This is a genomic window from Massilia aurea, assembly GCF_024753205.1.
Taxonomy (GTDB): Bacteria; Pseudomonadota; Gammaproteobacteria; order Burkholderiales; family Burkholderiaceae_D; genus Telluria; species Telluria aurea.
The window spans coordinates 978889-1036559 of record NZ_JANUGZ010000001.1 but is presented as its reverse complement, the minus strand read 5'-3'; the positions used below and the strand labels follow the sequence as shown (position 1 = coordinate 1036559).

Sequence of the window (57671 nt, the reverse complement as noted above, 5' to 3'; positions counted from 1 at the left end):
ATGCCGGCCACGGTGCCGCTGGCGGTCACGCTTGGGCCACCGCTCATGCCCGAATTGATCGGGCCACTGAAGATCAGGCGGTCATAGAAGCTGCGCGTAAGCACGCCGTTGTAGGCGCCTTCGGAAATTGCAAAGCCCAGATCGAGCGGATTGCCCAGCGAGTACAGGGGCTGGCCCTGGCGCAGTTTCACTTTTTGCTCGGGCACCTTGAAAAAGCCGCTGCCATTGCGGTTGATGCGCACCACGGCCAGATCGTGCAGCACGTCGACCGCCAGCAGTTCGACCGGGCCGGTATTGCCGTCGGTGTCGATATATTCGGCCGTGTAGATGGCCGGGTCGAGCGCCATTTGCGAGACCACGTGGTAATTGGTCAGCGCGAGATTACTGGTGCCGACCAAAAAGCCCGAGCCGACCGTGGACTGGGTGCGGCCGTTCTTGAGCAGCATGCGGATCTGCAGCAGGTCGCTGCGCGCCGATTCGTACAGGTCCTGCGCGGCCGACGAAGGCTGGGGCAGGGCGTCCTGCGTGTCGGCCTCACCCGCGATCAGCTCGGTCGGCGTAGCGGCCGGCGGCGTGTCGACGGCGATCTGCGGCACTGGCGCGGCGACGGGGGCGCCCGCCGGTGCAGCCAGCCCGGCGCGCGCGACGGCGCCAGCGCCCGTCTGCGCCATCGCTGGTCGCGTGACGAGATCCAGTCCCGCGCCAAGCGCCAGGCAGGTGGTCAGGAGTGCGGCCAGGCGTGCCACGACGGTCCGGTTCATGCAGTTGCCAGGAAGCTGATGGAAAGCGCTATCTTGCCATCGGGGCGGCCAGCGCTGCGCGCGTTAGCGCATCGGCGCTCAAGCAACCGACGCAGGCGTGGCCGGGGCGACCGGCTCGCCCTGCTCGAGCGAGGTCAAGGGCGCCATCATGTGGCCCAGCTTGGCCTGCTTGGTATTGAGGTAGCTGTTGTTGTGCGCATTGCGGTTCACCAGCAGCGGCACGCGCTCGGTGACCGTGATCCCCAGGCGGGTGAGGGCGTCGATCTTGCGCGGGTTATTGGTCATCAGGCGCACCGCCTTGATGCCGAACTGCGCCAGCATCGGCCGGCACAGTTCATAGTTGCGGGCGTCGGCGTGAAAACCGAGTTGCAGATTGGCTTCCACCGTGTCGGCGCCGGCTTCCTGCAGACGGTAGGCGCGGATCTTGTTGAGCAGGCCAATGCCGCGGCCTTCCTGGCGCAGGTACAGCACGATGCCGCGGCCTTCTTCGGCGATGCGGCGCAGCGCGCCTTCCAGTTGTGCGCCGCAATCGCAGCGCTGTGAGAACATCACGTCACCGGTAAGGCATTCGGAATGGACGCGTGCCAGCACCGGCTCGCCGTTGCCCAGGTCACCCAGTGCCATCGCGAGGTGTTCCTTGCCGGTGGCTGCCTCGACCCAGGCGTGCAGCGTGAACTCGGCCCACGGCGTCGGCAGCGCACACGAGGTGGCGTAGTCGAGCAGGGCGGGCGGGACGTTGGCGGGAATGGCGGCGGCTTGCATGACGGTGTTTCCAATCGATGACGATAGACTTGTAAGGCGCAAGTTTATCGGAAATCGGGCGTGGCCGTGCGGAATCACCCCGGCGGCGGCCGCAGTACCGCGGCCTGTGGGTACAGACTGACAAGGCGGCCTTGCAACACATTTAGGCAGATTGGGTAATTACACGGGATTTTCGTGTAACTCTCGGTAGATTACCAAGTGTAGTATTGCCCTAGGTCATCATCTGCATGCTACGCTCGAAGAATCGACACACTCATGTCTTCCATGCAGAATTCCGAATCCTTCTGGCATCGCCTGATCCCGCGCGGCTTGGGCGCACGGCTTGCTCTCGCGTTTACGCTGATGAGCGGCATCCTCACGCTGCTGCTCGTCGAAGTGGTCGAACGTTCCGCGACGGCGCAGGTCAAGACCAGTATCGGCGGGGGGCTGGGTGAGATGGCAATGCAGACCGCCGACAAGCTCGATCGCGGCATGTATGAACGGTTTCGCGAAGTGCGCCTGATGGCGCGCCGCAACGACCTGATTTCCCCCGCGGCGAGCCAGACCGAACGGCGCCGCATCCTGGCCGACATGCAGTCCACCTACGGTTATTACGAATGGATCGGCTTGGCCGCCATGGACGGCACGGTGCTGGTCGAGGCGCGCGGGCTGCTCGAAGGCAAGAACGTCGCCAAGCGGCCCTGGTTCAGCAATGCCCTGGCAGGTAAACATGTGGGCGACGTGCACGAGGCGGTGCTGCTGGCCAAGCTGCTGCCGGTGCAAAAAGGCGAGCCGCGCCGGTTTGTCGACGTTGCCTTTCCCTACCTGGATGCCAACGGGCAGCCGGCCGGCGTGATGGGCACACACCTGTCGTGGGAATGGGCGCGCGAGGTCGAGCGCTCGATCATTGCGCCGGTTCAGACCCGCAACAAGGTGCAGGCACTGATCGTCAGTGCCGAAGGCGTGGTGCTGCTCGGGCCGCAAGACCTGCTCGACACGACCATCAAACTGGGCAGCTTGAGCTCGGCGCGCGAAGGGCGCACCGGGTATGCGGTCGAGCACTGGCCGGACGGGCATGATTATCTGGTCGGCTACGCGTCGACCAAGGCCGTGGGCGACTACCCTGGCCTGGGCTGGCACGTGCTGGTGCGCCAGGATCTCGAGGACGCCTACGCGCCGGTACGGCAATTACGCTCGCGCGCCCTGTGGAGCGGCGGCGTGCTGGCGCTGCTGTTCTCGCTGGGCGGCTGGCTGCTGGCGCGCCGCATCACGCGCCCGCTCGCGGCGCTGGCCCATTCGGCCGATGGTCTGCGCCGCGGCGACACGCATGAGCTGGTGCCGGCCGGAAGCAGCTATACCGAAGTCCATCAGTTGTCCGGTGCGCTCAATGCGCTGGTGACGGCGCTGGTGCAGCGCCGCGCCGATCTGCAGACCCTGAACGATACGCTGGAACAGCGGGTCGACCGCCGCACCCGCGAACTGGAACGTGCGCTGGTCGCAGTGCGCGCCAGTGAGGGCCGCATCATCGCCATCGTCGAGGCGGCGCAGGATGCATTCATTGCAGTCGACCTGCGCGGCATGATCGTGGACTGGAACCCGGCCGCCGAGCGCATGTTCGGCTGGACCCGGCACGAGGCCGTGGGCTGGCCGCTGGCAGAAATGATCCTGCCCGAACGCTACCGCGACAGCATCGGCAAGGCCTTGCAGTCGTTCCGCCACAACGGCCAGTTCATGCTTGCGCGCCGCATGGAGCGCACCGTCATCAACCGCCAGGGCTTCGAGTTCACGGTCGAGAGCACGGTAACGCTGGCCGGCGAGGGCGAGGATGCGTTCTTCTCGATCTTCCTGCACGATATTTCCGAGCGCAAGAAGGTCGAGCGCATGAAGAACGAATTCGTCTCGACCGTCTCGCACGAGCTGCGCACGCCGCTGACGTCGATCCACGCGTCGTTGTCGATGCTCGACGGCGGGATGGCCGGCAACCTGCCACCCGATGCGGCGCGGCTGATCGCGATTGCCAGCCAGAGCTGCGATCGCCTGATGCGGATGGTGAGCGACCTGCTCGACATCCAGAAGATCGAAGCTGGCCATATGGAATACCAGCGCACCGCCCAGTTGCTGGCGCCGCTGATGCATCACGTGGCCGATGCGATGGAGGGCCAGGCGCGCCAGGCGGGCGTCACGCTGCGCCTCGACATGCCGCCGGGCGCCGAATGGGTCCAGGCCGAGATCGACCACGACCGCATGGTGCAGGTGCTGACCAACCTGGTTTCGAACGCGATCAAGTTCACGCCGGCTGGCAAGGACGTCATTCTGGGCCTGGCACAGCGCCCGGGCTGGGCGCGCCTGAGCGTGACCGACGAAGGACCCGGCATTCCGCCAGCCTTCCAGAGCCGCGTGTTCGAACGCTTCGCGCAAGCCGACGCCGCCGACTCGCGCCAGCGCAGCGGCTCAGGCCTGGGCCTCTCCATCAGCAAGGCGATCGTCGAAGAGCACGGCGGGTCGATCGGATTCGAAACCCGCGCCGGCGCAGGGACGCGATTTACCGTAGAGCTGCCACTGGCGTAACGGTGGCCTAGCGCAAGTCGTGCAAGGCCATACCGCCAAAACTTTCCCAGGCACCGAACGTGCGTTCGAGCTGCGGCAACAGCCGCATCAGCGCGCCCTTGTCCGAATGGAAGCTGGCGTCGGCCGCGTCGATCTCCTGGCTGGCGGCCAGCGCGTAGGCCTGCGCCTTGTCGTGCGCCGCCGGCACCTGCTGCAGCAGCAGGATCTTCTGGCCACCCAGTGTGAACACGAGCAGGTCGCCGCGCGCGCCGGGTGGACGACGCTCGTAGCGGCGCTGGACACCGGCGCCGATCGGGCCTGCATCGAGCGCCACGCGCACGGTCTTGCCATGCTCGACGCCCCAGTCGAGGAACGGCACGGCCAGGCGGTAGATCTGCGCCGGATCGGTGCGCGGGCTCTTGACCGTCAGGATGTCGGCGTGCTTTGCCAGTCCGGCCAGCAGCGCGCTTTTGTCGGCCCACCAGTGGGGCACGACGAAGTCCAGCGTCAGCGGACCGGCCGCCTGGCGCAGTTTCGCTGCCAGTTCGAGGTAACGGCGGTCGCGCTGCGACTGCGGCAGCACGTGGGCCGGGACCAGATACGGTTCGATGTGGTACTGGACACCTTTCAGGCGCGCGCCCTCGGCGGCAGATGCGTTGTAGGCGGCGTAGGCACGCATGCGTGCAATGGCCGCGTCCTGGGACGCAGGCAGCACCATCTCGGGCGCGCCTTCCATGGCGCTGACGGCGATGCCGCGGCTGCCGGCCTGACGAACGAAGGCGCCCAGCTGCGCCGCATCGTCGACACTGCCATCGCGCAGCGGGACCGTAATGAAGACCGCGCCCATCTTTTGCTCGGCCGCCCAGTCCAGCAGCGCTGCGCCGCGTTCGCGCCATTCGTTCGGACTCCAGGTCCAGGTCGCACGTGATGCCGCGGCCGCATCGGCGTCACCGGCAGGCTGGAGGGTCAGCGCGGCGAGCGTGAGTTTCGCGGCGCCTTGCGGACACGTCAGCGACAGCGCGCGCCAATTGGCACGGTCGAGTTTTTCGGGCAGGTCGAAGCGCGCCGTCTGCACCGGTTGGCCGGCGTCCAGGCTGCCCAGGTCAAAAGTCTGGTCCTGCTTGCCCGGCGCGCCGCTGGCCAGCTGCAGCGCAAAGCGGCCTTCGCCGGAAAACGCGGCCTGCATGACGGCGCGTGCGCGCGGCATGAACCACGGCCCCAGCAGCGTGACACTGGCTGGTTTGGCGCCGGCGCGGCACGTCAGGTACAGCCGACCGTCCTTGACGTCGGCGCTGATGCGCGCCGTATCGCCATGGGTGCGGGTCTGCATCGCGCCCAGCAGGCTGGCGCCGAACGGCATCGGCGTCTGGGGGCGTGGGGCCGGCTGGTCACTCACCAGCGTGTGTTCGCTGACGCTGAACGATTTGCCCTTGTCGGCCTCGATCCCGCGCAGCAGAATGGTCTTGCCGGGGCTGGCGTCCGGCGGCAGAAAATGCAGCGCCTGCACACCCATGACGGCCGTCGGCAGTGGCAGCACGCGGCAATGTGCCTGCTGCTTGCCGGGTTCTTCGGTGACGATGGCGTGCAGGATGGTGCCGTCAGGCGCGGTGGTCTGCGCCGTAACGGCGCCGGGGGAGACGACCAGCGGGCCCGGGCATAGCTGCAGGCTGGCAGCAAACGCAGGCGTGATCGACAGCGAGAAAACAAACAGGAGTGGGAGCGAACGGGACATGACTTAATTTTAAGTCAAGAGCCCGAATCGGCGCGTACGGTTCGGGCCCGTCAGGCGCTCTGGACCTGGATCAGGCGGCGCACGCGTGCCAGCAGGGCATTGGGCTCGAACGGCTTGCTGACGAAATCGTTGGCGCCGGCGTCGAGTGCGCGCACCGTATCGCGTTCGGTATTTTTTGCGGTGAGCATCAGGATCGGCACCGCGTTCCAGTCGGGCCGTGCGCGCACCAGCGCGACCAGCTCGAAGCCGTCCAGGTAGGGCAGCATCACATCCATCAGGATCAGGGCCGGCGCCTCGGCGGCCGCAATGTGCGCGCTCGCGGCGCGGCCGTCGGCCAGGTGGGTGACGCGGTAGCCCTGGCGCTCGAGCATGAAGCGCAGTACCTGGGCGATGTGGTCATCGTCTTCGACAACCAGAACCAGTGGCGATGATGCTTGTTCGTTCGGCATGATGAACTCGTCAGTGAATGTCCGATTATACCGATGTGCCTGCCCGGTATGTCACGTAAATTGCCACAAAGTATCAATTACCCGCGCCGGTTGGGCGGGCCGCGCAGCGGATCGAGCAAGCCGCGCAAATCGTTGTGATCGAGTTCGTACATCAGGGCCAGCAGCTGGCCCAGTTCGCCCCGCGGGAAACCCTCGCGCGCGAGCCAGCCGAGATAATGACCAGGGATATCGGCAATCTTGCGGCCTTTGTATTTACCGTAAGGCATTTCCCGAACCAACAGGAGGGCTAAATGGTCAGCATTCATTGTGCGGCACTTTAGCAAACAACGGCGACGTTGTAGCATTTCGATGACAAGGGAGGCCACCATGAACAATCAATTTGATCTCGACCGTTTTGTGCAGGCGCAGGATCCGGTATATGCCGCGGTGTTGACCGAGCTGCGCGCCGGGCACAAGCGCACGCACTGGATGTGGTTCGTGTTTCCGCAGATCGCCGGCCTGGGCACGAGCGCCATGGCGCAGCGCTATGCCATTGCGTCCGCCGACGAAGCGGCCGCGTATCTCGCGCATCCGGTGCTGGGAAAGCGCCTGCGCGAGTGCGCCGGCATCGTCGCCGCGCTCGACGGCGAATCGGCCGGCGCCATCTTCAGCCATCCGGACGAGCTGAAATTCCACTCGTCGATGACGCTGTTCGCCGACGTGGCGCCAGATGAAGCCGTGTTCCAGGCCTGCATCGACAAATACTTCGATGGCCAGGCCGACCCGGCCACGCTGGCCCGTCTGTAAAGGGGCAACTGCCGGGGCGCTCAGGCCTCGGCCAGTTGCGCCAGCAGTTCGTCCGGGCGCCCGCGCAGGGCCACGTGCAGGATGACTGCCGTGTTCAGGCGCAGCGCCGGGTGGCTGGCGCGGTGGCGCGCAAACCAGAATACCTCGTCGAGGTCTTCGTCGGCGTGCTGCGACACCGTCACGATCTGCTCGGGAGGAATGTCGTCGTAGTCGAAGGCTTCGAGCGCGGCATCCTCGACGGCGTCGTGCCAGCTCTCGCACTCCTTGCCCCAAGCCAGCATGCTGCGGCAGCCGGATGCGACCAGCCAGCGCGCCACGTCCCAGCGCCACATTTCGTCGCTGTCGTCATCGATGACGACGATGGCCATGAATGGCGCCAGGGCAGTCAGGTCGGGCAGGGCGTCGTGGGGCCGTAGTTGCAGGTAATGGGCTTTGGCTTGCATGATGTCGTTGTCGGGTCGGTGATTCAAAGACGTCATTATCGCAGGCTCCAGGCCGCAACATGTGGCAGCCTGCAGCTGATGCGGACGAACAATAAAGTGGGACAGAAAATAATAAAGCTCGGCACCAAATGATCATGTTTGACACAAGAGGCCGAGACGGACATGCTCCCGGGAACTTGTGCTTTCGGCCAGGAGCAGCCGTTTGGATCTGCTGGGGTATGGCACAAGATCGACCCAGACCGTTAGTGAGAGCACCGATATCGGGATTGACCTATTTATTCAATTGGCTCATAAAACATGCGACTTCAAGGAAGAATCATCGAGTGGAATGATGAGCGCGGATTTGGATTCGTCGTCCAAAACGGGGCAAGCGCGCGCACGTTCCTGCACGTATCTGCATTTCGCAAAAAGGTAGATCGACCTCTTTTGGGGAGCTTGATAACTTATGAAATTCAACAAGATGAGAAAGGTCGTCCCCGGGCCACAACTGCTGAGCTCGTCGGCACTAAAACATCGAGGAAAAGTTCTGCAGGAGGATTTTTATCTGCAATAGTTGGCTTGGCGCTTCTGCTTGTGCTTGGATATGTGGGCCATGTTCGCCTCTCTAACCCGGATAGCACGATCTCTGCGAGCGCATACAAGATCGTTTCTGCCAGGGATGCGCTTACGTCGCAACCACAGTTTCAGTGCACGCCGGAGAAGAACTCGTGTTCAAAGATGGCATCTTGTGCCGAAGCGCTATTTCACCAAGAACAATGCAATGTTCCTGATATGGACGGTGACGGAGATGGCATTCCGTGCGAGCAGCAATGGTGCAAATGAGCTTAAAACGGCAACGTTCATATCGACCACTTATCTGACCGTAAGCCAGCTCCGGGGGGCGACATCTGCTTCTCAAGACAGTCGGTGAATTTTCAGCCCGGTAAGTTACCAAGCTGAAGCCAACGGCCGAGTTCGGCCAGGAGCGGACTAACGCACGAACAAGGAATCATGGACAAAGCGGAGCTTGCGCAAGCCTTAAACAATCATGGTGTTTCGTCGCGCTACTATCGATTCGGTCCATATGGGCACGGATTTTCCGACGACTCGTTTTCGCTCGAAGAAGGCAACGGAGTATTTCAGGTGATGTATATCGAACGAGGGACGCCTTCGTTGCTGGCATCGTTCTCAACTGAAGGCGAGGCCTGTGCGTACCTCTTGGAACAGTTGACGAGTACCGATCAGTCAGGTTAGGGACGAAGTCTGTCGCAGCTATTTCGATATCCCTGCAGGTCAGTCGCAGCTATTCAGCGAAAATTCGTCGCAGCTACTGGCAAAATCTGTTGGACGCGGTCCTTTGCCGCAGTACCTTTCGTCGCATCTATTCCAGAAAGTTACACAACGCGCTGAAAAAACCACAACGTACATACCGAACGGCATTATTACTTGTAGTCATGATCGCCTCCTCCGTATAATTTTCTTTTTAACAACGGTGGAGCACGGGATGAAGAGAAATAATTTGGCGAGCCTGCTGCTCGTTGCCATGGCGATGGCTGGATGCGGGGGCGGTGGCAGTGATGACAGTGGCGCCAGTACGACGCAGCCGGCGCCTGTCGCTGTGCCATCCCCGGTTCCGACGCCCGTACCGACCCCTGTACCGGCGCCTGTACCGGAACCCATTCCTGTCCCCGTTCCTGTCGCCACAATGACCGTGCAGTCAGGCACCATTGCCCGGGTAATTGCCAAGGACACCGGCATTCAGATCGACGTGACGGCGCAAGCTGCGAACTTTACGCCAGCCGGCACGCTGTTTGCGAGCGCCAGCGACAGCGCCGGCCTGGTGCAGCCGGCCGTCACGGTGACAGCCAACGGCGCCGGCAGCTACACCTTTACGCTCACGACCCTCGCATCCCAACCGGCCAGCCGTTACACCGGCAATGTGACCATCAAACTGTGCAGCGACGCGCCTTGTACCGTTGCGCAGGCTGTCCCATCGATCACCGTCCCTTACGATGTGACCGTACAGTCGAACCTCAGCGCCTGGCCTGGCGACAAGCTCACGGCCTTGTCCGCATTGAGCGGCGTGGCCGACTGGGCGACGTTCCAGGGGAACAATGCCCACACTGGCTATGTGCCAATCGAAGTCAACGCCGACAAGATGGTGCTGCGCTGGAAGCGCGGCGCAGTCAATAACAGCGGAAGCAACTTCAGCGCAACCATCTCCCCACTGGTAACGTCAAATGGACGCTTCTTTGCCAGCGGGGATAAAAAACTCACGGCCTACCAGGAAAGCGATGGCGCGCCGCTCTGGAGTTACGATACCACTGGCTTGACGTACGCCTCGGTCAATCCGCCAGCGGTCGATGGTGGCGTGGTCTACATGGCAGCCGGCCAGCAACAATCGACCTACATGTTGGCGTTCAATGCCGCCGACGGCAGCTTGCGCATGAAGTCGGCGATGACCTCGCAGTGGGACAACTACCTGTCGCCAATCGTGCAGAACGGCGCGGTTTATACCAACGGCGGGTCGTATGGCGGCATCTACGGCTTCGCCACGACCGGCGAGCAATTGTTCTTCAGCAGCTTGTCCCAAACTTCGGGGTGGTCGCCAGCGGGTGATGCACGTGCCATCTATGCCTATACCGGCGATGCACTGACATTGTTCGAACCGAAAACGGGCACCGTGCTGTCCTCGATCAAGGACACCGGTTTTTCCAACTACGTCTATCAGGTCGGCGGTTCCGCCGTCATCGGCGCCAATGGCGGGGTGTATGCGGCTGCCTATGCCAACGGCTACCTTAACGGCGGCAATATCGGCAATGCACTGACCCGTTTCGATACGCTCAAGGGTTTCGTGGACTGGCGCGTGCCTGGCGTGTACCGGGTCACGCCGGCCTATGCTGACGGCGTGCTGTATGCGCCCAACGCCAATCCGTACCGCATCGAAGCGCGCGCCGAGGCCACTGGTGCACTGCTGTGGTCGTGGATTCCACCGCTGAGCGGCGAGACATCGTTTTTTGCGTCGCCTGTCGTGACAAAAAACCTGCTGATCACCAGCACCAACCTGAACACCTATGCGATCGACCTGAAAAGCCATAAAGTCGTCTGGAGCTACCCGGCGCCCGGCTACCTGGCTATCAGCCAGAACGGCATCCTGTACATTCAAAGTACCGATGGGCTGGTCGCGGTCAACCTGAAATAACCAGCGGCACGCAGACAAAACCCCCCGCAGCGTTGACGCGCTACGGGGGGTTTTTATTTATGCAAATTCTAAATATGACCGGCTTACCTCTGCTGAGCTTGGCTTTGGGGAACTTTCAGAAATAGATGCGACGTTTTTTGAAATTACTGCAACGGCAGAGCGTGAAGTAGCGAAGTTCGCCGCTTCTTGCTTAGTCACACTGGCAACCACGAACTTGCGCTTTCGGCCAATAGCAGACATCGTGACGGCCCGGCGCATCGGGTGCGTTGCCTCTACAGTAAGTAGGTCACTATTGAAAACCTGCAATCTTCCCAGATATTGAAGAAGTGACACGACCTTTCTGTTCAGACAACATAAACCGATCGAGGTTTTAAGGGAAGAAATGAAAATATTGCGTTCTATTGGTACCGCCGCTATTGTCGCAGCCATCGCTTGTTCGCCTGCTTTCGCGCAATCGGCTGGGGTTTCTAACCAGCGTGACATGCAGATGAACGCCGCGAGCCGTCAGCAGTTGATAGACGCCGTGATTAAGGAAGTCAACAACAGCTACGTCTTTCCCGACATGGCGAAAAAGGTCGAAACATCGTTACGCCATCAGCAAAAGCGCGGATTCTATGACGCTATTGCTAGCGCACAGCAACTGTCCGAAGTGCTGTCCGATGAATTGCAGGCTGCCACTAAAGACCGGCACCTGCGCGTGATGTACAGCGAGGCGGTGATAGCCGGCAGGAAGTCTTATGACGAGCGATCGCCCGAGGAAGCCGCCAGCTACCTCGCGATGATGAGGTCGAACAATTTTGGCATAGATAAAATCGAACGGTTACCCTTCAATATCGGGTATTTGGATCTTGCGCGCTTCGCGCGCGCAAAGGAGATGGCCGAGACGCTGGCCGCCGCAATGACGCTTGTCGCCCATACGGACGCGCTTGTTATCGACCTGCGCAATAACGGTGGAGGCGATGCAGCTGCAGGGCTCCTGTTGGCCAGCTATATGTTTGACAAGCGCACCCAGCTAAACGACTTCTACTACCGCGAGGGCAACCGCACCGAACAGCGGTGGACTGCCGATGTCGTCCCCGGCCTGCGCTATGGCGGGACGAAGCCGGTCTATATCCTGACTAGCAAGGACACTTTCTCAGCAGCAGAGGACTTCACCTACGCACTCAAGAACCTCAAGCGTGCGACTGTCGTCGGTGAGACCACCGGAGGCGGCGCTAATCAGGGTGATAACAAGCGGCTGCTGCCAAACTTTTCACTCTTTGTACCACTAGGCCGCACAATCAGCCCGGTAACGAAAACAAATTGGGAAGGCGTTGGCGTGACGCCCGATATCAGCGTCTGTGCAAGCGATGCTTTGAGAACTGCGCAGCTAGCTATCTTGGCCAATATTGCGGCGTCGGAGAACAATCCTGACGAGCTAGGTCGCCTGAATGAGCGCATTGGGCAGCTTAGAGAACGCACTACTGGACGCATCACGTGTGGCTGATCTGAATATGCACGTTGGTAGTTACCTGCTATCTGGATCTGACGTCCGCTTCGGGTCGGATGCGGCCTGTCGCACCGGCCTCTACTTTTTGTTTGGCAGCCTGATATGCTTCACCCTACGGCCGGGTTCGGCCACAAGCCGCCAGTGCACCCGTGCAGGGAATACAATGGTTCGGCGAGGCGATTCGCCTGACGCCGACATCGTCAATCATGCCGCGAGCCTGACCTATCCATGTACCTGATCAACTCGAAGACCGGAAAACCTGTAGAGGTCACCGATGAGGACCTTAACAGGTATGGGAGTGGCGAAAAGCCGAAGCGATCAAGCTTCGGAGCGAGACCGAAGAGCAAGGATGACCAGACCGACCGGCCCAGCAAGCTTCCGCAACGTACTTTTGAGACGGAGGAGGCGCCGGCGCAGGATGGTGTGCCCAAAATCACGCGCAGCTCCGATTACAAGAAGAAGGTTCCCAAGACCAGTTTCGGGACGAAAAAGCCTGCTCCTGGAGAATATGCAAGGACGTCCGGCAAAAAGCCAAAGTACAAGGCGCGCGACCCGGCTCAACCACAGCAAAAACCGAAGCAACCGGCGCACCAGTATGCCGGATGGCTCCTATCCAAACGGGAGTATTCGGCAGCCGTACTGCGGCGCAAGCTGGTCCTGCGAGGCTACAGCGAACAGGAGGCAGATGACGCACTGATCCTCCTGCAGGGGTTGAATTACCAGTCAGATGAACGGTATGCGGAGATGAAAACCCGGCAGATCGAACCACGGGTCGGCGACGCGCGAGTCGCCCTGACTCTCCGACAGAAGGGTGTCGACGAGCAACTTACGAAGGCAACCATCGAGCAAATGGAGCCGGAAGATGAGCGCGTTGTCGTTGTGGTCGAGAAGTTTCGCAAGGACATTGCACAGACGGGGATGACACAAGAACTGCGGCAGAAGGTTTATCGCTTCCTGGCTTACCGGGGCTTCAGCGGCCATTCGATAAATATCGCCATGGAGCATCTGAAATCGGGGCCTGAATATGACTAGACGTTGCACTAGTAATGCGATGTGAAGCGATCAAGGCGCAGAAATTATTCCAAGATTTCCCTGCGCGATGGTGGGTGACACGGCGTTAGAATCCCGAGGCGGTTTTTCTTGAGCCGATAATTTCCCGCTTGATAGGCTGCCTAGGGGCGACGGGAGCTAACGGGTGGCTGGGAAATGATGTGCTTGGACCGGTTGGCGGCTACTAGCCAGAGCCAGGACAGTCAGCCACCTAGGCCGCACATTAAAATGAGCAATTCTGTCCGGTAGACTGCGGATGATGGAACTTCCGCTATCGGCCAGAACCGGATCTTCGATGATTGGCATTGTACGGCCAGGGGCGGACCTCTGACCCAACCTGAATTTGTGTGTGCAAAAACAGTTATCGTCACGCGAAAGCCTAGAAAAACATGACAAACCGGCATCGCGAAGCGGATTTGGTTAGCAAGCCAATGCGGCCTCAACCTTATACGCCTGGCCATCGGAACTACCTTCTTCCGTTAAATCAGCCAGTCCATGAACTACGTCCTCTCATGAAAAGCTGGACACGACGCTTGGTTGTTTTAGCAGCGTTATCGTTGGTCATATATAGATTTCACGGACTACTTGTGGATGACATCTACATACCTGGCAAAAGGTCTCCTGGCCATCACTATCGCGGGGCACGGGCTTTTGTGGCCTTACCGATGATTATCAGCTTTGCCAGCGTGTTAATTACTGTTGCGTTTGCTCGCTATGATCCGAGGCAAAACACTTTGGTCGCGGGACGATTTGCGAAGTTCCTTTTGACTGTGTCAGTCATTTCAATATTGGGTGGAATCGCGATGTTTCTTAGCCACTGAACGTTCAGTGCTGAAAATCCGCAATGGGTCGGATTCGGCCCTCCGTAACAGTCTGTGATTTTCCAGCCCGGGCGACCTGCTATGCTGAACTCGACTATCTATGTTGGCCGAGATCGCCTTTTCATGCAATCACGTTGGACCTTTGCATAGAATTTCATCTTCTCATATTGCGGCACCTGAACAATGCAACTTCGATGTCCAAACTGCCAAGCGAGACTCGGCTTCTTTAAAGAATCTGACCGTCAAAAGCGTGTCAGAAACGGCGCCTGCCCAAACTGCAGGCAGAAAATCACTATCGGTGTGAGCAGAAAAGCGTTTGCTTTCATCGTCCCACTCATAGTTTTTCTAACCTGGCTTACTTGGAACTGGTTCCCGCCTGCAATCTTGGGGCTCGGTGCAGGTGTTCTCATTTGGCTGACGGTTGTCAAGCTGGACAAAGCAACGTAAATCAATCCTCTCATACGCCGCTTCTGGTCGGAACCAGACGGTCGCCAAAGGCAGGGTGCGCTAGCCGGCGCCATCCAGCAGCGTGTACAGCTGCGCGATATCGATCGGCTTGACCAGGTGATGGTCGAACCCGGCCTGCAGGATCTGCTCGCGGTCGCTGTCCTGGCCATAGCCAGTGATGGCGATCAGCAGCGCGTGGGCGGTGCCGGGGCGGGCGCGCAGACGGCGCGCCAGTTCGAGGCCGTCGATGCCGGGCAGGCCGATATCGAGCAGGCATACCTGCGGCGGGTTGGCCAGCGTGGCGGCCAGCGCCTCGAGCGGATCGTGTTCGACCTGCACCTGGTGGCCGCTCGCTTCCAGCAGCATCGCCAGCATGACGGCCGCGTCGACATTGTCGTCCACGACCAGCACGCGCAGCAGCGCCGCGTCCGCGCCCGGCTGTGCATCGGGCATTGGCGCAGCCGCGGCAGGTGCATGCAGCAGTGGCAGGCAGACGGAGAACCGGCTGCCCTGGCCCGCGCCAGCACTTTCGCAGGCGACCTCGCCGCCATGCAGCTCGATCAGGCTTTTCACGAGCGCCAGACCCAGTCCCAGCCCGCCCGATGAGCGGTCCGAACTGCGCTCGGCCTGCGTGAACAGATCGAACGCGCGCGCCGCCAGCTCGGGCGCCATGCCGATCCCGTTGTCGAGGACATCGATGTGCAGCCGGTCGCCATGCGCGAAGGCAGTCACGGCCAGGCGGCCGCCCTCGGGCGTGTACTTGGCGGCGTTGCCCAGCAGGTTGGCCACCACCTGCACCAGCCGCTTGCGGTCGCCCAGCACCTGCGTGCCGGGCGGGGGCAGGTTCAGCGCCAGCGCGTGGCCGCGCGAATCGATCAGCGGCGTGACCTGTTCCACCGCTTCGTGCAGCACGGCGCCCACGTCCAGCACGGTCTGGTCGAGCTCCACCAGCCCGCGCGTGACGCGTGAGACGTCGAGCAGGTCGTCGATCAGCGCCGTCATGTGTTTCACCTGGCGTCCGATGATCTGGCTGGTGCGCTTGAGCATGCCATCGTCGAGCTTCGTGCGCTGCAGCAGTTCGGCCGCCGCGCCGATCGGCGCCAGCGGGTTGCGCAGCTCGTGCGACAGCATCGCGAGAAATTCGTCCTTGCGGCGGTCGGCCTCGCGCAGCTTGTCTTCCCAGGCCTTGCGCTCACTGATGTCGCTGGCGGCGCCGATCCATTCATAGACCTGGCCGGCCGCGTCGAACATCGGCACGGCGCGCGACAGCGTCCAGCCGCAACTGCCGTCGCTGCGCCATACCCGGTGTTCCAGTTCGAGGACCGCGCTGTCCTGCATCGCGCGTGCGATTCCGGCCTGGACGAACGCATGGTCGTCCGGCGGAATGTAGTCGTCGAGCCAGTTGCCCGTGGGCGCATCCGTGTCCTTCATGAAGCCGCGTCCCTCGAGGCGGCGCATCTCGGACCAGTCAGCGCTCATGCGGTAGATGACGTCGGCCGTGGCATTGGTCAGCGCGCGGAAACGTTTCTCGCTTTCGCGCACGGCCGCTTCGGAATTGACCTGGTCGGTGACGTCGATATTGCTGTGTGAAATGCAGACCAGTTCACCATCGGCGCCGAAGATTGGCGTGCTGGTGGCGGTCCAGAAGCGTTCTTCGAACCCTGTTTCGCCATTGGGCAGCACCACCGGAATCGGATAGCGCAGGGCGGGCAGGGTGTCAGGATGCCTGTTGGCGCGGACCCGGGCCAGCGAGTCGCGCAGCAGCGCCTCGCCGAAGTCGGCCGGGTCGGCCGGATTGTTGGGGAATGCCGTGAACAGGCTAAGGCCCACGAGTTCGGTGCGCGTACGCGCCGAGGCCTTCAGGAACGCGTCGTTCACGGCCAGGATCGTCGCTTCGGGCGTGGGAGACAGCAAGTAATGCCCGAAGGGCGATCGGTTGAAGACAGACTCGAACAGGTTGGTGGGCAGCATCGATGTTCGAAAAATGGTTGCAAAAGGTTAAATAATTATAGGCCACATTTGACGGATGCTGCACCAATTCCAAATGTCAATTGTGGCCGTTGATCATTCTGCGACGCGCACCACCAGCTTGCCGAAATTCTTGCCATCTAACAGGCCAATGAATGCCTCGGGCGCCTTGTCCAGCCCCTCGACGATGTCTTCACGGTAGCGCAGCGATCCATCCTTGATCCAGCCTGCGGCTTCTTTCAGGAAGGTCGGCTCGAGCCGCTCGACAAACTCGTTCTGCAGGAAGCCGCGTACGGTCAAACTCTTGAACAGCGTGAGGCTCAGGTCGATCGAGGCGCCCGCGCCCGCATCGTTGTAATGCGACACCAGGCCGCATACGGGCATGCGCGCGAAGTTGTTCAGCAACGGCTTGACGGCTTCCAGCACCTGCCCGCCAACGTTCTCGAAATACACGTCGATGCCGTCCGGGCAGGCCTTGGCCAGCTGCTCGGCGAAGTCCGGTGCGCGGTGGTCGACGACGGCGTCGAACTTCAGCTCGTCCTTGACGAACGCGCATTTCTCGGGCCCGCCGGCGATGCCCACGGCGCGGGCGCCCTTGATGCGGGCGATCTGGCCGACGACCGAGCCAACGGCGCCGCTGGCGGCGGCCACGACGACGGTTTCGCCTGCCTTCGGCTGGCCGATTTCGAGCAGGCCGGCATACGCCGTGAAGCCTGGCATGCCGAGCACGCCGACGGCGGTGGACACAGGCGCGCTGTCCGGATCGACGCGGCGCAGGTTGCTGCCATCCGAGATGGCAAACGACTGCCAGCCGAAGTAGGCCACGACGACGTCGCCTTCTTTCCAGTCCGGGTGGTTCGACTGCTTGACGCGGGCGACGGTCCCGCCGACCATCACATCGCCCAGCTCCAGGGCGGCGGCGTAGGTGGCGGTGCCGTTCATGCGGGTGCGCATATACGGATCGAGCGACAGGAACAGCGTTTCGAGCAGCAGTTCGCCGTCGCCCGGCGTCGGGATCGGTGCATCCTCGATGCGGAAGTTCTCTGCGGTTGGCTTGCCCTTCGGGTGCGAGACGAGGACGACGCGGCGGTTGGTTGTTGCGGTCATGTGTTGAGCTCCTTCGAGTGGATCGGATGGCATAGCATAAAGAACCTTGGCCGATGCTGCCCACGCGCCACACCCAATCGCTGAAACTGGCCGCCGGGCAATGTCATACGGCGCGAAACGGAAGGGCGTGCGTATAATCGCCATACGTTTGCCTTATCACTACAGAAAAAACAACTCATGGCCTCTTCTTCCGACAACATCAGCATGGCGGTGTTCTGCGACTTTGAAAACGTCGCACTGGGCGTTCGCGACGCCAATTACGAAAAATTCGACATCAAGCCAGTGCTGGAACGCCTGCTGCTCAAGGGCAGCATCGTGGTCAAGAAGTCGTACTGCGACTGGGACCGCTACAAGGGCTTCAAGGCGGCGATGCACGAAGCGAACTTCGAGCTGATCGAGATCCCGCACGTGCGCCAGTCGGGCAAGAATTCGGCCGACATCCGCCTCGTCGTCGATGCACTCGACCTGTGCTACACGAAGTCGCACGTCAACACCTTCGTCATCATCAGTGGCGATTCCGACTTCTCGCCGCTGGTGTCGAAGCTGCGTGAAAATAACAAGCAGCTAATCGGCGTGGGCGTCAAGCAGTCGACCTCCGATCTGCTGGTGGCAAACTGCGACGAATTCATCTTTTATGATGACCTCGTGCGCGAACAGCGCCGCACCGCCGCCAAGCGCGACGAGCGCAAGGCCGCGCCGCAACCGCGCCGCTCGAACGCCAGCAACAACACCAACACGAATGTCGGCGACGACAAGCGCAAGGAAGAGCTCGAAGCGCGCAAGGTGCAGGCGCTCGACATGGTGGTCGAGACGTTCGACGCGCTCACGTCCGAGCGCGGCGACACAGGCAAAATCTGGGCTTCGCTGCTGAAGGACACGCTCAAGCGCCGCCGTCCCGATTTCTCGGAAACCTATTACGGGTTCCGCACCTTCGGCAACCTGCTCGAAGAAGCGCAGACGCGCGGCCTGTTCGAATTTGGCCGCGACGAAAAATCCGGCACCTATGTATTCCGCAGCGCGCATGCAGGCAATGCAGCAGCGGGCCAGGAAGCCCAGCAGGACGGCACGCAGGCGCCGGACGCCGTGGTGCAGGACATGCTCGACGCGGCAGCGCCGGTTGAAGGCAATGACGAGCCGGTCAAGAACGATGGCCGTCGTGGCCGTGGCCGCGGTGGCCGCAAGGGCGGTAACCGCAACGACGCATCGAACGTACAAGCACTGGCGGAGCCGGTGGCGGTCGAGCCGGAACCACAGGAAGAACTGTTCGAGGAACCGGCAGCGCAACCGGAATCGCAACCGGAAGCGCAACCGGCCAGGACTGACGGCCGTCGCGGCCGTGGCCAAGGCGGGCGCAAGGGCGGCAACCGCAACGAGGCATCGAACGTGCCGGCGCTGCTGGAGCCGGTTGCTTTCGAAGCGGAAGCACAGGACGACACCTTCGACGAACCGGCATCGCAACCGACGCTGGTCGTGAGCGACGCCGAGCCGGTGGAAGCTGAAGCAGCGCCGGCGCCGGTCGAGAAGGAACGTCGCCGCGCGCCACGCAAGCCGTCGGCCAAGAAGCTGGCGGAGCAGGCTGCAGCTGCTGAAGCCGAAGCTGCTGCGGCAGCCGAAGCCGAAGCGCAGGCGGCTGCTGCCGCAGCGCAGGAAGACGTCGCGCCTGAGCCAGAAGCAGACGCGGATGCAGAAGACGCCGCGCCGGCACGCACCAAGGGCGCCCGTCCGGCGCGCAAGGCCGCGCCACGCAGCCGTCGTCCGGCCAAGCCGAAGGCCGGTTCCGACAACGGCTAATCACGGACTGCCGCGCGCCGCGCGCCGCTGCGCGATGCCATAATCACGACGCCTGTCCGGTTTTCGGGCAGGCGTTGTCGTTTGATGGAGCCTCGCATGCGCGCACGTGCCGTCCTGTTCCTGCTGTCCTGCCTGGGCGCGCCGGCGCTGGCTGCTGCACCGGCGGGCGTCGCCGCCGGTCATCCGCTCCTCGGCATCTGGCGGCTGACAGTGCCGGGCACCGAATGCGCCGAGACCTACCGCTTTCGCGCCGACGGCACCACGTTCGTCACCAGCGCCGCCGAGGTTTCCGAAAGCGTCTATACCGTTTCCGCCCAGCCCGACAAGCAAGGCTTCTATCGCCTGCAAGACCGCATCGTCAAAGACAACGGCAAGCCCGATTGTTCGGGCAACGTGATGAAGCCCGGCGCGCAGGTCATCAATTTCATCCAGTTCCACCCGTCACGCACAATTTTCCTGATGTGCGCCGACCAGACCATGCAAACCTGTATCGGGCCATTCCGTCGGGTGCGCAGCGAAGAGGTTTGAGCGCCGGTTGCCCGGCAGTGTATATTGCTGGGCAAAACGATCATCCCCGGCTTTTCCATGTCCCCGTTACTCCTGTTTTGCATCCTCATCGGCTACTTCGCCTTGTTGCTGGCCGTGGCCTGGGCCACGTCGCGCGGCGCCAACAACGACAGCTTCTTCATCGGTAACAAGAGCAGCAACTGGGTGCTGGTCGCCTTCGGCATGGTCGGCACCACGCTCTCGGGCGTGACCTTCGTCAGCGTGCCGGGCGCGGTCGGCGCCGATGGCTTTGGCTACGCGCAGATCCTGATCGGCTACGTGATCGGCTACCTCGCCGTCACCTGGCTCCTGCTGCCGCTGTACTACCGGCTGCAGCTGACCTCCATCTATCACTACCTCGACGTGCGTCTTGGCCGGCGTGCCTATCAGAGCGGGGCCGGCTTCTTCATCATTTCGCGCCTGCTCGGCGCCACCGCGCGCCTGTACCTGGTGGTGAACATCCTGCAGGCGGTCATTCTCGACAGCCTGGGCGTGCCGTTCTGGCTCAGCACCCTCGTCGTATTGGGGATGATCCTGCTCTATACCTACCAGGGCGGCGTCAAGACCATCGTCTGGACCGACACGCTGCAAACGACCGGCATGCTGTTCGGCCTGTTCGCGTGCGCCTGGTTCCTGCTGGGTGAACTGAACCTGTCGGTGCCCGATAGCCTGGAGCAGATGCGCTCGAGCGGCCTGGCCAGCGTGTTCACGACAGACCTCAACAGCCCGAATTTCTGGCTCAAGCAGATCGTTGCCGGCGCGCTGATCACCATCACCATGACGGGGATGGACCAGGAAATGATGCAAAAGACCATCTCGGTCAAGACGCTGGCCGACTCGCAAAAGAATCTGCTGGCGCTGACCGCCGTGCTGGTCGTCGTGCTGCTGTCGTTCCTGTTCCTGGGCGGCCTGCTGTACCTGTACGCGCCGACCGTGGGCGTGACGGCCACCGGCGACAAGATCTTCCCGGCTGTGGTCATGGGCCATCTGCCGCCCGCGCTGCAGATCATCTTTCTGATCGCGCTGATCTCGGCGCTGTTCCCGAGCGCCGACGGCGCGATCACGGCGCTGACCTCGTCGACCTGCATCGACCTGCTGGGCATCAAGCGCAGGACGGATCTGACCCAGGCGCAGGCCGAGGGCCTGCGCCGCCGCGTGCACCTGGGCTATGCGTTCCTGTTCCTGCTGCTCGTGATGGGCTTCAAGGCGGCCGACAATCCCAGCATGATCGGCGTGATTCTCAAGCTGGCGGCCTACACCTACGGTCCGCTGCTTGGCCTGTTCGCGTTCGGCATGTTCACGGCGCGCGTGCCGCGCAATCGCCTTGTACCGCTGGTCACGATCGGCGCGCCGGTCCTGTGCGCGATCCTTGAGTACAATCAGGCGTATCTGCTCGGCTCGTACCGGCTCGGGCTGGAACTCTTGATGATCAACGGCATGCTGGTGTTTGCGGGGCTGTACGCGATTTCGCTGCGCCACCAGGGCCGTCATTCCATGCAGTCTGCTTAATTATGCATCAACCTTTTATGGAGTATCGATGGCCTTCAAGCCCCTGAGCGCCCTGCGGCGCGGGTTCGTCATGCTGTGGACCGCGCTCGACGTGACCCGCCGCACCTTCGTCAACCTGCTGTTCCTGCTGATCGTGATCATCGTCGTCTCGCTCTTCTTCAGCGGTGGCGTCAAGCCGCTCTCGAACAAGACGGCGCTGGTGCTCGAGATCCGGGGTGACCTGGTCGAGCAGTATGAAACCACGCTGCGCGACGCGGTGCTCGACAACGTCGGCGGCGATTCCAAGCGCACCGTGCGCCTGCGCGACGTGATCGTCGTGCTCGACGCGGCAGCGCGCGATCCCAACATCTCGAGCGTCGTGCTGCTGCTCGACGAGATGCAGGGCGGCGGCATGGCCATGCTGCGCGAAATCGGCGCGGCGGTCGACCGCGTCAAGAAGAGCGGCAAGACGGTCGTCGCCTGGAGCGGCAGCTACGACCAGAAGCGTTATTTGGTGGCGTCGCACGCCAGCGAAGTGTATGTCCATCCGATGGGGATGGTCATGATCGAAGGCTTCGGCGGGCGCCGCAACTATTACCGCGATGCGCTCGACAAGGTTGGCGTCACGGTCAACCTGATCAAGGTCGGCACCTACAAGAGCGCCGCCGAGCCGTACATCGCCAACGGCCCGTCCGACGCCGCGCGCGAAGCCGACGCCTATCTGTACAACGCGCTGTGGTCCGGCTACACGGGCCTGGTCGAGAAAAACCGCAAGCTGCCCGATGGCGCGATCGCGGGCATGATCGAATCGCTCCCCGAGCGGATGGAGAATGCCGGCGGCAGTGCCGCGAAAGTGGCGCTGCAGGCCAAATTGGTCGATGGCCTGAAAACCCGCGACGAACTGCGCGACCTGATGATCAAGCGCGGCGCGCCGGACGACGACAACAAGTCGTTCCGCCAGATCGGTTTCTATGATTACCTGTCGCGTCATCCGCAGAAGCAGTTTGGCGATGCGGTTGGCGTCGTAGTTGCCGCAGGTTCCATCACCGATGGCGACGGTGGCCCCGGTGTGATCGGCGGACGCAGCATGGCCAACCTGATCCGCCAGGCGCGCGAGGACGACAATATCAAGGCGCTCGTGCTGCGCGTCGATTCGCCGGGCGGCAGTGCCTACGGTTCAGAGCTGATCCGACGCGAGCTGGAACTGACGCGGGCTGCCGGCAAGCCGGTGGTCGTGTCGATGGGCAGCGTGGCGGCGTCCGGCGGCTACTGGATCTCGATGGCGTCGGATGAAGTGATTGCCGACCCGGCCACCATCACCGGTTCGATCGGCGTGTTTGCGCTGCTGCCGACGGCCGACAAGGTCGCCGCCAAGCTGGGCATCCACACCGATGGCGTGACCACCACCTGGCTGGCCGACGCCTACAACCCGCTGCGCCCGCTCGATCCGCGCTTCCAGCAGCTGATCCAGTCGAGCATCAACAACGTCTACAGCGACTTCACCACCAAGGCGGCGGCGGCGCGCAAGACCACGCCGGCCAAGATCGACGAAGTGGGGCAGGGTCGTGTCTGGACCGGTGTCCAGGCCAAGGAGCGCGGTCTGGTCGATCGCCTGGGCGGCTACAACGATGCGCTGGCATCGGCTGCCGGCCGGGCCAAGCTGGGCAAGGATTACCGCGTCGTGTATGTCGAGCGTCCGGTCACGCGCGTCGAGCGTTTCCTGCAAATGGCGGGCGCCTCGGCGGTCCAGGCCATGACGATCCAGGTCAAGCTGGGCCTGATCGAGAACGCGATTCCTGCCGGCCCTGTGAACCAGGTCGCCGCTGACATGGCGTTCCTGTCGGAGCTGACCACCGAGCGCAAGCCGTTTACGGCAGTCACGCACTGCTTCTGCGGCAACTGGTAAAGCACGGTAGCGCGCATGGTCCACATGTAGCGACTTTGTAACTGATTGAGACAAAGGCGGGACGGGCGCAACACCCTGGTGTTGCGCCCGTTTGCCGTTTACAGCCGTCATTCAGGGGCTAACCGTGTAAATCGGTGTTAAGCGGGTTGGCAGGGCGCCGTTTCAAGGCCGGTTCGCCCGGTATTCTATGTACGTTACGAAACATTCCATGTGAAATTCGCATGCTACAGTCGTCGTGAGTAGTAGTGCGTAGCGCGCATTGACAAAAAAAATCGACAAGGACAAGCATGGACCAGCATTCTCCGATCCCTCCCGCCACCAGCCGCCCGCCGCGCAAGAAGCGCACCCGTGTCATTGGCGGCACCATTGCCGTGCTGTCGATGGCCGCCTTGGGCTACCTGGCCTGGACGCTGATCAACCCGGCACCTGCTAGCGGCCCGGGCGGTCCGGGCATGTCGGCAGGCGGGCCTGGCGGGGGCGGCGGTGGTGGTCGTGGCCCTGGTGGCCCGGGCGGCGGACGGGGCGGCCCGGCGACGACGGTCGGTGTCGCGACCGCGACGGTGGCCGACATCCCGGTGACGCTCGAAGCGCTGGGCACCGTGGTGCCAGCCGCGATCGTGACGGTGCGTCCGCAAGTCTCGGGCGTGGTCCAGAAGATCCACTTTACCGAGGGTGAGCTGGTCAAGCCGGGCCAGGTGCTCGCGACGATCGACCCGCGCCCGTTCCAGATGGCACTGCTGCAGGCGCGCGGCCAGCGTCAGCGCGACGAAGCGCAGCTCGACAGCGCGCGCGTCACGCTCAAGCGCTTCCAGACGCTGCTCGAACAGGATTCGATCGCGCGCCAGGAAGTCGATACGCAGGCCGCGCTGGTCAAGCAGCTCGAAGGCACGGCAACGATCGACCGCGCCAATGAAGGCACGGCCCAGCTCAATCTCGATTACGCCACCGTGCGCGCACCGATCGGCGGGCGCGTTGGTCTGCGCACGGTCGACGTGGGCAACCTGGTGGGCAGCGGCGACACCGCCGGCATCGCCGTGATCACGCAACTGGCCCCGATCGACGTCGAATTCGCGGTGCCGCAGGATGGCTTGCCGGTGCTGCAGCAGCGCATCACGCAAGGCGCGAAGCTGCCGGCCACCGCGCTGGACCGCACCCGCACCGACGCGCTGGCCACGGGCAGCTTCATCGCGCTGGATAACCAGGTCGACACGTCCACCGGCACCGTGCGCGCCAAGGCGCGCTTTGCCAACACCGACGCCAAACTGTTCCCGAGCCAGTTCGTCAACCTGCGCCTGACCGTCAACACGATCCAGAACGCGGTGCAGGTGCCCGTCACGGCGCTGCGCCACGGTACCGACGGCGACTTCGTCTACGTGCTCGACGCCGCCAAGCGCACCGTGTCGCTGCGCACTGTCAAGCGCGGGCAGGCGACCGTGGACAAGGTGCAGATCGCCAGCGGCCTGAAAGCCGGCGAGCAGGTGATTACCGAAGGCGCCGACCGCCTGCGCGATGGCGCGAGCGTGGTGCTGCCGGGCGACAAGCCGGGCGGCGGACGTGGCGCGGGGCAGGGCGGGCGCGAAGGCGCAGGCCGGCCAGCGCGGGGAGCACCGCAATGATGGTGCCGTATCCGGCGCACGGGAGTAACGCGTGAGTCCCTCGACCCCCTTCATCCAGCGGCCGGTCGCCACGGCCCTCCTGATGCTGGCGATCGTGCTGTCCGGCCTGGTGGGTTACCGCTTCCTGCCGCTGGCCGCGCTGCCGCAGGTCGACTTCCCGACCATTCAGGTGCAGACGCTGTATCCGGGCGCGAGCCCCGAAGTCATGGCGCGCACCGTCACCGCGCCGCTCGAACGCCAGTTCGGCCAGATGTCCGGCCTGACCCGCATGAGTTCCACCAGCGCCGCCGGCGTGTCGATGGTCACGCTGCAGTTTGCACTGGGCGAGACGCTCGACGTGGCCGAGCAGGAAGTCCAGGCCGCGATCAATGCCGGCGGCTCGCTGCTGCCGACCGACCTGCCGGCGCCACCCGTCTACGCGAAGGTCAATCCGGCCGATGCGCCGGTGCTGACGCTCGCGATCACGTCCGACACGCTGCCACTGACCGAAGTCCAGAACCTCGTCAACACGCGCCTGGCCCTGAAGATCAGCCAGGTGTCGGGCGTGGGCCAGGTGTCGCTGTCGGGCGGCCAGCGGCCGGCCGTGCGCATCCAGGCCGATACCGACGCCCTCGCATCGTATGGCCTGGGCCTCGACACGCTGCGCACTGCGATCACCGCCGCCAATGCCAACAGCGCCAAGGGCAGCTTCGATGGCCCGACGCGCTCGTACGCGATCAATGCCAACGACCAGCTGGTCACGGTGCCCGACTACCAGAACCTGATCGTCGCCTACCGCAATGGCGCGCCGGTCAAGCTGCTCGAGGTAGCGAAGGTCGTCGACAGCGCCGAGAACGTGCGCCTGGGCGCCTGGGCGAATATGAAGCCGGCGATCATTCTGAACGTGCAGCGCCAGCCGGGCGCAAACGTGATCGCCACCGTTGACGCCATCAAGGCGCGCCTGCCCGAACTGCAGGCCGGCTTGCCCAGCGCGCTGCGCATGGATGTGCTGAGCGACCGCACCACCGGCATCCGCGCCTCCGTCAAGCACGTGCAGATCGAGTTGGTTCTGGCCGTGATCATGGTGGTGCTGGTGATCTTCGCGTTCCTGCACGACCTGCGCGCGACCGTGATTGCCAGCCTGGCTGTGCCGATCTCGCTGATCGGCAGCTTCGGCGTGATGTACTTGCTCGGCTACAGCCTGAACAACCTGTCGCTGATGGCGTTGACGATCGCCACCGGCTTTGTCGTCGACGATGCGATCGTCATGATCGAGAACATCGCGCGCTATATCGAAAAAGGCGAAGCCCCGATGGCCGCCGCGATCAAGGGCGCCACGCAGATCGGCTTCACGATCATTTCGCTGACCGTCTCGCTGATCGCCGTGCTGATTCCGCTGCTGTTCATGGGCGACGTGGTCGGGCGCCTGTTCCGCGAATTTGCTGTCACGCTGGCCATCACGATTCTGATTTCTGGCGTGGTGTCGCTCACGCTCGTGCCGATGATGGCCGGACGCTGGCTGCGCAGCCATGAAAATGAAAAGCCGAGCCGCTTTGCCGTCAAGTTCCAGGCCTTCTTCGACCGTGTGATCGCGCGCTACGACGTGATGCTGGGCTGGGTGCTGAAGCGCCAGGGCTTGACCCTGCTGGTGGCCCTGGCCACGGTGGTGCTGACCGCCGTCATGTGGACGATCATCCCGAAAGGCCTGTTCCCGACCCAGGACACCGGGCAGCTGCAGGCACGCGTGCAGGCACGCCAGTCGATTTCGTACCTAGATATGGCCAAGCTGCAGCAGGAAGCGGCGCGCCGCATCATGCAGGACGAGGCGGTCGAGTCGGTTGCGTCGTACGTGGGCGTCGACGCGGCCAACAACACGATGCTCCATACCGGCACCATGCTGATCAACCTGAAGGCCGAGCGCGGCGACCAGTCTGAAACGATGGTGCGCCTGCGCGAACGCGTGGCAGGCGTGGCGGGCCTGCAGTTGTTCCTGCAGCCGACCCAGGACTTGACGATCGACGCCGAAAGTGGCCCGACCCAGTACCGCTTCTCAGTCGAAGGCGCCGATACGGAGCTCGTCAACTTATGGGCGCGCAAGCTCACGACCAGGATCGGCACCTTGCCCGAGCTGCGCACGGCCGTCACCGATGCCGGCGCGACGGGCGCGGCTGCCTTCATCGACATCGACCGCGACACGGCGTCGCGCCTGTCGATCACGGCGGCGTCCATTGACGATGCGCTCTACAGCGCCTTCGGCCAGCGCATCGTCTCGACGATCTTCACCGAGACCAACCAGTACCGCGTGATTCTGGAGGCGCAGCGGGACGAAGCGATGTCGATTGCCGCGCTGGGCCGGCTGCAACTGCGCACCGGCTCGGGCCAGTCGACGCCCCTGTCGGCGGTGGCCACGATCACTGAACGCCAGGCGCCGCTGCAGGTGATCCACGTGGCGCAGTACCCGGCCGCCACGGTCGGTTTCGATACCGCAGCCGGCGCCTCGCTGGGCGATGCGGTGGCGGCAATTCGCGCCGCTGCGGTGGACATCGGGATGCCGGCGTCGGTCAGCATGACGTTCCTGGGCGCGTCCGGTGCCTACGAGTCGTCGCTGTCGAACCAGCTGTGGCTGATCATGGCAGCCGTCGTCTGCGTCTACATCGTGCTGGGCGTGCTGTATGAAAGCTATATCCACCCGCTGACCATCCTGTCGACGCTGCCATCGGCCGGCGTGGGCGCGCTGCTCGCGCTGTGGGTCAGTGGCCAGGGGCTGGGCGTGATCGGCATCATTGGCATGATCCTGTTGATCGGCATCGTCAAGAAGAACGCGATCATGATGATCGACTTCGCGATCGAGGCCGAGCGCGAAGAAGGCAAATCGCCGCTGGACGCGATCCGCCAGGCGGCCTTGCTGCGCTTCCGCCCAATCCTGATGACGACGCTGGCGGCGCTGTTCGCGGCGGTGCCGCTGATGCTGGGCACGGGCGAGGGCGCCGAACTGCGCCGCCCACTGGGCCTGGCGATGTTCGGTGGCCTGGTCCTGAGCCAGCTGCTGACCTTGTTCACCACGCCGGTGATCTACCTGGCGTTCGACCGCACCGCGCGGCGCCTGACCGGCAAGGCGCCGCACAAAACTGAGGGAGCGGGCGCATGAACCTGTCGCGCCCCTTCGTCGAACGGCCGATCGCCACGGTCCTGCTGACCATCGGCATCGCGCTGGCCGGCATTGCCGCCTTCTTCGTGCTGCCGGTGGCGCCGCTGCCGCAGGTCGACTATCCGACCATTTCGGTGTCGGCCTCGCTGCCGGGCGCTAGTCCCGACACGATGGCATCGAGCGTGGCCACGCCGCTCGAGCGGCGCCTGGGCGCGATTGCCGGCGTCAACGAAATGACGTCCAGCAGCGGCACCGGCTCGACCAGGATCAACCTGCAGTTCGAACTGAATCGCCAGATCGATTCCGCCGCGCGCGAAGTGCAGGCAGCGATCAGTGCCTCGCGCGCCGACCTGCCGGCCACGCTGCGCAGCAATCCGACCTACCGTAAAGCCAACCCGTCGGATGCACCGGTGCTGATCCTGGCGCTGACGTCCAAGACCAAGGCGCCGGCCGAGATTTTTGAATCGGTCTCGAATCTCGTGCAGCAGCGCCTGGCCCAGGTCAAGGGCGTGGGCGAAGTCGAAATCGGCGGCGGCTCGCTGCCGGCCGTACGGGTCGAACTGGTGCCGTATTCACTGAACCGCTATGGCGTGTCGGCCGAGGACGTGCGCGCCGCGATCCAGGCGACGAACCCGAACCGCCCCAAGGGCGAGATCGACACCAATGGCAACCGCCTGCAGATCTATTCGCAGCCGGCTGGCGGCGATGGCCGCAGCGCCGCCGATTACAAGGACCTCGTGGTCGCGTGGCGCAATGGCGCCGCCGTGCGCCTGTCCGACGTGGCGACCGTGTTCGACGGGCCCGAAAACATCTACACGCTGGGCCTGTTCAACGGCCAGCCGGCCGTGATCGTGCTGGTCACGCGCCAGCCCGACGCCAACGTCATCGAAACCGTCGACGGCATCCGCGACCTGCTGCCGTCGCTGCAGGCGCAGCTGCCCGGGGACATCCAGCTGGCGATCGCATCGGACCGCACCAACTCGATCCGCGCCTCGCTGCACGAGATCGAATTCACGCTGGTGCTGTCGATCGTGCTGGTGGTGGCCGTGGTCAGTGTGTTCCTGCGCAGCCTGCGCGCCACGGTGATTCCTGCCGTGGCGACGGTCGTCTCGCTGCTCGGCACTTTCGGCGTCATGTATGCGCTGGGCTTTTCGCTGAACAATCTGTCGCTGATGGCGCTGACGGTGGCGGCTGGCTTTGTCGTCGACGATGCCATCGTGGTGCTGGAGAATACCTCGCGCCATATCGAGAACGGCATGGACCGCATGGCGGCGGCGCTGCTCGGTGCGCGCGAAGTCGGCTTCACGGTGCTGTCGATTTCGCTGTCGCTGGTGGCCGTGTTCATTCCGCTGCTGTTCATGGGCGGGCAGGTGGGTCGCCTGTTCCGTGAATTTGCCGTCACGCTGTCGGCGGCGGTCATGATTTCGCTCGTGATTTCGCTGACCACCACGCCGATGATGTGCGCCTGGCTGCTGCGCGCCGAAGACAAGGACAAGAAGCCGGGGCGCCTCGCGCGCTGGTCCGAAGGGGGCTTTGCCCGCGTGCTGCGCGTCTACGAGCATGCGCTCGACTGGGCGCTGGCCAGCAAGGTGCTGGTCATGATCATCCTGCTGTTTACCGTTGGTCTGAACGTCTATCTGTTCACCAATGCGCCAAAGGGCTTCTTCCCGCAGCAGGATTCCGGCCAGATGAATGGCGGCATCCGCGCGGATCAGAGCATTTCGTCGCAGGCCATGCAGAAGAAGATTTACCAGCTGGTCGAGATCATCCGCAAGGATCCGGCGGTCGAGACGGTGGTCGCGTTCACGGGCGGCGGCCGCGCCGGTGGCGGCTTCATGTTCGTCAACCTGAAACCGGTGCGCGAGCGCGATGTCGCGGCGCAGGCCGTGATCGCGCGCCTGCGTCCGCAACTGGCCAAGGTCACGGGTATTTCGATCTTCCTGAACCCGGTGCAGGACTTGCGCATGGGCGGGCGTTCGAGCAACTCGACCTACCAGTACACGCTCAAGAGCGACAACGCGGAAGACCTCAAGCAGTGGGCCGCCAAACTGGCTGAGGCCATGAAAGGGCAGCCCGCGCTGGTCGACGTCGACACCGACCAGGCCGAAAACGGCGTGGAAACCTATGTCACGATCGACAAGGAAAGCGCGGCGCGCATGGGCATCACCACGCGCGACGTGACCAATGCGCTGTACAACGCGTTCGGCCAGCGCCAGGTGGCGAACATCTACGATGAACTGAACCAGTACCACGTCGTGATGGGCGTGGCGCAGAAGTATGCGCAGTCGCCCGAAGCCCTGAAGGACGTGTACGTGCCGGCACGGGCCGCTGGCGGAAGCGAAAACGTCGTGTCCTCCAGCACCGGCATGGCGGCCGCCGCCGGCGCTGCCGGCGCGGCGACCTCGGCGACAGCGAGCCTGACGGCGGCGCGCGATCCGTCCGGTGGCCAGGCGCTGGCCGACAACGCCGCGACGATGGTGCCGCTGTCGGCGATTGCCCGCTTCGCCGAGAGCGCGACTGCCACCTCGGTCAGCCACCAGGATGGCGAACTGGCCACCACCGTGTCGTACAACCTGAACGAAGGCTTCACGCTGACCGACGGCGAAGCGGCCGTGCGCCAGGCCGAAGCCGACATCGGCATGCCGATCAATGTGCGCGGCAGCTTCCAGGGTACTGCGGCGGCGGCGCAGGCGTCGAGCCAGGAGCAGCCGCTGCTGATCCTGGCCGCCATCGTCGTCATCTACATCGTGCTCGGCATTCTGTACGAAAGCCTGATCCACCCGATCACCGTGCTCTCGACGCTGCCGTCGGCCGGTGTGGGCGCCGTGCTGGCGCTGTTGATGTTCAAGATGGAGTTCTCGATCATCGCGCTGATCGGCGTGTTCCTGTTGATCGGCATCGTGAAGAAGAATGCGATCCTGATCATCGACTTCGCGCTGGAGGCCGAGCGAGCGCGAGGCCTCACCGCAATGGAAGCGGTGCGCGAGGCCTGCATGCTGCGCTTCCGCCCGATCCTGATGACGACGCTGGCCGCGGCGCTGGGCGCTTTGCCGCTGGCGATCGGCTTTGGCGAAGGCTCCGAATTGCGCCGGCCGCTGGGCATCGCCATCATCGGCGGCCTGGTCGCGAGCCAGCTCCTGACACTGCTTACCACGCCGGTCGTGTATGTCCTGCTCGACAAGCTGCGCACCCGCAAACCCGATGAACACGCGTTGAGCCGCCACCCGCACGATGTCGATCCGACTCCGGGTAGCGGTCCATCGCTCGCCAAACCATGATGCCCATGCAAATCTCGACCTCCCTGCGCCTGACCCTCCTCGCCATGGCCCTCGGCCTCGGTGGCTGCGCCGTCGGGCCAGTTTACGAACGGCCTGCCGCGCTGCCGGCCGGCCCGGTACCGGCAATCTACAAGGGCGTCAACGCGCCCTTGCCGGGCTGGGCGCCTGCCGCGCCCGCCGACGCGCTTGAGCGCGGCCCCTGGTGGCAGCTGTTCAACGACCCGGAGCTCGATCGCCTCAGCCGCCAGGTCGAGGTGGCCAACCAGAACATCGCTGTCGCCGTGGCCAACTATGCCCAGGCGCGCTCGATCGTCGCGCAGCAGCGCGCGTCGCTGTTCCCGGTGGTGTCGCTTGGCGCGGGGGGGGATCGCGCCGGCGGTGGTAGCGGCGACACTAACCGCGGCGCCGCCAGCGCCTACCGCCTGCAGATCGGCGCGAGCTGGGAGCCGGACGTGTTCGGCCGCCTGCGCACGGCGGTCGATGCGGCCGAAGCCAGCGCCCAGGCCAGCGCCGCCGACCTGGCCAGCGTGCGCCTCGCGGCGCTTGGCGAGCTGGCGATCAACTACTTCTCGCTGCGCCAGACCGACGCCCAGATCGGCATGCTCACGGCCACCATCGAAGGCTACGAACGCGTGCTGCAGATCACGTCGAACCGCTTCGCGGCCGGCGTCTCGGCGCGCTCGGACGTGCTGCAGGCGCAGACGCAGCTGGCCACGGCGCGCAGCGACGCGCTTGGCCTGCAGCGCTCGCGCGCCGAACTCGAACATGCGATCGCCGTGCTGGTCGGCCAGAGTCCGTCGAGCTTTGCGCTGGCAAGCACGCCATGGCAAGTGGTGGTGCCGGCCGTACCGGTCGGCGTGCCATCCACACTGCTGCAACGCCGGCCCGACATTGCCGCCGCCGAGCGCGATGTGGCGGTGGCGAATGCCGACATCGGCATCGCCCGTTCGGCCTACTTCCCGACCTTCGGGCTGTCTGCTTCGTACGGCAACAACACGAGCCGCGTGGGCGACCTGTTCTCGCTGTCGAACGCGGCCTGGTCGTTCGGCCTGTCGGCCGCGCAGACGCTGTTCAATGCCGGCGCCACGCGCGCCAGCGTCGAAGGCGCCGAGGCGCGCCAGCAGGCCACGGTGGCCAACTACCGCCAGGTCGTCCTGACGGCATTCGCCGATGTCGAGAACGGCCTGGCCGCCACCCGCGTGCTCGAGCAACAGCAGCAGTTGCGCGTTGAGGCGGCCGAAGCGGCGGGCCTGGTCGAACAGCAGATCCTGAACCGCTACCAGGCGGGGCAGGTGAGCTATACCGAGGTGGTGCAGGCGCAGGTCACGGCGCTCAATGCGCGTCGCCAGCTGGTGCAGGTGCAGGCCGACCGCCAGACGGCGGCGGTGGCGCTGATCCAGGCGCTGGGTGGTGGCTGGACCGACGCAGAGGTGAACAACACGCCGGCGATTGTCAATTAAGCCGCGCCAGGGCTTACAATGACGCATCCGAGGCCCGAGCGACTTTATGAAAAAATGGATTGACCGTATGCTGGGCGCCGACAAGGCGCCGGCCCCCGATGCCAGCGAGCCGCCGGCCGGCGAAGCGGCGCACGACCTCGCCGTAGAGGTCGACGCCGCGTATTACCGCTGGCTGACCGCCTCGGCCGGCTACGAAGCCACGCCCGAGGTCGAAGAGCACCTGCTGGACCTGGTGCGCACGCTGGCGCTCGACCCGGGCGCGGCCAGCGGCCTGGTGCCGCGCATCCCCGAACTGATCCCCGAACTGCTGCGCGACCTGGCCGATGACGCCGTGTCGCAGGGCGCGCTGGCACGCTCGGTCGAGCGCGACACGGTGCTGGTGGCTGAAGTGATCCGCGAAGCGAACAGCGCGTATTACCGCCCGCTGCAGCCCATCAAGTCGCTCGATGCTGCGCTATTGATGCTCGGCCAGAACGGCCTGCGCATGCTGCTGGCACGAATCGCATTCCGCCCGCTCTTGCGCATGGCCGACACCGGCTTTGCACGCCACGCCGCGCCGCTGGTTTGGCACCAGGCCGAGAAGTGCGCGCTGGCGTCGAGCCTGATGGCGCCGGGCATGGCTGCCGGCGTGTTCGAGGCCTATCTGGCCGGTCTGATGCAGAACCTGGGCTTGCTGGTGGCCTTCCGCCTGGCCGAGCGAGCGGCCGAAGCGGGCAAGATTCCCGGCTCGAGCGAGTTCGGCGCACGGTTGTTTGCCGTGAGCCGGGGGCTGTCGGCGTCGATCGCGGCGCATTGGGAGTTCCCGCTGGATGTCGTGCAAGCCATCGCTACGTCGAGCACGCCAGCCGCATCGGCACTGGCCCGGGCGCTGGAGCGGGGCGACCAGATCGCCAAGCTGCATCTGTTGATCGATGCGCACGTCGTCGCCGAGGACGACAGTCTCGTCACTGATGGCCTGAACAGCTTCGAACGGCGCTGCCTGGGCAAGCTGGCCGACGCCCGCGTTTAAGCGCAAGGCGCCGGGCAAATCCGGTTGCGCCCATCCTGCTTGGCCGTGTAGAGCATCGCATCGGCCTGCACGAACAACTCGTTTTCGCTGCGCTGCGCCGGAAACGCGGCCAGCCCGCCGCTGAACGAAAAGCGCCGCTCGTCGCCCTGCGCCACCTGGAACGCGATGGCGCCGAAGGCGGTGCGCAGCGCGTCCAGCCGCGGCCATGCCTGCGCCAGCGTGCAATCCCAGAACACCACCACGAATTCTTCGCCGCCGAAGCGGCTGAGCAGATCGCGCTCGCCCATCTGCGGCGCCAGGCACAGGCATAGCCGCTTGATGACGATGTCGCCGAAATGGTGGCCCCAGGTGTCGTTGATGGTCTTGAACTTGTCGATGTCGATGACGCCGAAGGCCAATGGTATGTCTTCCAGCGTGGCCTGGCGGATCAGGTCCTGTGTTTTACGCCGCAGCCCGACCTTGTTGAGCAGGCCGGTGGCGCGGTCCTTGCCGATCAAATCCTTGTTGACGCGGATCTTGGCCGCACGGTTGGCCAGTTGCGCTTCGAGCATGCCCGAGCCAGTGTCGGGCAACACCGCATCGAAGCCATCGCCCAGCGCGCGCCGGGCCAGAGCATCGTCCGGCCGGCGCTGCAGCAGCACGATTTCGCGCACCGGGTCGGCCTCGATATTCTTTTGCAGTACGCGCGCCAGGGCGTCCACCCGCAGGTAGTCGCTGTCGGGGATCAGCACGAGGTCGGGCTGCAGCTCCTTGACGCGCAGGTGCAGCGTCGACGGGTCGGCGTGGTAAGTGACGTCGATGCACTGGTCGCGCAGCGCCGCGTCATCCAGGCTGCCGGGCAAGCCGAGCGTGATCAGGGTGACGGCGTCGCCCCGCTTGTTCTGCACGAACAGGTTGAACAGCTTGTCGACCAGCACATCGTTGGCGATCGGCTTTTCGGCATAGGCCAGGCAATGGCTGTCGACCAGGCGCTGCTGCAGCAGGAAGCGGCTGCCCTGGCGGCTCGATTGCAGGTACACGTAGCGATGACCGGGCGGCAGGCGCGCCAGCAATTCACCCAGCATCAGCGTCTTGCGCGCATCGTGCAGGTCGGCCTGCATATTGTGCAGGGTGTCGAGGTCGATCACGAACAGGCTGTTGCTGCGATCGGCATCGACAGCGGCGACATACTGCGCCAGCTCGCTGAAGAAGCGGATATCGAAATCGTATTTGTGCGCGTGCAGCAGCAGCTCTGCCCGGTTGTCCTTGATGAAGAAACTCTGGCACAAGTACAGGACAGTATGTCGGTACAGTGGCGCCTCGCTTGTCATGAACGCATGCCTTCTTTGTATGACTGTCTTGCAAAACGACAATATTGCATCTTGCCAGACCAATGTGACGGGGTGTTGACGCGGCCGGTGCGGCGGTCGCATCGCCATAAATCGACACGGTTGGGATACAACGGCGATATACTCCCGCATTGCTTTTTTCATCCAGGGTGTTGTCTTGTTCAAATCGATTTTCCTGCCTGTCGCCCTCCTGGGCGCCGCGACCGCCGCCTTCGCCGACGAAGGCCAGTGGCAACCGCACCAGCTGCCGCAGCTCTCGTCCGAACTGAAGCGCATCGGCATCACGATGCCGGCTTCGAAGCTGGCTGACCCGAGCAAGCATCCGATGAGCGCCATGGTGTCGCTCGGCGGCTGCTCGGCGTCGTTCGTTTCGCCCGATGGCCTCGTGGTCACGAACCACCACTGCGCTTACGGCGCGATCCAGCGCAATTCGACCCCGGAACAGAACTACATCGTCAATGGCTTTTTGGCCAAGACCCGCGCCGAAGAACTGCCGGGCGGCCCGAACACGCTGATCTACGTGACCGAAAAGGTCGAGAATGTCACCAAGCGCGTGCTGGATGGTTTGAGCCCCACGCTGTCGGGCAGCGAGCGCCATGCGCTGGTGGCCGCGCGCGTCAAGGCCCTGATCGCCGAATGTGAGACCGACAAATCGACGCGCTGCTCGGTGCCGGCGTTTCACCGCGGCCTGGAGTATTACCGCATCAAGCAGCTGATGATCCGTGACGTGCGTTTGGTGCACGCGCCGTCCGACCGCATCGGCAACTTCGGCGGCGACATCGACAACTACGAATGGCCGCGCCAGACGGGCGATTATTCGTTCCTGCGCGCCTACGTCGGCAAGGACGGCCGTCCGGCCGACCCGTCGCCGGACAACGTGCCGTACCGCTCGAAGGACTTTTTGGTGGTGTCGGCCGAAGGCCTGAAGAACGGCGATCCGATCCTGCTGGCTGGCTATCCGGGCCGCACCAGTCGCTACAAGCTGCCAAGCGAGATCCGCTTCGCGCGCGACGTCGATTTTCCGGCCAAGGCAGCCACGATCACGGCCGACCTGGCGATCATCGCCGCTGCAACCAAGGACAATCCGGCATGGGACGTGCGCTATGCGAGCGTGGCCAAGAGCCTGAACAACGTGCTGAAAAAGACGCAGGGCCTGATGGACGGCTTCGCGCGCAAGGACATCGCCGCCATCAAGGACGTGCAGGACGCCGAGTTCCGCACCTGGCAGCAAGCCCACGCCGGCGCCAACAAGAACCTGCTGACCGAACTCGATGCCGTGATTGCCCGCGACATGGCGCTGCAACGCCAGGAAGCCGCCTGGAATGAAGCGACCCACAGCGACCTGCTCAAGAGCGCGCGCACGCTGTACCGCCTGGCCCTTGAGCGCCAGAAGCCGGACGCAGAGCGCGAGGGTGGTTACCAGGAACGCGACCTGTCGTTCATCAAGGCGCGCCTGACACGGCTCGAGCAATCGTTCGTGCCGAGCGTGGACGAAGCGCGCTACAAGGCCGCGCTGGCCCGCTACGCGCGTATCGATGGCGCCGTGCGCCCGCAGGGCCTCGATGCACTGCTGCCGACCGAAGCGGCGCTGCCGGCAATGTACCGCAGCAGCGAGCTGGCCGACACCGCCAAGCGTCTGGCGTGGATCGGCAAGGACCCGCAGGCGTTCCGCGCCTCGAACGACCCGTTCATCGCACTGGCCGTGCGCCTGCACGACGCCGGCATGGCGCTGGAAAACGGACGCAACGAGATCGACGGCAACCTCGAACGCGTGATCCCGCAATACATGGCGGCCGTGATCGCGTTCAAGACATCGCAGGGCAAGCCGGTCTACCCGGACGCCAACTCGACGCTGCGCGTGACCTACGGCACGGTGTCGCCGTACTCACCGCGCGACGGCCTGCTGAAAGGGCCGTTCACGACCGTCGAAGGCATTCTTGAGAAAGAAACCGACAAGGATCCGTTCATCGTCCCAGCCGCGCTCAAGCAAGCCATCCAGGGCAAGCGCTACGGCGTGTTCAAGGACAAGGCACTGGGCACCGTGCCGGTCAACTTCCTGTCGAGCGCCGACACCACGGGCGGCAATTCGGGTTCGGCCGTCATGAACGGGCGGGGGGAGCTGGTGGGTCTGAACTTCGATTCGACCTATGAATCGATCACCAAGGACTGGTACTTCGACACCGCCATCACGCGCGCGATCCACGTGGATATCCGCTACATGCTGTGGGTGATGAAGGAGGTCGACCATGCCGACAACCTGCTCAAGGAAATGACGATCAAGTATCCGACGAAGTAAGCGAAGAAGTAAGCCGGGTACATCCACGCATGAACGAACCCCTTGTCCTTGCCGGCCTGGTGACGTCGCCACTCGAACTGATCTCGTTCGTGCTGGCCGTCATCACGGTCGTGCTCAACATCCGCCAGAAGCACTGGGCCTGGCTGTTTTCGATCGCGTCGTCGGCCACCTATGCGGTGGTGTTTTTCGACGCGCGGCTGTATGGCGACATGGGGCTGCAGTTCGTGTTCATCATCGCGTCGATCTGGGGCTGGACCATGTGGCTGCGCGGCGCCGGCAATGGGCCGCTGGTCGTCAAGCGCCTCAATCCCGGCACCCGCGCCTGGGTGCTGGTCGCGTGGTTCGCCGGCTTCGTGGTGCTCTCGACCTTCCTCGATCATTTCACCGACACCGACGTGCCGCACGCCGATGGCTTCCTCACCGCCGGCAGCCTGATGGGGCAACTGCTCCTGGCGCGCAAGAAGCTCGAGAACTGGCACATCTGGATCGCGGTCGACATCCTGTATGTCGGCCTGTACGTTTACAAGGGCCTGATGCTCACGGCCGTGCTGTATGGCGTGTTCGTGCTGCTGGCCATTGCCGGGCTGCGTGCCTGGGCGGCGCATGTGGAGCAACGGGCGTGAAGATGCCCGTTGCCGGTGTGGCCAGGATTGCGATCCTGGGCGCGGAATCGTCGGGCAAGTCCACCTTGTCCGAAGCGCTGGCGCGCCGCTACAGCACTGTGTGGGTGCCGGAGTACCTGCGCGAATTCGTCGACGTCCATGCGCGCGTGCCGCGCGAAGAAGACCAGTTCGGCATCGCGCGCACGCAACTGGCGCGCGAAGATGCGGCCGCCCAATGCGCGCAGCGCTACCTGTTCTGCGATACGACCGCGCTGATGACGGCAATCTACAGCCGCGTGTACTGGGACCGTGTGGACGCGCAACTGGCGCAGCTCGCCGCGAATCACGCCTACGCCATCACGCTGGTGACGGCGCCCGATGGTCCGTGGGAGCCCGATGGCCTGCAACGTGAATCGGAAGAGGTGCGCCAGATGGTGCACCGGCTGCTGCTCGAGACGCTCGATGCGCGCGGCATCGCGTATACCTTGCTGGCAGGGGACCTGCCGCAACGTTTGCGGCAGGTGGAGCAGCTGCTCGGGGCACCGTAAGCGAGATCGTCGGCAGGCTTGCCACGACGTTTGATCACCATCATGTGCTTGTCTCGCGCTGCGCCGATAGGACAGAGACGGGCAGGGTGACGGTAAATAGTTTCATGGCGACGTCATTTTGTTTCTTTGTGGCATTACAATATGCCACTTTCTGAACACGGGGCGGAACGCGATGAAAAATTGGATTGGTCGCTTGTTGGGTAGCGCCGAGAAGGAAACCGTCGCGCCGGTGCCCGTCAGCGCAACGCTGACGTTCGATGACGGTCACGCCATGGCGACCGAGGTCCAGGCAACCTATTACCGCTGGTTGACGGGCAGCAGCCGTTGCACGGCGTCCCCCGAACAAGAGGCGCAGATCCTGCGCGAAGTGCGCTCGCTCGCTGCCGATCCCGTTTGCGCATCCGGCCTGGTGCCACGCATCCCTGAACTCATTGCGCAGCTTCTAACTTCGCTCTCGGACGAGAACATCTCGACCGGCGCGCTGTCGGCCCAGGTCGGACGCGACCTGGTGCTGGTCGCCGAAGTCATCCGCGAAGCGAACAGCGCCTATTACCGCCCGGTGACGCCGATTGAAACGCTGGAAGGCGCGGTAACGATGCTGGGCCTGAACGGCCTGCGCATGCTGCTCGCGCGCATTGCGTTCCGGCCGCTGCTGCGCGTGACGACGCAGGGCGTGGCGCGCCAGGTCGCACCGATCGTCTGGAAGCATGCCGAACGCTGCGCATTCGCCGCCAGCGTCATGGCGCCGGGGCTGTCGGCCGGCGTGTTTGAAGCCTACCTGTCCGGCTTGATGCAGAACCTCGGCTTGCAGGTGGCGTTTCAGGTGGCCGACCGCGTCTGCGAAGGCAAGGTGCCGGGTTCCGGTGAATTCGGCATCGCGTTCTTCGCCGCCAGCCGTGAGCTGTCGTCGGTGATCGCCAGCCACTGGGACTTTCCGCCGGATGTCGTCAAGGCGATCGCGCACGCGCATGAGCCGGAGGGCTCGCATCCGGCGCAGGCGCTGGCGCTGGGTGACCGGATTGCCACGTTGCGCTTGCTGCTTGACGCGGGCGTGATCGGTGATGATGACCCGTTGGTGATGCAGGGGTTGAACGGGTTTGAGCGGCGGTGTTTGGGGAAGTTGCTGGAGTTGTCGGATTAAGTCCAGGTCAAGTGCCGGCATGCAGCAGGAGGGCGCTGCGTTCCTGTGAAGTTTCTCGCCCGCCTGACCAGAATCCCACGCGATATCTTGGTGAATACACCTGCTGTGATCAGGCACATATGTGGCGCCGGATCGACACGCCCTCATGATTTCTCTTACTGACCAGGAGGTCGCTCAATAGTCGACACGGCGGTATTCCCCGTGCATGGACAGTCAAATACCTCAAAGTTACGATCTCTTCTGTCTAGCCGACAAGAAGTTGACACATCCTGTGCTCCTCATCGCAGCGACTCGACAGGGCGGTGACGACGTCAATCCAGAGATGGAGGTTACCCAAGCATGGACGGTCCGCATCCATCCCAGTCTCTTCGCCAGGCACTGATTGCCCAGCACAACCGACTCCTCAAACTCACCACGATTTTCGGTGACGACATGTTGCTGCCGCAGCGTGTGATGGGACATGACAGACTAGGGCGCAGTTATGAGTACGTAGTCGACACGGTCTCAGTGCGCAGCGATATCGAGCTGAAAAAGCTCATCGCGCAGCCAGTCACGCTGTGGATCCAGCAGGCGAACCGTTCGTATCTGCCAATCAGTGGCTATGTCCATACTGTTAAAAGATTAGGAAGCGACGGCGAGCTCACTTTTTGCCAACTGACGTTCGCGCCCTGGCTGCACTTTCTGAGATTCCGCCGCGATGCCCGATTGTGGCAAGAGAAGGCGGCTGACGACATCCTGGCCAGCGTCTTTGCCGCTCACCCGTAGGCCCAAGGGCAGTTCCGTTTCGAGGTCAGGACACCGGTATTGCGCCGTTCATATTGCACACAGTATGAAACGGACTGGCACTTTGTACACCGCTTGATGGAAGAAGAAGGCTGGTACGGCTACCACGAACATAAAAGTGATGGCTCCGGACATATCTTCGTGATCACCGATTCGCCCTATCAGTTGGATCCATTGGCGCAGAAGCACGTTTTTTTTCATGGCGCCGCGACAGACGACGAAGCGCACAAGATCGTGCATTGGAGCGCGAGCCGCTGTTTGACGTCGACCCGGCTTACGACCCAATCGGACAATTACAAGTCCCCTAATTCTCCGATGCGCACTGAAAGCTGGGTGTTTCCGGAACATGGCGATCTCCCAAGCCAGCTCGAAATTTACGAATACACGGGTGCTTATTCATTTTCAAAACACGATCAAGGCGTGTGGCGAGCGCGGGTTCGTATTGAGCAGTGGGAGTCGAGCATGAAACGGTTCTACGGCGTTTCGTCCACGCGTTCGATGCAGCCCGGTCGCTGGTTCATACTGGAAGACCATCCAGTGCACCGGTACGATACGGACGAAGACCGGGAGTTCATGATCATTGCGGTTGATTGGTGCATCGAGAATAATTTGCCGCTGTCGAACCGGGTGCGTGAGTTTCCCGGTAGCCTCGCGGCGCAAGTCGAGGCATTCAAGGAGTCCATTGGGCGCGATGTCCAGAATGGACCAGCCAATAGCCCAAGCGCTGCGCGCAGGGCGCAAACAGGCCATTGCTTCAATCGTTTCGAAGTCCAGCGCCGTAAAATTCCCTTTCGAAGCCCGTTCGAGCATCCGAAGCCGACGCTCCACCCGCAGACCGCAGTCGTGGTCGGGCCGGAAGGTGAGGAAATTTTTACCGACCAGCTCAACCGCGTGAAAGTCCGGATGCGCTGGGATCGGATCAATCCCAGCAATGAAAGAGCCTCATGCTGGGTGCGTGTCAGCTACCCAAACGCAGGTCAGCATTGGGGCGCACTGAATGTGCCGCGCATTGGACAGGAGGTCATCGTCACCTTCCTGAACGGTGACGCAGACCGCCCCGTTATCACTGGTCGCCTATACAACGACCTCCAGGGACCGCAGTGGCATTCAAATGGCAGGCTGTCGGGTTTCAAGTCCAAGGAATTCGAGGGTAGCGGTTTCAATCAGCTTGTAATGGACGACACGAACTCTCAAAACCGGGTGCACCTGTATAGCACCAATACCCATGCACAGCTCAATCTCGGTTACCTAGTAAGTCAAAGCGGCAACGAACGCCGACGCTTCTTTGGGGCCGGTTTTGCTCTGAGTACCGATGATTACGGCGCAATCGTCACGCACAAAGGTCTGTATATCAGCACGTATGGTCGCCCCGGTGCGCAAGGTACCCAACTCGATGCGATCGAAGCGACAACCAGACTGAAGGCAGGCGCCTCGCTGACCAAAGCATTGTCTGACACTGCATGCAAGGCAGGGGCCGACGCGTTGGTCGGGCAGGGCGCACTCAACCACTTTATTGAGGCAACGCAGGAGCGTTATCCGGTTCACGGGCAAGGCGACGCGAACCGGTTCAAGGAAGCGATATTGCTAGCCGCCTCCTCGGATGGACTTGGTCTCACGAGTGCAAAAGGCACGCACGTGCATGCTGGGGAAGAGGTGACGGTGTCGTCAGGCTTGGACACCAATATCGCCGTGGGCAGGAGCTTGCTTGCCAGTGTCGCAGAGAAGGTCAGTCTGTTCGCTGCAAACGCAGGCATCAAACTGTTTGCGGCGAAGGGCAAAGTCCAAGTCCAGGCCCAGAGCGACGATCTTGACATCATTGCGGAGAAAGTCCTGCGTCTGCTGTCAACCACGTCTCGCGTCGAGATTCATGCGAAAGATGAAGTGATGCTGTCTGCCGGTGGCTCGTCCATCAGAATCAATGCAAGTGGCATCACTGAATCGACTTCCGGCACATCGACTGCACATGCATCGCTACACACCATGCTTGGGCCGGCAACGTCGAACTATGTGATGCCGCACGTGGAGAAGGCTGAAGTTGGAAAGACCGACTTGGAATTTCGGCATTTGACCGATTGGGGCGCACCCCTCGCTGGCGCCGCCTACAAGGCGACCTTGAGCGATGGAAGCACCCGCGAGGGCACACTCGATGCGATGGGCATTGCTCGTATCAGCGGCATGCCTGCAGGGGCGGCGGCGAAGATCGAGTACGACTATCGGCCGTTGGATGCCAGCTCGACTGTTTCTGTTGAACTCGATGACGATATAGATGAGTTGCTGAACTGGACAGCCGCAAATGCTCGCAAGAAGGGGGGCGCATGAATAAGCCAATCCCGAAGCCAGACGACGATTCGATTCTCCACGATGCTTGGGGCCGCGTTGTCGGCTGCATGACATGGCTGCAAGCGGTCCTCTACGGCGAGTTTGCCGATCATCGGCCACTGTCGGCCGTCATCGCAGACATGCTTCTCAGCTTCGCACCGGGGATAGTGATCGTCACCAGTGCACGTGATGCAGTGGCCATCGTCTTGCGACTGGCATGCCATCCTGAAAAACGCGAAGAGTTGATGGAGTGGGTACTGCTTTGCTCCTGCCTGATCGTGATTGCATTGCCGATAGCGATGGCAGCAGGCGGCGCACTAGCAGCAGGTGCTGGCGCCGCCGTCGGAGGAATCGTGGGCTCCGAGCTTGCTGCTGCCCTGCGTGCAGTCATGCTTTTGATGATCAGGAAGTCGTCGACGTTGGTTGAGCTTGTGCTGTTTTTGCAAAAGTTCATCAAAGGCGATGTGTTGAAACTTCTGCGTGCTGTGAAGTTTGTAACGTATGAAAAGGTGCTCCTTCAGGCACTGAATAAGATCATTGGCAAGCTTCGCGGCATTGTAGGCTCGCTTCGAGCGCATCTGGAAGGTCTTCGGTATTTTGATTCCGTCAAAGTCACGATTGCCAGATTAACGGAGTGGGAAGGCAGGTTCTACAGTCTCCAGCAGGATGCGCTACGGCAGATTCCGAGGGCGCTGGGCGAGCTCGATGCACGGTTGGCGAAGGTACTAACAGAAACCTCCCCAAAGGAAGCGCATACCATTGCATCCGGCGTTCAGGTGGAGAAGCAAGCTTTAACGGAGCCTCAACGTTATCGAGTTCATGATACGCCAGGCAAGATATTAGCGAAAGTCGACAATACAACCCCTGAAGCTGCCGCTCCACTGCATCCGAATTCTGAACCCAAATCGTTGCTCAAGGCTAAGCCTAACGCTGATTCTACTGCGCATGCCAGAAAAAATCCTGATCCAATCAAACCTCCTGAAGAAGGAGCGAATACCAAAAAGCAGGTTGCCGCTGATGCCGCCGCTGCAGCCGATCGTAAAAAAATTACCGAACTATCTGATGAGGCGCGCTCGGCAGAAAAAAGTGGTAATAAGGTACTGGCCGATGCAAAGATAAAACAAGCACGGGATATATTGGAGCCTTACTTGCCAAAGAATCCAGATGACAGTTGGGCTGAGGTGATCAAGCGGCTGGACGTGTCATCGCCAAAAGACCTTGCAGTTTTCTGGTCAGGTGATAACGCTGCAGCGAAAAGATTTGCGGAAAGCATCGGCGGAGTAACCTTGGAAACTACCGCAGGCGGACGAATAATAGATAATTGGCCCGCACTGGACAAGTACTCTTGGAGTGTTGACAATGGCGCACCTCCATATGCCCGTGACCTTTGGGCGGGAGTGTCAAGTGAATATGCGAAAGGTGCGATGGGTAGGATAAATGTGGTGCAAACTACATATAAATTAACTGATAGTCGTACCTTATGGCACAATGTCGAAAAAAATATTTTGAAGACCAAGATGTTGTCAGGCGATATAAGCTCTATAAAAATACACGAAATAACCGATCAAGGAAAAATAAATATTTTGGACAGCGGTGTTATTAAATCTTTGTTAAATCTCAAGGGAACTGCTCCGTTATGAATGCGAATCCACCTTCAGGATTGGAAAGACTGTACCGGTTTTTCCAAAAAAAAGACTCTGAACGGTTGCATGGACTAGACGAAAGTTATTTTCTCGGTCTTGCCCCAATCGAAAAAATTCAGGCTTGGAATTTTATTTCAAACTCTTCTAGATTGTCAGACGAAAGAATAAGCGGATTATTTCTATTGGATCCAGATCGTGCCATTGAATTTTTTAAAAAGATTTGTTTAAGTCCTATCGAGGAATCTGATTTTCCGGCGGAGCGTAGGGCATTTGAACGGACTCGCCTTGCGTTGTTGTATTATATAAATTTGGTTGAGCCAAGTGCCGAGTATATGAATCAAATGTGCAATTTCTCTTCAAGCAAATTCGAAGAAATCAGGTTAATGTTTGCGACATCGGTGCCAGAAAAGGTGACTACCCCAGAGATCATCAGTGCGTTGAAAAGTATGATTTTTACTGAAACTGATGAGATGGCAGTAAGTTCTGCGGTTATGAAGTTTATGGCTATCTATGGAATGGAATTTGATGCTGACAACGAAGATTACAAGATAATTTATAATTCATTACTGGGCGGCGACGGAAGTGGAAAATTGGCTGCTATGAAACGGCTAGAGAAAATTAGTAATCCCAATTTTATTTAGCTATCGCTTGGATTTTCTGTCTCGATTTGGTTATATGACGCCGCTTTTCCCTGCTGCAGATTGAGGTGGTTTATGAGCCCGTATTTACTGAAAGAAGTGATGGTTGACCAAGATGTCTTTCAATATCCTTCGTTGCGATGCAAGAATTTTAACTGGTAATCGTGTCATGGGTCTTATGCCAAGCTATTAGAGAAATATACGCCCGGCTTTGTATTAACTACGGTTATTTTAGAAACCGTAGTTAGGTATTTAATCAAATCAAAAATCAATCTGCGCCGACACCCTGAATGTCCTTGGCGCCCCCGGCAACAAATACCCACCCAGCGACTGCGTCACGTCACGCCAATAGAACTTGTCGAACGCATTGTCCATCCGCGCCCGGATGATCGTGTTCAAACCACCCGCACGCAGCAGGTACGATGCGCCAAACCCGGCCACGTGGTACCCCGGCACCTTAACGCGGTTGGCCGGATCGAACACCTTGTTGCCCGAATACTGCCACTGCGCATCCAGCTTCAGTCCCGCCACTTGCGGCACCACGTATTCGACCCAGGCGGCCGTGCGCAGCTCCGGCACATTGGTGACGCGCTTGCCTTCGGTGCTGGCGTCGCCCGTGTCCTTCTGGTCCGTGTCGAGCGCCATCAGCGACAGGTTGTAGTTCAGGCCGGGCAGGGCGCGGCCTTGAGCCGACAATTCGACACCGCGGTGCGTTTGCTCGCCCGCGCGCACGAAGACGTTGGCGGCGTTCGTGTACTCGAGACCCTGTGTGATTTCAAACACGGCGCCCGACAGCGCCAGCTGCTCGTTCACATTGCGCTTGACGCCAAATTCGAACTGCTTCGAGCGGCTTGGCGAAAGCACCGTGTTCTGGTTGACGGTCTCCATCGGCGCGATGCCGCCGTATTGCAGGCCGTGGCTGATCGAGCCGTAGACGCGCCAGTCCGGCGCCGGCGCATAGACCAGTGCCACGTTCGGCAGCGCGAACGAGTCTTTCGATGTCACACGCGCCTGGTCGATTTCTTCCAGCGCATCGAGCTTGAGCTGGACATAGCGCACGCCGGCGTGCAGCGTCCAGGCCGGTGACAAGGTCAGGATGTCCTGCACGAACAGCGAACGCTCTTCGGTTGCGCGGCGTTCCATCACCGGGCCCGTCACGCGGCTGCTGTCCACCGGCGGCACGATCTGGTTTTGCCAGATATTGCTCGAGCCGACGTAGTCGTAGACGTATTCGCCAAAGCTGTCGTGGCGTTCGGCGTAGGCGCTGCCGATCGTCAGCGCGTGGCGCACCGCGCCCGTGTCGAAGCGGCCCTGCAGCATCGCTTGTGCGCCCCACGGCGTCTTGCGCTCGCCGGTGCTCTGGAAGTCATACACGTCGTAGTCACCGTTCGAGCAATAGCCCGGATAGTAGCCGTCGCCCTCGTTGCTGCAGCCGTACGGGAAGGCGGTGAAGTCGTCGCGCTTGAACCAGTGCTTGTTGGCGTTGACGGTCGCGGTCCAGGTGTCGCTGATGCGGTACTCGAAGCGCAGTCCAAGGTTGCTGCTGTCGGTGTCGACGGGGCGCGTCCACGGCTGGTCGTTGAGCAGCGTTTTTGCCGAGATCCCGGTGGGCAGGGCTTCGTTGCGCAGCAACTGGTAGCCGGGGGCGGTGACCTGCGCCTTGTGCTGGTGGTCGACGTCGATCTGGAACAGCGCATCGGGCGACATCTGCCAGTCGAAGGCGGCCGAGATGAACTGGCGCTTGCCGTCGGCGCCGCGCACGTACGATTTCAGGTCTTCGGCAGCCGCGTTGATGCGGTAGCCAAAACGGCGGTCGGCAAAGCGTCCGCCCAGGTCTACCGCGCCGTACACCGTGCCGCGTTCGCGCACTTCGACGGTGGCCGAGCGCAGCGGTGCATTGGTCGGGCGCTTGGTGACGAAGTTGAGCATGCCGCCCGGTGCCGCGACGCCGGCCTGCAGGCCCGCCAGGCCGCGCAGGACTTCGATGCGCTCCTTGTTCTCGAGCGGGATCTGGGTGTCGCCCGAGATCGCGATCATGTCCTTGCGGTAGCTGGTTGCGTTGTCGAGCGTGAAGCCGCGCACCGAAAACTGTTCGGCGTAGCCGATGGCGTTGTAGGCGTCGCCGATCGAGGCGTCATAGCGGCTCGCATCGCTGACGCTGCGAATCGACAGATCCTGCATCTGGCCCTGGCCGATCGAGGTAATCGACGCCGGCGCGTCGAGTAGCTGCGTTTCGGCGAAGCCGCCGACGCTGGCGCGGTCGAGCGCGATCCATTTGCTGCTGGTGACGACGACCGAAGGGATGGTGTCCTGCGCGACTGCGGCAGGCGTGACAACGAAGGCCTGCACGATGGCGCAGGCAAGGACTGGGTGCTTCAGAGTGAAGGTCATGGTGTGCTCGTGTTTGCGCGCCACGAGGGCGCGCCGCTTAAATTCAAGCCGGAGCCAACGTGGGGGAAGGGCAAACGAACGGGAGGGCTGCTTTGCGCTTTCCTTCGCTGGCATTATCCAGATCAGGTACGAAGGGTATGTCTCACCCGGAACAACGTTCCAGGACCCCTAGCGAAGGCGCGAGTGTAGCACGGCGCTTGACGGCCGTGGTGAATCTGGCAAGCGTCTGAAGGTTCAGGCTTGCGCGGTGGTGGGCGCTCTGGCCGCGGCGGCGGTCGTGGCGACCGGCGCCATATAGAGCAGCAGCGTCGTGCGCGCCGCCTCGCCGATCGCGCGCCACTGATCGCGGCGCTGGGCGGCGCGCTTGCGGTGCTTCGATGGCATGTCGGCCAGCGGCTTGAGGTAGAACGGCAGCGTGATCTGATAGTGGCGTGCATCGTGTTCGGCGCCGCCCAGAATGCGCCAGAAGCCATCGTAGCCGCTCTCGAAGGTCGCGTGCTGGTCTGGCTGGTACGCCGGGTGCGCCGTGGCGCGCAGCGCGAGCACGCGGTCGATGTCCAGCGCCTGCGCCGCGCCCTGCAGGGCGGCAAACGCAAAGAAGCTGGGCGAATTGTTCGGAAAAGCGCGTTCGAACGCATCGAAGGCCGGACCGGCATTACGCCAGAGGCCAGCGTTGTGGGTCACCAGCGGCACGCTCGCCACCGGAAGCGCGAGCTGCGCCCCATCGGCCCAGGTCCAGGAAAGGCGATGCAACACCGCGTCATTGGCGAGCAACGTCAAGGTCAACCCATTTTGCGAATCGTCGCGCTGCGCCGTGCGCAGTTGCAGCGCAAAGCGCCCATGCTCGCCATCGTGCTGCCACAGGATCAAGCCGGCGCTGCCGTGCACCGCATCCCGGTACGCCCGGTTGAAGGTCGTCTCCTCGAAGCGGGCGTGGGAATCGGGGGACTGGTGCGCGCGCCAGTGGCGCAGGGCGTGCCAGCGTTGGGTCAATCGCGCGATGATCATGGACGCTCCAGTGGACAAAAAAGTGACGGGTGAACTTTATTAATTTAGTTCCTCAGTGCAATTATGTTCCCTATTAAAAACGTTTGCTTGGGGAAAGTGTAATGATTCGTCAGGAACCAACACGATTAAGGGCATTGGCCACGTTGACAGGGTTTCGCCGCCTTCGAGGCGTTGCTCAATCGCCACAATCGGTCGATGTCCGTGGCGCGGCACGCTCGCCGCATCACGTTGACCGTCTCAAATCCCCGGTTGCCATCGGGAGCAGGTCATAATGGCGGCACTTATTTATCAGCACGGAAGAACTTTTATGACGCACAACCAGCCGCCGGAAGGCCCGCTCGCGCAGGGCCCTGTGACCGAGCACGAATCTGTGAATGAAACGCAGTCCCGCAGCATGCACCGCACGGTGTCAAGTCGCGTCGTCGGTCAGGCAGCGCGCACAGCGACAGCCAAGACGGCCAAGGGCAAGGACAAGGACAGCACGGGCAGTCCGCAAAGGCCGAACGCCAGCCAGGTCTCGGCATGGAAGAAAGAAAACAAGGCCTCGATTGCAGAAACGGCGAAGCATTTCAACCTGCCGCCAACGATCGCCAAACGGTGGTGCGCAGTCGCCTGACGACAGGCAAAGTGCGTATGGCCGGCGTACCGTGCTTCCCGGCCTTGCTGTTCGGTCTACCATGACTTTTCTCCATCAACAGGAAAAGCAATCATGGTGCAACCCTACGAACTGTATTACTGGCCGTCGATCCAGGGCCGCGGCGAATTCGTACGACTGGCGCTGGAAGAAGCGGGCGCCGATTATGTCGACGTGGCGCGCCGTGATGGTGGCGTCGATCTGCTGACGGCCGCGCTCGAAGTCGGCGACCATCCTGCCTTTGCCCCGCCATTCTTGAAAGCCGGTGAGCAGACCATCGGCCAGGTGGCCAACATCCTGCTGTATCTGGGCGAACAGCATGGCCTGGCGCCACGCACCGAACCTGGCCGGCTCTGGGTCCATCAGCTGCAACTGACGATCGCCGATCTGGTCACCGAGGCGCACGACACGCATCACCCGATCGCCTCGATGCTGTACTACGAAGACCAGAAACCCGAGGCCAAACGCCGCGCGGCCGATTTCGTCGAGACGCGCATCCCCAAGTTCATGGCCTATTTTGCGCGGCTGCTGGCCAATCCCGAGCCGCGCGACTACCTGCTGGGCGAGCGCGTGAGCTACGCCGACCTGTCGCTGTTCCAGGTGATCGAGGGCTTACGCTACGCATTCCCCAACGCGATGAAGAAGATCGAGCAGGAGCATCCCGAGCTCACCGGCCTGCGCGACCGGGTGGCGGCGCGACCGAAGATCGCGGCCTACCTGGCATCGCCGCGCCGCATTCCGTTCAACCAGGACGGCATCTTCCGCCGCTATCCCGAGCTGGACGCGTAAGCAAGGGCAATGCAGCGTCGCCATCACGCCGGCCGATTCGGCTGGCCAGGGTGATGGCGACATTGACCGCCTCAGAACGCGTAGGTGGCGCGGCCGTAGATATAGCGGCCCGCACGACCGAACGGCGCGTACGACGAGAACGGCGTGTTGCCGGTGGTGTTGATGGATGGCGGCTGCGTCTCGGGATACTGGTCGAACACGTTGTCCGCGCCCAGCGCCAGGGTCAGCTTCGGCGTGACCGCAAGGCGGCCTTCCAGATCGACCGTGGTCCTGGCGCCCATCTCGAAGTCAAAAGCGGCCGTGGTGCCTGGCGAGAGCACTTCGCCGTAGCGCGTGGCGCGCAGCGTCGCGCCCCACTGGCCCAGACGCCAGTTCACGTTGGCGCTGACCTTGTTCTTCGGCTGGCCCTTTTCAAGCGACAGCACGTTGAGGCGATCGAACAGCAGCGGTGCCGGGCTCAGGCTCGAGAGCTGCTCAGTCGTCGGCGTCTTGGTCACTTCCGTGTCGGTGAAGTTGGCCGCCAGCGTGAAGTCCAGCTTGCCCGCATCGCCGGCGTTGTACGGCATGCTCAGCACGATGTCCACGCCCTTGGTGGTGGTGTCGACGCCATTGATGAAGAAGCGCCCGCCACCCACGCCGATGAAGCCCTGGCTGGCAATGTAGTTGCGCACGTTCGTCTGCGTCAGGTTTTCGGACAGGATGATGCGGTCGTCGATGTCGATGCGGTAGGCGTCCACCGTCAGGCTGACGGCGCCCAGACGCATCACGGCGCCGAGCGATGCGTTGATCGATTTCTCGGCGTCGAGCGGCTTGGCGCCCAGCGCGACGGCGACCGGATCATCCGGGCGGAAGGTGGTGATCTCGAACGGCACACCGTTAATGAAGTTGGTGGAGGTGGCAGTGAAGTTCTGCTGCTGCGGCGAGGGCGCGCGGAAGCCGTTCTGGATCGCGCCGCGCACGGCGAAGTTCGGGTTGAAGTCGTAGCGCAGCGCGAGCTTGCCGGCCAGGCTGTTGCCGAAGTCCGAATAGCGCTCGCCGCGCACGGCGACCGATGCCAGCAGCTCGGGCGTGACATTCGCTTCTAGGTCGATAAAGGCGCCAATCGCGTTGCGGTGCGCATCGACTTCGTTCGATGGCCGGAAGCCCGGGAACACTTGGGCGCCCGGTGCTGTCGGCGTACCGTTCGGCAGCAGCGCGCCGCCGAAGCTGTACGACTGCTCTTCGCCGGCGAACAGCTCATAGCCTTCGCGGCGCGCTTCGATACCCACGGCCACGTTCAGCGGCGACGAGAACGACGCCATCTCGACGCTGCGCACACCGGTCAGGTTCAGCACCGCCTGGTCGTACGAATAGCCACCCGCATAGAACGACGTCTTGCTGGTCGGGCCAAGGGAGCGGTTCAGCGTGTTCTCGATGGTGTACTCCATCTTGTTCTTGCCGTAGCCGAGCGAGGCGTCCATGTCCCACGCGCCGGCAACCCAGGTCACGCCGCCGGTGGCCGAAAAGTCTTTCACGGTCGGCGAGATCAATGGCAGGAAGCCGTCCGGGTAGATCGACTGGATATTGCGCGCGTCTTGCGGGATGCGGGCATAGCCGGCCGACGTGGCATCGCGGTCCTGGTAGCTCGCCCAGCCATACACCTTGACGCCGCCGCCCATGTCGTTGCCCGCGTTGGCAAACAGCGTGGATTGCTTCATGTCGGGCTCACCCGTCCACGCATTGAAACGGTTGATCGTGTTCTCGCGCGGATCGAATGCGCCGTTGACCAGCGCGTACTGCTGGCGCATGTCGTAGCCGGTACGCTCGGTGCGGTTCTGGTCGCGGAATTCGCCGGCGATCGTCAGGTAGCCGGTCTCGCCCAGCGCCAGGCCTTTCCAGATGCTGACCGTGGCGGTCTGGCCATCGGTGCGCTTGCGTGAGGCCGGGGCGGTCCAGGTGCCGCCGGCCGGTGGCGCTGCGTTGTACAGATCGTATTCGGTCTTGTTGGCGCCATAGTTGACGGTCGCTTCGCCGCCCGTGCGGTCGGTGCGCAGGCGCATGTTGACGACGCCCGAGATCGCGTCCGAGCCATACTGGGCCGCGGCGCCGTCACGCAGCACCTCGACCGTTTTGACGATTGCGGTGGGGATGGTGTTCAGGTCGACCGCTGCCGAACCGCGGCCAATCGAACCGTTGACGTTCACCAGCGATGATGCATGGCGGCGCTTGGAGTTCACCAGCACCAGGGTCTGGTCGGGCGACATGCCGCGCAGGGTGGCAGGGCGGATGGTGTCGGTGCCATCGGTCAGCGCCGGGCGTGGGAAGTTCAGCGAAGGCAGGGCCATCGACAGCGCCTGCGTCAGTTCGGTGCTGCCCGAATTCTTCAGGGTCTCGGCCGAGATCACGTCGACAGGTGCGGTGGTATCGAGCACGGTGCGATTGGCCACCCGGGTGCCGGTGACGACGACCGTCGCGGACGCTGCGGTGGTCTCGGCTTGCGGCGCCTCCTGGGCGTGGGCAAAGCCTGCGCACAGCGCGGCAATGGCAAGGGCAACTGCTGTCTTTTCCGTCTTGGCTCTCTGCATGGTGCTGGTCCTTTGATATTCAAACGCGGGTGTTCCACTGGGAAGGGCGAGGCCGGGACCTCCATTCCATACTGCTCAGCGCTTGCCATGGTGTCAATTCGTGCTAATCGCGAATGACGTAATTACAACAATGGCGACATGTCAGGCTCGTGTAAGGGCAGAAGCGCACGCGCGGACCGGTCTTTTTTTTTCATGCCGGCCCCGTGTATATTCGATGTTGCGGCAGCAAGCCGCTCACCGAATACGAGAGACGATGACAGCCCTGTTCCCCCATTTTCGCGCCCTGCAAGTCGAGGTCAACCCGACCGTGACCATCAACGCCATCGTCGGTGGTTCCGGCCCGCCGCTCCTGCTGCTGCACGGCCACCCGCAAACGCACGCCATCTGGCACCGCGTCGCACCGCGCCTGGCCGAGCAGTTCACGGTCGTGGCCTGCGATCTGCGTGGTTATGGCGATTCGTCCAAACCGCAGGGCGCGCCGGACCACGCCAACTACAGCAAGCGCGCGATGGCGGCCGACATGGTGGCGGTGATGCAGTCACTGGGATTCGCCACCTTCCGCGTACTGGCCCACGATCGCGGTGCGCGCGTTGCGCACCGGTTGGCGCAAGACCATCCGCAGGCTGTCGAGCGGATGGCGCTGCTGGACATCGCGCCAACGCTGGCGATGTACGAGCAAACGTCGGACACGTTTGCGCGCGCCTACTGGCACTGGTTCTTCCTGATCCAGCCGCCGCCGCTGCCCGAGCGCCTGATCGAGGCCGACCCGGCTGCGTACGTGCGGGACGTGATGGGCAAGCGCAGTGCAGGCCTGGCGCCGTTCGATCCGCGCGCGCTGGCCGAGTACCAGCGCTGCCTGGCGTTGCCGGGTGCCGCGCACGGCATCTGCGAAGACTACCGCGCTGCGGCGACGATCGACCTTGAGCACGATCGGGTCGACCGCGATGCCGGAAGCCGTCTGGCGCTGCCGCTGATGGTGCTGTGGGGTGAGCAGGGCGTGGTCGGACGCTGCTTTGATCCGCTCGCGGAGTGGCAACGGGTGGCGGCTGACGTGCAGGGTGAGGCGCTGCCGTGCGGGCACTATATTGCGGAGGAAGCGCCGGAGATGCTGCTCGAGCGGGTGCTGCCGTTTTTGACGTAAAGCTGAATCGGAAAACAAACAGCCTCAAGCGGCGTGGGTCGGCGAGCGACATGGCCTCGGCGCAGCCGATTGCGAACTGGCCTTTGTGGATCATGTGCATCAGCTTAATATTGGCGCGCACGGTGCCGGCAGCGCGGAATAATTTGCGGTTGAGCATCCGCCTACTAAGCTGCTTGATGGCGCGATGATTCTGTTCATTGATGTTGTTGAGGCATGTGACTTAGTACACCATGATCGGTAAGACGCTATCGGGGTTGATTGCATCAATAAGTGCCTTGTCAGTGCCTCTCTTTTCCATTTCGGCCTTCGCCGGATTGCCGTTCGCTCATTGCCTCGTCGAAGAAGTGCTTCGCCATCAGCAGGAAGTCGATGGTCTTGCATTGTTTGTCGCCAGTGCGGTAGGGATACTCCTAGTCGCCCCTGGCCTTGATGTACGTCTCATCCAAACGCCAGCCGCTCCTGACCGTACGCCAATCTTTCTGGATCATTTTCTCGACGAACGGCGGGAAACGAATCGCCCACCGGTCGATCGGCGAATGCTCGATTGATATGCCGCGCTCTTGTGTGATCTTCTTGAGGTGCCGGTCTCAGCGGGTAGGCCGCATGCTGGCGGATTCAGACCAGGATCACTTTGATAAGAAAGCGCGTCAGTCTGAAGTTGCGCATCGCGGGTCACCCTGGGTTGGACGCCGCAGTTTCCCGACCCGCTCATCGGGGCTTGCTTATCCGAAAGAATCCACGGGGCCAGCCACCCGGTTCATTAGTTGCGGCTGGTCCTTTAGCCGCAACAGTGCCGTGTTTTTCACGTATGTGCCGGCCGAGTCGCAGACGTAGAAGATCGGAAGGCCATCGAGGCCATCAAGGTCGTCGTGTTCGCAGGTAAGCAGCCATCGCGCAGCCGCCAAGCAATCTTACATTGCCGCCTGGAGCGGAAATAGCGCACCAGCCTATAGTCCACGGACCTCGCCTCGACGTGGCAGGCCCTGGCGAGCGCCGCGATCAGCGCGTTATTCATTTTTAGGTTGTCGATAACCCAGCCACCATGGTTGTCGGGTGCAGCACGCGCACTGAAATATACTGGTTCGCCATCCTCAAAGATTCGTTGCTCCACCTGAAAGTTGGCGCGTGACAGCATCCTGTCGGCGCCGTGTTGCAACAAGCGCTGCACTGACTGGATCAGCCGCGGCGTGACCCGTTTGCGGATTTGAATTCGCGGCATGGAAATCTATACGCTGTTGCAGCACTCTACTGCCTGTATCAATCGAGAAGCATTTGTGTCATGGCGTTTAGTAGTTGACTGTGATATGGCTTCTGACATTGTAACGAAGCGACGTCTATAGCGCAGTGCGCTGGGGAGCCTCAACAATACCGGCTCTGGCCGCCTCGCGCGACATTCCTGAAATCCTCTTGATCTGCTGATCGATCTTCTTTTATCCCGCGCTCATTGCGCTCGCTGTAATCGACGGTGCGCATCTGTCAGCTGGTTGCGATGAGCAGGCGCCGCTCGCTTTGCATCAAGGTCGATGGCGCGTCACCTTGACTTCGTTGGCATCCAGTGTTGTGCCAGAGGCGTGCTTTGAGGTCAGGCTGCGCACGTTATTCATGCTTCGGATTTTGTAGAAATTAAGCGCCATTCTTAACTGCAGGTCTTGCCGAGACATGCATCTGCGATCCCATAACGTTATTTCAGAAGAAATATTGTTAAGCAATGAAAACTACCTAACTAACGGAAAATTCATGAGCGAAATTTTATTTCTGAAATGGCTCATGAAGTTCCAAAAAACTATTTCCTTATGGAAATCAAAGACTTGAAGAGTTCTCGGGTCGGCAGGTTAGCACAACCGTAAGTACATGTGGTTGCCGAAAGGTGCAGAAAAAGATTTATTTTTTTATATTTTGATTGTGACATTCCGATAGTTTTAAAGCATGACTAATCCAATAGAGTTCGTGCTCTTTCGACACTTTGGGGTTCATCATGATTTCGCGCAAACTCGTTGCAAAAAAAATCGCTTCTCGTCAGCAAAAGGGTCAGGGCATGACCGAGTACATCATCATCGTGGCTCTGATCGCCGTTGCGGCAATCGCCGTCACGCAGTTGTTCGGTGCCACAATCCGTAACCAGATGGCTGGTATCTCGCAGGAAGTCTCCGGCAAGGACGGTAGTGCCGCGATTGCCCAGGCAGGAACGGCATCAGGCAAGGCCGTCACCGCGGCGAAGGACACGAATAAGAACTCGCTGTCCACGTTCGGCGATCAGTCCAACACCGGCAAGCAGTAAGCGTCGCACCAGTTCGCCATGCCACGGCCTCGCACACGACTCCATGCCAATCCGCAACTGGCCCGGCAACGGGGACAGGCGCTGCTTTTCGGCCTCTTCGTGTTGGTTACCGGCCTGGCGGGCGTGTTTTTCATGTTCAACACCGGGCAACTCACCGCGGAAAAGACCAAGCTGGTCAATACCGCGGATGCCGTGGCCTACAGTGCCGCGGTGATGCATGCCCGGGCGCTTAATTTCGATGCGTATACCAACCGCGCCATGATGGCCAACGAGGTGTTGGTGGCGCAACTAGTCAGCGTGTCGTCGTGGCTCGAATATGCTGAAGAGCACAATCAGCGTGTGACGCCATTGAACTGCACGAACATTTCTTCCGTGCCGATCGTCCTTGTATTGGTCAAATATGAACCTTTGTGTGCGTTGATGGCGTGGCAATATGCTCAGGCGGTGATCCAGCCAGCCAAACAGGGTTTCGACGCCGTGGCCCAGGGCACGATTCTGGCCACCGAAACCGCCAAGGTCGCTCTGCAAGCGACGCAAACGGCCATGTCTGCTGGCTTCCTGCCGGCCCGCAAAACGCTGATGCAACAGGTCGCCGACGCAAACTATGCAGGACTTGGTGCCGTCAAGGTGGATACCGTGCCACTGCTCGACAACTACACGCTGTTTGATGGCGAGCCGTTCATCCGTCGCTACTCTGGCAACGACCGTACCCGCTTCAAGAACGTCGAAGCGGCCGCGGCTTACAAGGATTTATTCGTTTCCAGCCGAGGCTGGAGCGACAGATCGCCTTGGTCATGTTTTTTGGCCCTGCCTTTGCGGGGCAATGCGAGCCACACGGCCAGCACGACGCTCAATGGCTTCGATGACTGGTCGGCGCGGGATGATGGAAAATTGGGCACGGAGATCTTCGTTGTCCGGCTGTTTTCGGCCAGGTGCCGGAGCCAAACCGCGTACAACCTGGGCGACGGCAGGCAGTCTGCGAAGAAGACCGGCGGCGACTGGTACTACAGCGGCGTGCCCAGCTTCTACGACCTGTCCACCAAGGCATTTGGGTACGCGCCGGAAAACGCCGACGCCAACAAGAAGGAAAATCCGCGCCTGCAATTTGCCATCCGCCTCACACGCGGCAGCGCCGACCTGCGCACGTCGTCCGGCACGTCGCTCGTCAAGCCGGCGGGGCAGATGGCGATCTACGAAGGCGCTGAAGCGAAGAGTGTGATGGCCGCCGTGTCGAGTTCCGAAGTGTTCTTTGAACGCCCCACCGCGCGCGTGGACGGCAAGAAGGAACTGGCCAGCCTGTTCAACCCGTACTGGCAAGCGCACCTGATCGGCAACTCGGCCGCCGTCAAGGCCGCGGCGTTGGCCCTGCAGAATCCATGACACAGCATATGAACCACCCCCGACGGGCGACGGCAGTCGTGGCATCTGGCATGGTGCTGGTGCTACTTGGCACTGCCGCGCAGGCCACCACGCAGTACGAAACGCTCGTCCTGAAGGCAAATTCGCCACACGTCGTGTACGGCGGCGGTACCGCCGTCAAGGTCCACCGCACTCGGCTCGAAGGCTATTTCGAGGGCAAGGAAGGCAATACAGCAGCCCTGGCGGCCCTGAAGAACGACGTGCAGGCCTGCATGAAATCGCTTGCCGACAGCGGCGTCAAACTGAACCCGCCGAGCGTATGGCCCGACCACGTGACCATCGTCCGCGAGGAGCAGTACGCCACCGCGACGCGCAGGATTACCTACACCAGCGGCGCCACGCACGCCGTGGACATGCGCGATTGCAGTCTGCTATCCAGACCCTATGCGAAGGCGTTGCTAGCGTC

Annotated in this window: 44 protein-coding genes, 1 pseudogene and 1 riboswitch (2 of these 46 only partly in view); of the genes and pseudogenes, 31 read left to right on the top strand and 14 right to left on the bottom strand. The window is 62.3% G+C overall.

Annotation, left to right across the window (positions count from 1 at the left end; genetic code table 11):
* Both NX775_RS04340 and ribA read right to left on the bottom strand, forming a co-directional pair.
* Positions 1-761, bottom strand: partial view of a S1 family peptidase gene (locus NX775_RS04340; RefSeq protein WP_258834869.1) — the 5' portion only. 706 nt of this gene lie to the left of the window's left edge; 761 of the gene's 1467 nt are visible here — the first part of the coding sequence; the start codon lies at positions 759-761; the stop codon falls past the left edge of the window.
* Positions 762-839: 78 nt separating this feature from the next.
* On the bottom strand, positions 840-1523 hold the full coding sequence (ribA, locus tag NX775_RS04335; RefSeq protein ID WP_258834868.1) for a GTP cyclohydrolase II: 684 nt from the start codon (positions 1521-1523) through the stop codon (positions 840-842).
* 255 nt (positions 1524-1778) lie between these two features.
* Between ribA and NX775_RS04330 the strand changes: the two genes are divergently transcribed.
* Positions 1779-4070 carry an ATP-binding protein gene (locus tag NX775_RS04330; RefSeq protein WP_258834867.1) on the top strand — a complete coding sequence of 764 codons (2292 nt, stop codon included), beginning with the start codon at positions 1779-1781 and terminating at the stop codon, positions 4068-4070.
* 7 nt (positions 4071-4077) lie between these two features.
* Here NX775_RS04330 and NX775_RS04325 read toward each other — a convergent pair whose 3' ends face one another.
* The 3 genes from NX775_RS04325 to NX775_RS04315 form a co-directional block, all read right to left on the bottom strand.
* On the bottom strand, positions 4078-5781 hold the full coding sequence (locus NX775_RS04325) for a hypothetical protein (RefSeq protein ID WP_258834866.1): 1704 nt from the start codon (positions 5779-5781) through the stop codon (positions 4078-4080).
* Positions 5782-5831: 50 nt separating this feature from the next.
* The gene (locus NX775_RS04320; RefSeq protein WP_258834865.1) at positions 5832-6230 is read right to left on the bottom strand and encodes a response regulator transcription factor; all 399 of its coding nucleotides are present in this window, start codon (positions 6228-6230) and stop codon (positions 5832-5834) included.
* Between the two features lie 77 nt (positions 6231-6307).
* Positions 6308-6535 carry a DUF3820 family protein gene (locus tag NX775_RS04315; RefSeq protein ID WP_258835110.1) on the bottom strand — a complete coding sequence of 76 codons (228 nt, stop codon included), beginning with the start codon at positions 6533-6535 and terminating at the stop codon, positions 6308-6310.
* Positions 6536-6596: 61 nt separating this feature from the next.
* On the opposite strand from NX775_RS04315, the gene NX775_RS04310 reads away from it, so the two are divergent.
* Entirely contained in the window at positions 6597-7016 is a 420-nt protein-coding gene (locus NX775_RS04310) for a DUF1810 domain-containing protein (RefSeq protein ID WP_258834864.1), read from the top strand.
* Positions 7017-7036: 20 nt separating this feature from the next.
* Here the strand turns inward: NX775_RS04310 and NX775_RS04305 are convergent, their stop codons facing one another.
* Complete coding sequence (locus NX775_RS04305; protein WP_258834863.1) at positions 7037-7495, bottom strand: DUF7684 family protein; 459 nt, start codon at positions 7493-7495, stop codon at positions 7037-7039.
* A 261-nt stretch (positions 7496-7756) separates the two neighbouring features.
* Between NX775_RS04305 and NX775_RS04300 the strand changes: the two genes are divergently transcribed.
* The 3 genes from NX775_RS04300 to NX775_RS04290 all read left to right on the top strand — a co-directional run bounded on the left by NX775_RS04300 (position 7757) and on the right by NX775_RS04290 (position 10640).
* Positions 7757-8281 (top strand): excalibur calcium-binding domain-containing protein, encoded by a 525-nt coding sequence (locus NX775_RS04300; RefSeq protein WP_258834862.1) that lies wholly within the window; start codon positions 7757-7759, stop codon positions 8279-8281.
* Between the two features lie 168 nt (positions 8282-8449).
* Positions 8450-8692, top strand: coding sequence for a hypothetical protein (locus tag NX775_RS04295; protein WP_258834861.1), 243 nt, complete (start codon positions 8450-8452; stop codon positions 8690-8692).
* A gap of 451 nt (positions 8693-9143) precedes the next feature.
* Complete coding sequence (locus tag NX775_RS04290) at positions 9144-10640, top strand: outer membrane protein assembly factor BamB family protein (RefSeq protein WP_258834860.1); 1497 nt, start codon at positions 9144-9146, stop codon at positions 10638-10640.
* Between the two features lie 57 nt (positions 10641-10697).
* On the opposite strand, the gene NX775_RS04285 is transcribed toward NX775_RS04290, so the two are convergent.
* Positions 10698-11123: a hypothetical protein gene (locus tag NX775_RS04285; protein WP_258834859.1), complete on the bottom strand. Its 426-nt coding sequence runs from the start codon at positions 11121-11123 to the stop codon at positions 10698-10700.
* Between NX775_RS04285 and NX775_RS04280 the strand changes: the two genes are divergently transcribed.
* Together NX775_RS04280 and NX775_RS04275 are read left to right on the top strand one after the other, a co-directional pair.
* Positions 11122-12126, top strand: a complete 1005-nt coding sequence (locus tag NX775_RS04280; RefSeq protein WP_258834858.1) for a S41 family peptidase — start codon at positions 11122-11124, stop codon at positions 12124-12126. The genes NX775_RS04285 and NX775_RS04280 overlap by 2 nt on opposite strands.
* Before the next feature lie 231 nt (positions 12127-12357).
* Positions 12358-13161, top strand: a complete 804-nt coding sequence (locus NX775_RS04275; RefSeq protein ID WP_258834857.1) for a regulatory protein RecX — start codon at positions 12358-12360, stop codon at positions 13159-13161.
* Positions 13162-14507: 1346 nt separating this feature from the next.
* Here NX775_RS04275 and NX775_RS04270 read toward each other — a convergent pair.
* Together NX775_RS04270 and curA are read right to left on the bottom strand one after the other, a co-directional pair.
* The gene (locus tag NX775_RS04270) at positions 14508-16418 is read right to left on the bottom strand and encodes a PAS domain-containing hybrid sensor histidine kinase/response regulator (protein WP_258834856.1); all 1911 of its coding nucleotides are present in this window, start codon (positions 16416-16418) and stop codon (positions 14508-14510) included.
* 93 nt (positions 16419-16511) lie between these two features.
* Positions 16512-17522, bottom strand: coding sequence for an NADPH-dependent curcumin/dihydrocurcumin reductase (gene curA / locus NX775_RS04265; protein ID WP_258834855.1), 1011 nt, complete (start codon positions 17520-17522; stop codon positions 16512-16514).
* A 177-nt stretch (positions 17523-17699) separates the two neighbouring features.
* Here curA and NX775_RS04260 point away from each other — a divergent pair, with 177 nt between their 5' ends.
* The 9 genes from NX775_RS04260 (at position 17700) to NX775_RS04220 (ending at position 33743) form a co-directional block, all read left to right on the top strand.
* The gene (locus NX775_RS04260; protein ID WP_258834854.1) at positions 17700-19313 is read left to right on the top strand and encodes an NYN domain-containing protein; all 1614 of its coding nucleotides are present in this window, start codon (positions 17700-17702) and stop codon (positions 19311-19313) included.
* Positions 19314-19409: 96 nt separating this feature from the next.
* Complete coding sequence (locus tag NX775_RS04255; protein ID WP_258834853.1) at positions 19410-19841, top strand: hypothetical protein; 432 nt, start codon at positions 19410-19412, stop codon at positions 19839-19841.
* A 57-nt stretch (positions 19842-19898) separates the two neighbouring features.
* Positions 19899-21368: a sodium:solute symporter gene (locus NX775_RS04250; protein WP_258834852.1), complete on the top strand. Its 1470-nt coding sequence runs from the start codon at positions 19899-19901 to the stop codon at positions 21366-21368.
* Positions 21369-21396: 28 nt separating this feature from the next.
* Positions 21397-23253, top strand: a complete 1857-nt coding sequence (sppA, locus tag NX775_RS04245) for a signal peptide peptidase SppA (RefSeq protein ID WP_258834851.1) — start codon at positions 21397-21399, stop codon at positions 23251-23253.
* A 287-nt stretch (positions 23254-23540) separates the two neighbouring features.
* Positions 23541-24869 (top strand): efflux RND transporter periplasmic adaptor subunit, encoded by a 1329-nt coding sequence (locus NX775_RS04240; RefSeq protein ID WP_258834850.1) that lies wholly within the window; start codon positions 23541-23543, stop codon positions 24867-24869.
* Positions 24870-24900: 31 nt separating this feature from the next.
* On the top strand, positions 24901-27996 hold the full coding sequence (locus NX775_RS04235; protein WP_258834849.1) for an efflux RND transporter permease subunit: 3096 nt from the start codon (positions 24901-24903) through the stop codon (positions 27994-27996).
* Positions 27993-31274: an efflux RND transporter permease subunit gene (locus NX775_RS04230; protein ID WP_258834848.1), complete on the top strand. Its 3282-nt coding sequence runs from the start codon at positions 27993-27995 to the stop codon at positions 31272-31274. The genes NX775_RS04235 and NX775_RS04230 overlap by 4 nt, the downstream gene beginning before the upstream one ends.
* Positions 31271-32734 carry an efflux transporter outer membrane subunit gene (locus NX775_RS04225; RefSeq protein ID WP_258834847.1) on the top strand — a complete coding sequence of 488 codons (1464 nt, stop codon included), beginning with the start codon at positions 31271-31273 and terminating at the stop codon, positions 32732-32734. The genes NX775_RS04230 and NX775_RS04225 overlap by 4 nt, the downstream gene beginning before the upstream one ends.
* 46 nt (positions 32735-32780) lie before the next feature.
* Entirely contained in the window at positions 32781-33743 is a 963-nt protein-coding gene (locus NX775_RS04220; protein WP_258834846.1) for an HDOD domain-containing protein, read from the top strand.
* Here NX775_RS04220 and NX775_RS04215 read toward each other — a convergent pair.
* The gene (locus NX775_RS04215; protein WP_258834845.1) at positions 33740-35053 is read right to left on the bottom strand and encodes a GGDEF domain-containing protein; all 1314 of its coding nucleotides are present in this window, start codon (positions 35051-35053) and stop codon (positions 33740-33742) included. The two genes, NX775_RS04220 and NX775_RS04215, sit on opposite strands and share 4 nt — an antisense overlap.
* 175 nt (positions 35054-35228) lie before the next feature.
* On the opposite strand from NX775_RS04215, the gene NX775_RS04210 reads away from it, so the two are divergent.
* The 8 genes and pseudogenes from NX775_RS04210 to NX775_RS04175 all read left to right on the top strand — a co-directional run bounded on the left by NX775_RS04210 (position 35229) and on the right by NX775_RS04175 (position 45044).
* Complete coding sequence (locus NX775_RS04210) at positions 35229-37367, top strand: S46 family peptidase (RefSeq protein WP_258834844.1); 2139 nt, start codon at positions 35229-35231, stop codon at positions 37365-37367.
* 29 nt (positions 37368-37396) lie between these two features.
* The gene (gene pnuC / locus NX775_RS04205; protein ID WP_258834843.1) at positions 37397-37990 is read left to right on the top strand and encodes a nicotinamide riboside transporter PnuC; all 594 of its coding nucleotides are present in this window, start codon (positions 37397-37399) and stop codon (positions 37988-37990) included.
* A gap of 2 nt (positions 37991-37992) precedes the next feature.
* A complete protein-coding gene (locus tag NX775_RS04200; RefSeq protein ID WP_258835109.1) occupies positions 37993-38517 on the top strand; it encodes an AAA family ATPase in 525 nt (174 codons plus the stop codon).
* Between the two features lie 172 nt (positions 38518-38689).
* Positions 38690-39658, top strand: coding sequence for an HDOD domain-containing protein (locus NX775_RS04195; protein WP_258834842.1), 969 nt, complete (start codon positions 38690-38692; stop codon positions 39656-39658).
* Between the two features lie 339 nt (positions 39659-39997).
* Positions 39998-41890 (top strand): annotated as a pseudogene (locus tag NX775_RS04190) (type VI secretion system Vgr family protein); the annotation flags it as partial.
* Positions 41888-42760 (top strand): DUF2345 domain-containing protein, encoded by an 873-nt coding sequence (locus NX775_RS04185; RefSeq protein WP_258835108.1) that lies wholly within the window; start codon positions 41888-41890, stop codon positions 42758-42760. The pseudogene NX775_RS04190 and the gene NX775_RS04185, both read left to right, overlap by 3 nt.
* A complete protein-coding gene (locus NX775_RS04180; RefSeq protein WP_258834841.1) occupies positions 42757-44400 on the top strand; it encodes a hypothetical protein in 1644 nt (547 codons plus the stop codon). The genes NX775_RS04185 and NX775_RS04180 overlap by 4 nt, the downstream gene beginning before the upstream one ends.
* Positions 44397-45044 (top strand): hypothetical protein, encoded by a 648-nt coding sequence (locus NX775_RS04175; RefSeq protein WP_258834840.1) that lies wholly within the window; start codon positions 44397-44399, stop codon positions 45042-45044. Before NX775_RS04180 ends, NX775_RS04175 begins: the two co-directional genes overlap by 4 nt.
* A gap of 258 nt (positions 45045-45302) precedes the next feature.
* Here NX775_RS04175 and NX775_RS04170 read toward each other — a convergent pair whose 3' ends face one another.
* Both NX775_RS04170 and NX775_RS04165 read right to left on the bottom strand, forming a co-directional pair.
* Positions 45303-47432, bottom strand: a complete 2130-nt coding sequence (locus NX775_RS04170) for a TonB-dependent siderophore receptor (RefSeq protein WP_258834839.1) — start codon at positions 47430-47432, stop codon at positions 45303-45305.
* Between the two features lie 82 nt (positions 47433-47514).
* Positions 47515-47612: riboswitch (TPP riboswitch) on the bottom strand.
* Between the two features lie 54 nt (positions 47613-47666).
* On the bottom strand, positions 47667-48440 hold the full coding sequence (locus NX775_RS04165; RefSeq protein ID WP_258834838.1) for a DUF535 family protein: 774 nt from the start codon (positions 48438-48440) through the stop codon (positions 47667-47669).
* A 271-nt stretch (positions 48441-48711) separates the two neighbouring features.
* On the opposite strand from NX775_RS04165, the gene NX775_RS04160 reads away from it, so the two are divergent.
* Both NX775_RS04160 and NX775_RS04155 read left to right on the top strand, forming a co-directional pair.
* Positions 48712-49056, top strand: a complete 345-nt coding sequence (locus NX775_RS04160; RefSeq protein WP_258834837.1) for a hypothetical protein — start codon at positions 48712-48714, stop codon at positions 49054-49056.
* Between the two features lie 93 nt (positions 49057-49149).
* Positions 49150-49863: a glutathione S-transferase gene (locus NX775_RS04155; RefSeq protein WP_258834836.1), complete on the top strand. Its 714-nt coding sequence runs from the start codon at positions 49150-49152 to the stop codon at positions 49861-49863.
* 71 nt (positions 49864-49934) lie between these two features.
* On the opposite strand, the gene NX775_RS04150 is transcribed toward NX775_RS04155, so the two are convergent.
* Positions 49935-52427, bottom strand: coding sequence for a TonB-dependent receptor plug domain-containing protein (locus tag NX775_RS04150; protein WP_258834835.1), 2493 nt, complete (start codon positions 52425-52427; stop codon positions 49935-49937).
* A 253-nt stretch (positions 52428-52680) separates the two neighbouring features.
* Here NX775_RS04150 and NX775_RS04145 point away from each other — a divergent pair, with 253 nt between their 5' ends.
* Positions 52681-53568 (top strand): alpha/beta fold hydrolase, encoded by an 888-nt coding sequence (locus NX775_RS04145; protein WP_258834834.1) that lies wholly within the window; start codon positions 52681-52683, stop codon positions 53566-53568.
* Between the two features lie 230 nt (positions 53569-53798).
* Positions 53799-54116 (top strand): hypothetical protein, encoded by a 318-nt coding sequence (locus tag NX775_RS04140; protein WP_258834833.1) that lies wholly within the window; start codon positions 53799-53801, stop codon positions 54114-54116.
* A gap of 254 nt (positions 54117-54370) precedes the next feature.
* Here the strand turns inward: NX775_RS04140 and NX775_RS04135 are convergent, their stop codons facing one another.
* Positions 54371-54787 (bottom strand): alpha/beta hydrolase, encoded by a 417-nt coding sequence (locus NX775_RS04135; RefSeq protein ID WP_258834832.1) that lies wholly within the window; start codon positions 54785-54787, stop codon positions 54371-54373.
* A gap of 756 nt (positions 54788-55543) precedes the next feature.
* Between NX775_RS04135 and NX775_RS04130 the strand changes: the two genes are divergently transcribed.
* The 3 genes in view from NX775_RS04130 to NX775_RS04120 are tightly spaced (at most 18 nt apart) and all read left to right on the top strand, a layout consistent with a single transcriptional unit that may run on beyond the window.
* Positions 55544-55846 carry a hypothetical protein gene (locus NX775_RS04130; RefSeq protein WP_258834831.1) on the top strand — a complete coding sequence of 101 codons (303 nt, stop codon included), beginning with the start codon at positions 55544-55546 and terminating at the stop codon, positions 55844-55846.
* A gap of 18 nt (positions 55847-55864) precedes the next feature.
* Entirely contained in the window at positions 55865-57226 is a 1362-nt protein-coding gene (locus NX775_RS04125; RefSeq protein WP_258834830.1) for a pilus assembly protein TadG-related protein, read from the top strand.
* Positions 57223-57671 carry the 5' portion of a hypothetical protein gene (locus NX775_RS04120; protein WP_258834829.1) on the top strand. The gene runs 487 nt beyond the window's last position, so 449 of the gene's 936 nt are visible here — the first part of the coding sequence; the start codon lies at positions 57223-57225; the stop codon falls past the right edge of the window. Before NX775_RS04125 ends, NX775_RS04120 begins: the two co-directional genes overlap by 4 nt.

What these genes read in the sequence shown, in the direction of transcription:
- NX775_RS04170 (WP_258834839.1), bottom strand. Translation starts at nt 47,432, where the DNA reads ATGACCTTCACTCTGAAGCACCCAGTCCTTGCCTGCGCCATCGTGCAG.
- NX775_RS04215 (WP_258834845.1), bottom strand. Translation starts at nt 35,053, where the DNA reads ATGACAAGCGAGGCGCCACTGTACCGACATACTGTCCTGTACTTGTGC.
- NX775_RS04305 (WP_258834863.1), bottom strand. Translation starts at nt 7,495, where the DNA reads ATGACGTCTTTGAATCACCGACCCGACAACGACATCATGCAAGCCAAA.
- NX775_RS04295 (WP_258834861.1), top strand. Translation starts at nt 8,450, where the DNA reads ATGGACAAAGCGGAGCTTGCGCAAGCCTTAAACAATCATGGTGTTTCG.
- NX775_RS04130 (WP_258834831.1), top strand. Translation starts at nt 55,544, where the DNA reads ATGATTTCGCGCAAACTCGTTGCAAAAAAAATCGCTTCTCGTCAGCAA.
- NX775_RS04155 (WP_258834836.1), top strand. Translation starts at nt 49,150, where the DNA reads ATGGTGCAACCCTACGAACTGTATTACTGGCCGTCGATCCAGGGCCGC.
- NX775_RS04230 (WP_258834848.1), top strand. Translation starts at nt 27,993, where the DNA reads ATGAACCTGTCGCGCCCCTTCGTCGAACGGCCGATCGCCACGGTCCTG.
- NX775_RS04270 (WP_258834856.1), bottom strand. Translation starts at nt 16,418, where the DNA reads ATGCTGCCCACCAACCTGTTCGAGTCTGTCTTCAACCGATCGCCCTTC.
- curA (WP_258834855.1), bottom strand. Translation starts at nt 17,522, where the DNA reads ATGACCGCAACAACCAACCGCCGCGTCGTCCTCGTCTCGCACCCGAAG.
- NX775_RS04280 (WP_258834858.1), top strand. Translation starts at nt 11,122, where the DNA reads ATGCAGATGAACGCCGCGAGCCGTCAGCAGTTGATAGACGCCGTGATT.
- NX775_RS04140 (WP_258834833.1), top strand. Translation starts at nt 53,799, where the DNA reads ATGATCGGTAAGACGCTATCGGGGTTGATTGCATCAATAAGTGCCTTG.
- NX775_RS04310 (WP_258834864.1), top strand. Translation starts at nt 6,597, where the DNA reads ATGAACAATCAATTTGATCTCGACCGTTTTGTGCAGGCGCAGGATCCG.
- NX775_RS04180 (WP_258834841.1), top strand. Translation starts at nt 42,757, where the DNA reads ATGAATAAGCCAATCCCGAAGCCAGACGACGATTCGATTCTCCACGAT.
- NX775_RS04195 (WP_258834842.1), top strand. Translation starts at nt 38,690, where the DNA reads ATGAAAAATTGGATTGGTCGCTTGTTGGGTAGCGCCGAGAAGGAAACC.
- NX775_RS04250 (WP_258834852.1), top strand. Translation starts at nt 19,899, where the DNA reads ATGTCCCCGTTACTCCTGTTTTGCATCCTCATCGGCTACTTCGCCTTG.
- NX775_RS04165 (WP_258834838.1), bottom strand. Translation starts at nt 48,440, where the DNA reads ATGATCATCGCGCGATTGACCCAACGCTGGCACGCCCTGCGCCACTGG.
- NX775_RS04225 (WP_258834847.1), top strand. Translation starts at nt 31,271, where the DNA reads ATGATGCCCATGCAAATCTCGACCTCCCTGCGCCTGACCCTCCTCGCC.
- NX775_RS04300 (WP_258834862.1), top strand. Translation starts at nt 7,757, where the DNA reads ATGCGACTTCAAGGAAGAATCATCGAGTGGAATGATGAGCGCGGATTT.
- NX775_RS04220 (WP_258834846.1), top strand. Translation starts at nt 32,781, where the DNA reads ATGAAAAAATGGATTGACCGTATGCTGGGCGCCGACAAGGCGCCGGCC.
- NX775_RS04125 (WP_258834830.1), top strand. Translation starts at nt 55,865, where the DNA reads ATGCCACGGCCTCGCACACGACTCCATGCCAATCCGCAACTGGCCCGG.
- NX775_RS04135 (WP_258834832.1), bottom strand. Translation starts at nt 54,787, where the DNA reads ATGCCGCGAATTCAAATCCGCAAACGGGTCACGCCGCGGCTGATCCAG.
- sppA (WP_258834851.1), top strand. Translation starts at nt 21,397, where the DNA reads ATGGCCTTCAAGCCCCTGAGCGCCCTGCGGCGCGGGTTCGTCATGCTG.
- NX775_RS04145 (WP_258834834.1), top strand. Translation starts at nt 52,681, where the DNA reads ATGACAGCCCTGTTCCCCCATTTTCGCGCCCTGCAAGTCGAGGTCAAC.
- NX775_RS04290 (WP_258834860.1), top strand. Translation starts at nt 9,144, where the DNA reads ATGACCGTGCAGTCAGGCACCATTGCCCGGGTAATTGCCAAGGACACC.
- NX775_RS04240 (WP_258834850.1), top strand. Translation starts at nt 23,541, where the DNA reads ATGGACCAGCATTCTCCGATCCCTCCCGCCACCAGCCGCCCGCCGCGC.
- NX775_RS04320 (WP_258834865.1), bottom strand. Translation starts at nt 6,230, where the DNA reads ATGCCGAACGAACAAGCATCATCGCCACTGGTTCTGGTTGTCGAAGAC.
- NX775_RS04285 (WP_258834859.1), bottom strand. Translation starts at nt 11,123, where the DNA reads ATGTCACGCTGGTTAGAAACCCCAGCCGATTGCGCGAAAGCAGGCGAA.
- ribA (WP_258834868.1), bottom strand. Translation starts at nt 1,523, where the DNA reads ATGCAAGCCGCCGCCATTCCCGCCAACGTCCCGCCCGCCCTGCTCGAC.
- NX775_RS04160 (WP_258834837.1), top strand. Translation starts at nt 48,712, where the DNA reads ATGGCGGCACTTATTTATCAGCACGGAAGAACTTTTATGACGCACAAC.
- NX775_RS04330 (WP_258834867.1), top strand. Translation starts at nt 1,779, where the DNA reads ATGTCTTCCATGCAGAATTCCGAATCCTTCTGGCATCGCCTGATCCCG.
- NX775_RS04260 (WP_258834854.1), top strand. Translation starts at nt 17,700, where the DNA reads ATGGCCTCTTCTTCCGACAACATCAGCATGGCGGTGTTCTGCGACTTT.
- NX775_RS04315 (WP_258835110.1), bottom strand. Translation starts at nt 6,535, where the DNA reads ATGAATGCTGACCATTTAGCCCTCCTGTTGGTTCGGGAAATGCCTTAC.
- pnuC (WP_258834843.1), top strand. Translation starts at nt 37,397, where the DNA reads ATGAACGAACCCCTTGTCCTTGCCGGCCTGGTGACGTCGCCACTCGAA.
- NX775_RS04255 (WP_258834853.1), top strand. Translation starts at nt 19,410, where the DNA reads ATGCGCGCACGTGCCGTCCTGTTCCTGCTGTCCTGCCTGGGCGCGCCG.
- NX775_RS04150 (WP_258834835.1), bottom strand. Translation starts at nt 52,427, where the DNA reads ATGCAGAGAGCCAAGACGGAAAAGACAGCAGTTGCCCTTGCCATTGCC.
- NX775_RS04175 (WP_258834840.1), top strand. Translation starts at nt 44,397, where the DNA reads ATGAATGCGAATCCACCTTCAGGATTGGAAAGACTGTACCGGTTTTTC.
- NX775_RS04275 (WP_258834857.1), top strand. Translation starts at nt 12,358, where the DNA reads ATGTACCTGATCAACTCGAAGACCGGAAAACCTGTAGAGGTCACCGAT.
- NX775_RS04325 (WP_258834866.1), bottom strand. Translation starts at nt 5,781, where the DNA reads ATGTCCCGTTCGCTCCCACTCCTGTTTGTTTTCTCGCTGTCGATCACG.
- NX775_RS04200 (WP_258835109.1), top strand. Translation starts at nt 37,993, where the DNA reads ATGCCCGTTGCCGGTGTGGCCAGGATTGCGATCCTGGGCGCGGAATCG.